This is a genomic window from Tenacibaculum aquimarinum (genome assembly GCF_022478115.1).
GTDB lineage: Bacteria > Bacteroidota > Bacteroidia > Flavobacteriales > Flavobacteriaceae > Polaribacter > Polaribacter aquimarinum_A.
In genome coordinates this window covers 288,357-329,075 of the sequence record NZ_JAKGSC010000003.1, presented here as the reverse complement: position 1 = coordinate 329,075, position 40,719 = coordinate 288,357, and the positions used below count along the sequence as shown (strand labels likewise).

Sequence of the window (40,719 nt, the reverse complement as noted above, 5' to 3'; positions counted from 1 at the left end):
TTTGAAGTTGTTCCTGCAGTTACTGTTCCATTTATTGTGAAACTCTCTGTTGGCTCATTGGTTGTATCTTCTACTGTACTAATTGGTATTAATACTTGTGTTGCTCCTGCTGGAATTGTTACTGTTGTAGTTGTTGCTACATAATCATCAGATCCTTCTGTACTTCCATTGTCATATGTAATTGCTACAACTACATCTTCACTACTTGGATTACTTAATGTTACTGGAATTGATATTGCATCGCCTTCTGTTACCGTATCGTCTCCGATTGTTAACGCTGGTAAAGCATCATCATCATTAATCGTTCCTGTTCCTGTTGCCGTTGCATTTGAAGTTGTTCCTGCAGTTACTGTTCCATTTATTGTGAAACTCTCTGTTGGCTCATTGGTTGTATCTTCTACTGTACTAATTGGTATTAATACTTGTGTTGCTCCTGCTGGAATCGTTACTGTTGTAGTTGTTGCTACATAATCATCAGATCCTTCTGTACTTCCATTGTCATATGTAATTGCTACAACTACATCTTCACTACTTGGATTACTTAATGTTACTGGAATTGATATTGCATCGCCTTCTGTTACCGTATCGTCTCCGATTGTTAACGCTGGTACATCTGTTGGATCTTCAAGAATAGTTACTATTCCTGGAGCTCCCGAAGTAGCAGTTGGGCTTGTTCCATTAACAGTAAAAGACTCAGTTGCTTCATATATGTTATCATTAGTAATAGGAATATCAACAGTAGTAGTAGTTGCTCCTGCTGGGATTGTAACAGTAATTGTTGCAGACGTATAATCATCTGTACCTGCAGTACCTATTGTTTGAGTAATAGTTATAACTGTAGGCAACACACTAGGATTAGTAATACTTACTGGCACTGTTGCTACTGCATCTGTACCTTCAGTAACAATTACACTACCAATTACTATAGCATTAATATCATTATCTAATATTGTTACAATAGAAGGTGTTGCGTTAGTTGCATTACTACTTGTAACTGTTCCATTTACACTGAATGTTTCTGTATTTTCTAATAAAAGATCATCTTCTATATCAATATCTACTGTTGTTGAAGTCTCTCCGGCAAGAAAGGTTACTTCAATTGTTTCCACTGTATAATCATCTGTTCCTGCTGTTCCAATTGTTTGGGTAATCTGTACAACAATTGTCTCATCACTTGGATTGCTAATACTTACTGGAATTGTTGCTACAGGATCAGTTCCTTCTGTTACCGTTACATCTTCTAATATTACTACTGGCGTATCATCATCTAAAATAGTAACAGTTGAAGGTGTTGCTGGACATGTACTTGAAGAAGTTCCATTAACGGTAAAAGATTCAGTTGACTCTCCTATATTATCATTCGTAATAGGAATATCAACAGTAATACTTGTTTGTCCAGCAGGAATTGTTACTGTAATAGTAGTCTCTGTATAATCATCTGAATCAACAGCACTACCATTTGTTTGTGTTATTTGCACATCAATAGCTTCTGTACTTGGATGCGATATACTTACCGGTACCATAGCTACAGGATTATCTCCTTCAGTAACTGTTATGTCGTCTAATTTTAAAAACGGTAAAACTTTAATTACAGCTGTAGCATAATCATCTTCGTGAACTGCTTCTGTATGAGAGTAAGTAATAGGTGTTGTAATTTCAGCAGAAGTAAGGCTAAAAGTGCTAGACACACTTGTTCCTGCTGCGTTAGTATAACTACCTATATATGTCCAAGCTTCACCAACATCTAGCACAGCATCTCCATTACCATCTTCATCAACAGTAAGTGTTAAACCTGCTAAATTACTAGTAAGACTAACACTGTTAAGCGCCACGTCTCCTGTATTACGTATTGTAGCTATGTAATTAACTACATCATTAGCAGTATCATTACCATCTTCTGTGGTTGTATTTACAATTAAAGCAGCATTCTGTGAAAATACTGTTTGAGTTGTAAATGAAAACGCAAAAACAATTAGCAATAAACTAACCATTTTTGACCATTTTTTTGTCACGATGTTCTGATTGTAAATTTTTCCCATGCCTTACTTAATAGGGTTTATTTTTAATTTTTATTAAAATATGATAAACCAACAATTGATTTATCTCATTTTTAGTACTACACTAGTGTTAAAAAACACTCTAAATGCGCCTAAGAGCTAATTAATATTGGCAAATAGCCGACATTAATACTTAGACACAAGCAATAATTAAAAGTCACATTTAAATCTATTCTAAAAAAAGATTAAATTGTTAGTAACTATACGTTAAGAATTTATTGATAAATAAAAAAGAAGAATACTACATATATGACATATGCAAATAATTAACAATAGAAGAAATTACCTCTAAAATTAATAATTTATTTTAAGCCTCCCTTATTAAATAAATTTAATAACTTAATTATTAGTTTTTAAAAAATCATATCCAAATAAAATTTGAATCACTAAAATATTAATTGGGGGAATCTTAATTATTTGCAAAAGTACATTCTTATTTTATAATAAAAAAATAAATAAAATATTTTCTAATCAAACTAGCCCCCATTCTAAATTAGAATCAATGTCTTTTTTTTTGAAGAATAAACTTTTTCAAATCTACCCTAGGGTTTTCTTTTAATCTCCACTTGCTGGTGTGGAATCTAAATCTGTTTGATTAGACTGCGTTATTTCTGCATTATTTATTATTTCTCCTGCTCCATTTACTGTTGCAGTAATTTGTAATACTATTGTTTGATTAACATTTAAGTTACCAATATTCCAAATATTACCTATATATGTTGTACTTGTAGTTGCAGAATTATCGGAAACAAAGGTTAGACCTGTAGGTAAAACATCAGTTACTTGCACTCCTGTTGCATTTGCAAACCCATCATTAGTTACTGTTAATGTATAAACAATATTACTTCCAATTTTTGGCAAAGCATTATCTACAGTTTTAGTTAAACTTAAATCTGCAATTGAAGCTACTAGATCTGTTACGGATGCGAAAACAACATCAGGTGAATTTATAGCATTAGCCGAAACATCATTTTTGATTTGAGTAATTGAACTATTAATTGGATCATCTACTGTAACATCAAATGTTATAGTAACAGATTCTGTTGGCTGTAAATTAAAATTTTCTGAGGCTGCTATTAAATTAGAAGGATCACCTGCTGCATCTGTAGTTGGCACCCTATTAACAAGTTCATAATTAATTGTGAAACTGGCTGCTGTTATTGTATTATCATCTACTCCACCAACACCATCAAAACCATCATTCCAAACAAAAGTATAATTTCCTTCCGCAGCACCTCCAAAAACACCTGGACCTCTACTTACATTGAAGTTTCCTGCATTCCCTCCACCAAAGCTTCCTTGCCCCAAATTGTAAGCAGTACCATTTGGATATGTTGCAACTAATGATATATCACTTCGAAAATCAGTAGAAGCTCCCTGAACATTCATTTGATAAGATGTTAATGTTGAACCAGATGGAACATCTGATGATGTAACAGTATAAGATTGAGTAAACCCAGCGATATCAAAAGTTGCGGGTAAACCTGTAAATGAATGTGAAAAGGTCCCTGTAGTAACGTCATCTATTAAATATGTTTTTTGAGCAGTACCTGCATTATAAGAAACCCCTGGAGGTAATATATCCTCAACAACCAAATCGGTTGCTTGTTCAAAAGCTCCATTATTTTTCACTTCTATAGTGTAAGTTATTACTTGTCCAGGTACTACAGGGTTTCCATTTGCACTAGAGGTTTTTGTTATCGCTAAATCAGGAGCATAAGTATCTACTGCAATTAAAATAACATTAGCAAGGATTAAATCATTTGCAGATCGGACCGAAACTGTTGCGGAAGTTTGCCCTGCAGAAATATAAGGCGTTACATCATAAGAATCAATATCTACACCATATTCTGTAGATGAAGGCACTACATTTACTGTACTATTAAAAGCCCCAGCTGTAGGATTAATTGCATCTGTTAAAACATTATTATTAAAACGTAGTTGTTCTGGGTTACCGTTAGTCCCTTGTAAAGTTTCATCACCTTCCCAAAAAATACCTGCAGCATTTCCTGTTGGGCTAACTGGAATATTTAAAGCAGTAATATTAAAATTACTTGTGTTATTTCTATTTACCTCAAAACCTTCGTAAACATTTACTTTCTTAAGAGGTAAAGAAGCTTCATTATAAACCACAACTAAAGCCCAACCTGAAAGTACAGATTCTGTAGTACAATATTTAAATGCAGTATCTACAGATAAATCTTCAAAAAGATATGTTGTATTTAAATTTGTCTGAACAATACTAGTTACATCTGCAATTGCATTGAAGTGATGTATATTATATGTTGTAGTACCATTATTAAAATCATACTCTGTAACGTATGTTCTTTCCGCTGTTATCGGTTGGCTTTGAAAAGTAACATCGGTATCAATAACCTCACCACTTCCTGACCAATATAAATACGCTCTAGTTATCGTTGCTCCCGTAGGTATACCTGTCAACAATTGAGAATCAGAATTAACTACAGAACATGCATTAGCACTATTAGGTGTATCTCTAAGACTACCTCCAGTTACTGTATAATTATAATTCCCCGTATACGTTTCTAACAAAGTAATAGGCGTTTCTTGTATCTCCGTAATTTGAGCAGTAGTCTTTTTTACTGAAAAGAAAAAGGATAAAAACAACAAAAGGGTTATTGGTTTCATAAAATAAAAAAATAAATAAAATTTAATTTAGTGTATTAAAATTTTTTTTTAATTTATGGGGGAAATAAATATTTTGCAAATATACATATATTTTAAAACTCTTAACAAATTTTTAAGAAAATTATTTTCCATTATCAGGTGTAGAGTCTGTATCTGTTTGATTAGACTGTGTTACATCTGCATTATTTATTATAGTTCCTGCTCCGCTTACAGTTGCAGTTATCTCTATAACTACACTTTTATTTGCATCTAAATTACCAATATTCCAAATATTACTTACATAGGTTGTACTTGTTGCTCCAGAATTATCTGACACATAAGTTACACCTGTTGGTAAAGCGTCTGTTACCTGAACTCCTGTTGCATCTGCAACTCCACTATTTTTTACTGTTAACGTATATATTATTGTGTCTCCTACTTTTACAATAGCTGTATTTACCGTTTTTGTTAAACTTAAATCTGCAGTACATGCATTTACATTACCATCAAAAACTGCCGGCGCTGAATCTTGACCTGTTGTTTCTGTTCCCGAAGTAGTTCCTCCTGTTACAGATATAGGAATACCATTTGCATTTACAGTATTTCCTAAGTTTTGAATTACAGGACCTGCAGTACCTGTATAACTAGAACCTGTATTACCTCCATCTAATGAAGAATTTTCTAAATCAGACACTTCAAGTGAACCAGCGGCTTCTATTGCATCCGGACAACCATCTCCATCACTATCTAGATCTAAATAATTAGGAATACCATCTCCATCTACATCATCTTCACAGTCATTATCTACAACACTTACAAGATCTAATGCGGCACCTGCTGCTGTTGAACCACTTGGTGGTGTTGCTGAAAAACGAACTGTAGTTTGCGTTGTTGTTGCTACAAAAACCTGCGAAAAAGTAAACCATGTTTTTGGACCAATAACACCCCCAACATTACCTTGAGCTGTAGCTGTTAAATTTTGACTTAAAATAATATTATCAGAAGCATCCACAACACTTACATCTAACTCAACCAAATCTCCACTTCCATGACCAACATCTTCTCCCCATGAAAAAGAAAACGTGTAACTTTTACCTGGAACCGTCTCAATTGTTTGAAACAGCACATTATTTTCACCAGATGTAACATCATTTGCTCCTAAAACATCTAAATATTGTTTACCATGAAATGCATCTGCAAAATCAAATGAAGACCACTTTGGAGACTCTCCTCCTACCCAACCATCTATATTGTGTGTAAAATCCCAACCTGTTAAGGTATTTGAATTATAAGTTGTTCCTATAAATGTACCTGAGGCCTCCGTATTAAGTTGATCTGGGAATTCTGCTTGACTAGAAAAATCTTGAAGCTCAAAACTTCCATTTACTATTAGGTTACAAATTTCATCTGAGTCTAAAATACCATCGTTATCATTATCTAAATCACATCCATCTGGAACATTATCTCCATCTGTATCTAAATTATCATCAAATCCATTACAGATATCATTAACATTTAACACGCCATCCCCATCATCATCACACTGATCTCCACTAACGGCTACATTTGTAGAACTTACATCATCTTGTCCTGTAGTTCCGTTTCCTGCAGTTCCTGGACCTACTGGAATTCCATTATCATTTACAGAATTAGTTATCATTCCTGTAGAAGCATCTACTTGTGATGCTAAAATACCTCCATTTCCTTCTAGAGCATCAAAACAACCATCGTTGTCTGAATCTGTATCTAAATGATTTGGTATACCATCATTATCTGTATCACAAATATCTGTACTAAAAACAAAATTATCAATACCGTGTGGATCATTTGCTGATGATCTAATTGAACCAGATTGGACAGTATAAACCAATGACATATTAGAGACTGGGGTATTTGTTACAAACCCAAAAGTATCTTCTAAATTTTGGCCCGAAGTTATAGTTCCAATAACATTGTGGTTTCTATCATATACCGACAAAGTTCCCGCTATATCATCTCCAGTTGTAGCTCCTTCAATATATGCCAATAAACTTCCTTCTGCATATATTTCATATCTTAAAACTGGATTATTATCTGTAAAAGTGTCATATATATCCACCCAATCAAAACTAAAAGCTGTAACTGGTGTTGTAAAGTTAATATTTACAGCATACTCATCTCCAACTCCCACACCTAATTCTGGCCTTACAAAAACTCCATGTGCAACTTCTCCTGAAACAAAATTAGGTGTTGATGTAGTTGTAAATTCAGAGAAATTATTTGTTGCTAAATTAGACGTAAAAGTAAGTGTACCGTTACTAAAAGTTCCTGTACTTGAAACAGCAGAACCATTTCCGGTATTTCCTGTAAAAGTAAAATCTGTTGTTGTGTTTAGTATCGTTAACGTTTTTCCTGTTTGATAAGCGTGTTGCTCAAAACCTGATTCTTGATACCCTAAAGCATTTGTATTCCCTCCTACAACAAACATATCATAACCATCTAAAGACCATGAAAGTGCATCTGCTTGAGGCGCAACAGCACCAGGAATTGGAGGACAAACTTCTGCAGTATCCAAAATACCGTCATTATCATCATCTAAATCACAAATATCACTTACATCATCTCCATCGGAATCTAAGTACCCAGAATCTGAAGCATCACAACATACAACAACACTTGTATTTAACGAAGAACCAACTCCTTGATTTGCAGTATTACCTCCAGGAACACCATTTGACCCCATTAATAAAACTGATGTATCTATACTTCCGTCATTATTTAAATCAGTAATAACATACTCTGTAGTTCCTCCACTTCCTTCAATAGCATCTGAACAACCATCATTATCTGAATCTAAGTCAAAATGATTAGGTATTCCGTCTCCATCAAAATCATAAACATCAGGTATTCCGTCTCCATTTGCATCTGCATAACTTGTTAAACTACCGTCTCCAGTTCCATTATCATTCGTATCATTCCAATTGGGTATACCATCTCCATCTTCATCTTCACTTGGCGAGAACCCATTAGATTCATCAGTATCTAAAATACCATCGTTATCATCATCTAAATCATCTAAATCACTATAACCATCTCCGTCTGAGTCTGGTAAAGACATTATAAACATTTTACCATCTCCATGATCCCTTGTAGCTGCTGTAATTCGAACACTTGTTATTGTAGAACCAATAGGAGCTATATCACTTAAATAAAAAAGAGCTATACCAATAGTACCCCCATTACTTGCAACTACCCTATCACTTAACCAATAATCAGTATCTCCTGTTGGTGCAACTACAGCCCCAACTGTACCAAAATTATTTTGACTTCCTGTACCTCCATGACCGTAATAAGTAGGTCCTTCTGGATTTACAAAAGTTTGCCCTAAAGACCCAGTAGATGTATTACCTGCAAGGTTTCCGAAAAATTCTATATGATAACAATTATTCGCATTACGTTCTGTAATAGCAATAATACTACCTGAAGTACTACGTATTCCCGGAGAATACGAAAATGTTTGTCTTTGCGCTACCAAGGTTGATTGTGCTTTTACAAAATCATCACAGATATCCTCTCCATTATTAGACGCTTCAAAAAAGTGATTTAAATTTCTATCTTGAAATGCTGCTAATGCAGAGGCATCCCAAGTTGTTGTTTGTGCAGGATCACTTGTTGTTTCTATTTGATTTCCATTTTCTTCTATTCCGTTTTGAGGATGACCAGGTGAACCTAACTGGGTTAACTCATAAGATTGTGGACTTCCAAAATTTAAAAAAACACGATCACCAACTGTTATACTTTTTATGGTTGCCGGGTCTTCCCTGTCTGATTGAACATCACTCCACTGAAACGAAACACCGCTCTGGATGCTTGAAGCATTTGTTTGTGACAATAAATTTGTTATTGAAAAAAAAGTAAAAATTAATAATACTTTATTTATAAAAATTATACGAATTGAAGATTTTAAACTCAACATAAAAATATTTTATTACTATACTTAATCTACACTCAAAACTTAATTCCCAGTTTCAGGTTGCGAATCTACATCATTTTGATTAGATTGTGTTATTTCAGCATTATTTATTATAAAACCAGCTCCACTTACTGTTGCTGTTATTTGCAATGTAGTGGTTTGATTAACATTTAAACTCCCGATTGTCCAAATATCTGTTATTTCACTGTAACTTCCTCCAGACATACTTAAAAAAGTTAAACCTGTTGGTAAAACATCTGTCACTTGAACTCCTGTCGCTTCTGCAGCTCCATCATTAGTTACTGTTAATGTATAAACAATATTACTACCTATTTTTGGTACTGCATTATCTACAGTTTTTGTTAAACTTAAATCTGCTTGACATGCTAATGTATCTGAAGCATCAGTTACTGCTACTGTTATTACTTGTGGTGTATTTGCTGAAACATCTAAACCATTAGCGTCTTCAATTGGAACTCCAAGTGTTACACTCCCAGGAGTAGTGTCTACCGCTGTTCCGAAGTTTAACAAACTACTTCCGGCACCATTAGAACCAAAAGCTAATACTGTTAATTGTGAAGGCATAAAACTACCGTTTGCTTCTACTGCGTCTGGACAGCCATCATTATCACTATCGGTATCTAAAAGATCTGGTATTGTATCATTATCTGTATCTAAAGCAGTACAGTACTCTAGCTCATAAAATTGCATTGTTACTAAGTTTGAACTAGCATTTTGCTTTGCTGCTCTGATTTCAATTACTGTAACCGGTCCTTCTATAGACACTTGAACAGCATTATTAGGTGCATTGTTTGCACTAGCTGAACTTATTACACTTTGACTGAAAAAAGTCCCATTAGTCCCTAAGTTTATATCAGTAATATCTACTTGCGCATTACTACTTCCATCTGTAGCTAAAACATCTATTCTATCCTGATTATCTAACCCCCCAAATTTAAACTCAACATTATAAACTGGCTTAGAAAAAGTGTACGTGTATACCGCCACATCTCCTTCTGGAAAACTAGAATTATTAATTTGAGTGTTAATATATGCTCCTGAAACACCACTTAGAGTCTGACTGGCAACACCTGAACTCCATGTTGCGGTCCCTATTAACTCAAAAGAAGCATCTACATCTACTCCATTAAACGGATATAATCCTGTTAAATTTGCTATAGCTGTTCCTCCATTAGTTCCTGTACTTGTATTAGTAAAGGTTTGACCTAATGCTACAAAACTTGGTGAACAAATTATCCCTTCATTTATATCTAAAACTCCATCATTATCATCATCTAAATCACAACCATCTGGTACAGTATCATTATCTGTATCAACAGTATCATCAAAACCATTACAAATATCTGACACATTTGGCACACCATCTCTATCATCGTCAGGTATAAGGTCACTAAAAGCAATTTCAAATCTATCATTTACCGTAGGTGAGCCACTTGCATTCATTGAAATTTCAAATGTAACTGAACTAAAAGTTCCGTTTAGACGAACACTTCCTGCAGCTGTTCCCAATAAAGGTGTATCACACTCAGATCTAGATTCGGTATAAACCATACCTGAAGTTCTTGTTATTGTCTGGTTTGTTTCGTCTGTAACAAAATGCGTATCATTTCCTGACAATTCTGTTAGCGTAATACCTGGAGTAACTACACTTAACCTAGAAGCGGTTGTTGTTCCTCCTGGTCCTCCACCTCCACCAAGTCTATCAAAATGTATTACTGGGTTTGTTACAAATGAACTAAAAGTAAATGTTATAAATGCTGAATTAGGAAATGTATGACGAATACTTAAAGACGGATTGTTAACCATACTTGGTATACTCGTAAATGCAGGGTTACAAATTAATGTTTCACCGGCTGTTTGAAAATCATTTAAAGTAAAACCTGTACCTGAACCATAATCTGTAGCTGAAGCTGTAACAGTTACAAGTTCTACCCCGGCTTCTCCATTATTTGCAGACCAGGTTGTTGTGGCTCCACTTCCAGAAGCTGTCCAAGCACCCGAATTCTGCGCAGCTATTGAGGTAGTAAATAAAAATGTAATTAAAAAAGCTACTACAGTTCTATATAGTAACTTAAATAAGAAATAAGAATTATCCATCTAATAATTTATAATGATTATACAAATTTATACATGGGGGAAAGCGTATATTTTGCAAAAGTACATTTTTTTAACGAAACAAAAACAGCATCGACTAATTTACTTAGCCACACTTAATAAAGGTTAATCACAAAGAGTATTTCGTTTAAACAACAGAAAACACGGGTAAAAAAGTCGGTTCCTTATGATCTTCTTGGGCAAAAAAACGACTTCACACACAAATACATTTCAACAAATTTAGAGACACGCATTAAAAAAAACAACCTTTCTAAAGCAGTTTATTTAGTTAATATAAACACCAATAATGGTTCTTTTTCAAGAAAAATAATTATTAATTAAAAAGCACATAGACCTCTCTACGATAAAAACCGCTACAACAGATAATTAACTTTTACTTAATTAATTATTGCGTATTAAATTTTTAATGAATATTTTTGTATATTAAATTTTTTAGTAGCCCTAAATACTATAAATTATGAAACAAAAATACTCTACAAAAAATAAAATCAAATGGTTTAAAATATCTTTTTTTTTATTTTTTACCATTCTTAATTCTAATCAACTTTTTTCTCAAATTGTTTTACACAGTGAAGATTTTGAATCAGGTAATACATGGTCAACAGCTGGCTCTAATGCTTCAACGGGAACTTTTGTAAATGTAAACCCAATAGGAACAACATACCAACCAGAAAATGACCATACTTTACTTGGTACAAATGCTTTAATATCTGGACAGAATAACGGAGGATTAGGAAGTATAGATATAGATGGTGGTACCGTTTTTGCAACATCACCAATATACAATGTTGCTCAAGATGCAGATTTATCTATTTGGTATTTTTTTGGACAAAGAGATAATGGTGATGATAATGGCGATTTTTTTAGATTAGAAGTATCATTAAATGGAGGTACAACTTGGAATCAATTAGTCTATATTGGCGACACAACAAATAATGATGTGTGGACAGAGGTTACATTTCCTATTCCTGGAGGTTCAAATGTAAGAGTTAGGGTATCAGCTGCAGATGGAACTTCTAATGGAGACATTATTGAAGCTGGTGTTGACGACTTAACTATCACAGCCCCCCTTTCTATAACAGACACAGACGGCGACCTAATACCAGACTCTTCAGATATTGACGACGATAACGATGGTATTTTAGATGTAGATGAAAATTGTATTATACCTGGAGGAACACCTCCTGTACCAGATGCTCATACATGGTTAGACCCTACTTTTGACATCTTTGTTGTTGCTGATAATACTAACGGATTAGGTTATCAAGAATCTGGTTTTGAAGAAGAAGCTTTTTTACAAGGAATGCCTTTAACTGTTTTAAATCAAAGTGGTGATTATACACAAAACGTTGTGGGAACACCTTTGACAAACCCAGCTCCTTCAATAAATTCAACTGTAGATTTTGCAAATGGGCAATTGAGTATGACTCACAATTATTATGACCAACATAATTCTGAACTTAGAACAACTACATCAGGTGAATTTACCTCAGGAAGTGGTGGTTCTCACGGAATATACATAGCGCCAGAAAGAGAAGCTTCTGCTGCTGGTGATCCAAGCCACCCAGCAGCACATAGTCATGGAACAGGAACAAACGATTCTTACTCCGTTATTGTAGATTTCACAACACCTGTCTATGCTTTTAGCTTCGATTTAATTGACATTTTTGACACGAACCCTAACAACACCCCTCTTTCTTATATTTTAGAAGTTTTTGCTGATGGAAAACGTCTAGTTTACTTAACTGCAGATAATTTTGGTGATAATGGTACTGGAAATGCTACATTATATGAAGATGACGACACAGAAGTGAGCACAGTAATTGGGATTGGAGACGGAAAAGAGTTAACTATTGGTTTTGTAAACGTTATCTCTGTAGATATCGTAGAAATAAGAACAACCATAACCGCCGGTTCTACTAATAATGGAGCAAGAGACGCACATGGTATGGACAATTTGGTTTATAGCACAGAAGCTAGAAGTTGTTTTGCCCCAGACATTGACTTTGATGGAGATGGTATACACAACGACTTAGATTTAGACTCTGATAATGATGGAATTCCAGATATAATTGAAGCACAAACTACAATAGATTATATTGCACCTAGTGGAATAGACATAGACTTTGATGGTTTAGATGATGCATATGACGCAGATACTTCAAGCGCTGATAGAGATTTATCCATTGGCTTAATTGCCGAAAACACAGATGGTAATTCCGATGGAGCTGATTATGTAGATGTAGATTCTGATGATGATAATTTATTTGATATAGACGAAGCCCATACTGTAGACTTAAACGATTCTGATAATGATGGAATGACAAATAACGCTGTTGGAAATAATGGTTTTATTAATAGCTTAGAAATTACAGATTTTTATTTAGATGAAAACGGTAATTTTGATGATACTCAATATGATAATTTCCCCGACATAGATACAGATGCATTAACCGTTGGCGATGTAGATTATAGAGATGCCCATATATCTGGAATACCAATAATTACTCAAATATATCAAAACGGAAATAATAGATATATTGAAGTAACCAATATACACGCAAGTAACCCTATATTAGCAGGTACATTAAAATTAGCATTTTATTTAAATCAAGCAGTTGGAGGTTTAAACGATGCCTTACCTAACATAACACCTTACGATGCTCTTTTTGTAAATCAAGATATTGCGCCAGGACAATCTGTAATAGTTAAAAGAAACAATACTTTACCTGTAAATTCTAGCGCAATAGAGATAATTGATAGCGAAATGACAAGCTTTACTGGAGGAAATGACATAATTTTACTAACACATTACAAAGGTTTTATAGACGGAACTTCCACTTGGAAAAACAGATATGAAAGTGGACATTCTTTTTCTAACACAACTTCATATGTTAGACATGATGACGTAATAAATGTAACTACAGATTTTGATGCAACACAATGGACAGCTTTTGTAGATGAAACAATAGATGCTAATGTAACTAACGAGCTATCACCAATACAACTACGTTCTGAGTACGACCCAATAATTACTGAAGTTACACTTGCATCCAATACAAATGCAAATGTTTATTTAGGAGTTCACTATACAGGAAACACACTAAGCAGCAACACTTTTACTAACGGAACACCAGATAAATCCAGAAATGTTGAAATCGATTCAGACTATACAAGATCTTCTGTTTTAAATTCTAGAAATCTAATTGTAAATGCAAACAGAACACTAACCTTAAACGGGACTTACTCTGTTATAACTAACAACCTAAATAACTTAGGTGATATTATTTTATCAGATAATTTTACAGACAACGGCTTAGCAGATACTAATCCAGCTTTTGTTGAATTTAAAAAAACTGGGCAAATAATTCAAACCAAAAAAGGTGCAAATACTAATTCTGGTAACGGTAACATCTTTGTTAATCAAGCTTCAGCTATAAAAAGTCCAAACAGTATTTATAGATACACATATTGGTCTTCTCCTGTAGCTGCAGACAATAATGACTTTGTATATAAAGTTGGAGAAGTAATGAATGATTCTCTAACTACTGCAACTAACAATATTGAACCACTAACTTTTACTGGTTCTTATGATGGAGCTCCTGGAACGGATGTACTTGCTGCAACAATATCTAATTATTGGATATATACCTACATGAATGGAGTTGACAACGGAGGTTTTGTTCATAGAGGAAGTAATGGAGATATACCTGTTGGATCTGGATATTTAATGAAAGGCTCTGGAAACCCAAACGGACAAACATTTACGTTTGTTGGGAAACCTAACAGTGGAGATATTGTATCTTCTGTATCACCCGGTAACAATCCAACAGCATTAGAAGAAATTGTAGAAAACGGAAATCATATTGTAGGAAATCCTTATCCTTCTAGTATGGATGCATCTCAATTTATTTATGACAATGAAGATATAATAAAAGATGGTACCCTTTATTTCTGGCAACATGTAGGAGAAGCTTCTACATCATCAGTTACTGAAGGCCATACACAATCTGGTTATCGAGGTGGTTATGCTTCAAGAAATTACGACATGGGTGTTTATGGTGCTAATACTGCTGGAGAAAATTCAGCAACAGGATCTGGATATTCTTACCACATTCCTGGAAGGTATATTCCTGTGGGACAAGGATTTTTATTTACTTCAGACGAATATGGTGACGCAGGTAACACAAGTGAAACTAGAAACTTAACATTCTCTAATTGGCAACGAGTTTATCAAAATGAAACAATTACAGGTTTAGAGTCTGGTGATTATTTAGATGACGATGATGCAAGCAACAACAGTGATGATTCACACTTTTTAGGAAGAGGAACAAGCGGAAAAGAAGTTACAAAAGGCAATCAAAATAGAAGTTTACAGAATAGCTTTCCGCTACTACGCATAGGTTTTGAACACAACAACATAAACAATGTAGATATGCATAGGCAATTAGGAATCTCTTTTCAAAACGGATTGTCTTTTGCTAATGAATACGGACACGATAGCCCAATGTACGATTCTCAATACACAGAAACTTACTGGAAATTTCCTGGCGACAATAATCGCTATTTAATTGCCGGTGTACAAGAACTTACAGAAGAATTACAAGTACCAATAGATGTAGTAATTTATGAAGATAAACCTGTAAAATTTATGGTTGACGGAAAAAGAAATATTGATTACACCGTATATCTTTATGATGCTGTAGAAGAAATTTCTTATACATTAACAAACCCAACAGAATTAACACTACCAATTGGAACATATACTGACAGGTTTTTTATAACATTTATGGAAAGAGGAGCTGTACTTAATGATGCTGATGAGATTATAAATGACACAACAATTTACTATGCAGAAAACACAAAAGAAATTGTTATTAAAACATTAGAATCTTTAGAAATTGAAAAAGTAGAACTATACAATTTACTTGGTCAAAAAGTTATGAATTGGAATAATGTGTCTCATGAAACTAACGAAACAAGACTAAAAACAAATAACCTTTCTACAGCTGTTTATCTTTTAAATCTAAAAACAGACAAAGGAAAAGTATCAAAGAAATTAATTATTCGATAATTAATAAATACCCTTAAAATTGAAAAATCCTGCACCCTTGCAGGATTTTTTTTATATAAAGAATACTTATATAAAAACAACTTAACAATAAGAAATACAAATAATTTTAACGTGTATTAAAGTCCTTTTAACGCAATATTAAATCCACAACAAGTATTTTACTTTTAAAACAACAAAACACGCTTAAAAGTGAATTTAAAGGCTAAAACCAATAATTAATTCAGAATAGTAAAAGTTAATCAATCTTTAAGATCAATTTAAGTTTTTGAATGCAGTATTCTAGATCTGCTTTTGTAGTAAATTTTGAAAAAGAAAAACGCACCGAAGTCTTTTTGGCATCTTCATCAGCTAAAAAAGCTTGGAGGACATGAGAACCTTTATTGCTTCCACTTTGACAAGCCGAACCTCCAGAAACTGCAATTCCAGCCAAATCTAAATTAAACAAGAACATTTTATTTTCTACTGGAAAACGAACATTTAAAATGGTGTAACTACTTTTTACTAAATCTAAAGACAATCCATTAAATGTTATTTTATCAGAAAGTATTTTTAATTCGGCAATAAAATATTCTTTTAAATCAGAAATGTATTTTGAATCTGCGTCTAAGTTAGAAATCCCAATTTCTAAAGCTTTATCCATTCCTAAAATAGCATGTACATTTTCTGTACTAGACCTTGCTCCTTTTTCCTGTTCTCCTCCATGTAACATCGGCTTAATTCCTAAGCCTTTTTTAAAATACATAAACCCAACTCCTTTTGGTCCATGAAATTTATGGGCACTTGCTGTTATAAAATCAATAGGCGTTTTTTGTAAATCAATTTTGTAATGTCCAATTGCTTGTACAGTATCGGAATGAAAAAAAGCATTGTATTTTTTACAAATCTCAGAAACTTCATCAACAGGTAAAATATTTCCAATTTCGTTATTCACCATCATTAAACTCACCAAAGTTTTTTCTGGAGAACTTGCTAATAATTCTTCTAAATGATTTAAATCTACAGTACCAAACTCATCAACATTAACAAATAAAACTTTTATATTATTTTCCTTTTGAAGATGCTCAACTGTATGTAAAACTGCATGATGTTCAATTTTAGTTGTTATAATTCTGGTAACTTCTAAATTAGCAACAGCGTTTATTAAAATTAAGTTATCTGCTTCTGTTCCGCCTGCGGTAAAAACTAATTGACTTGACGAAATATTAAAATGCTTCGCAATATTTTTACGCGCATTTTCTATAGATGATTTTGCTTTTCGCCCAAACTGATGCGTAGAAGATGGATTTCCAAAATTCTCTTGCATAGATTGTTGCATTACAGAAATAACTTCTGAATACATTGGAGTTGTTGATGCGTTGTCTAGAAAAATAGTTTTCATCCTGCAAAAGTAAGACTAAATAACAACTTCCGTTGCTCCTAAACCATATTCTCTATAAGAAGCGTCTTGATAACGAACAGGGTATTTATTAAGCAAGTATTGTAACTCTGTTTTTAAAACACCTTCTCCTACTCCATGAATAAATATTAACCTGGGAATTCTCTTTTGAATACAGTATTCTAATTTGTGAGTTGCTGTTTTTATTTGATAATTAAGAATGTCGAAATTATCCATTCCTCTAGCATTTTTTAGTAGTTTTTCTATATGAAGATCTACTTCCATTACAGTATTATTCTTCGTTTTTTTGAAGGCAGAAACTTTCTTTATCTTTGGAATGTTCTTTTCCTTTAATAACTGATTATTAATATCAGAATATTTAGACAATTCGTATTGTTCTTCTTCAATTTTAACGAGTTCAAATGCTTTAAAAACAAAGGTCATTCCTTCTGCTTCAATAGAAATATCATCATTTGAAACACCAACAACAACACCTCTTATAACATCATCTAAAACCGCTACTTTATTACCAACTTGTAAATGCATTATTTAAACAACTGTATTTTTATCGTAAGGAATGCTTTTTAAAATGTGATTTATTACATTAACTCTAGCTTCCGTTTTACGATTTGCTCTAATTACTTTCCAAGGAGAAACGGCTGTATTTGTTTTAGAAAACATTGCCTTTTTGTAAGCCGTATAATCGTCCCAAAGTTCTTGTGCTTTATCATCTACAGGAGTCATTTTCCATTGTTTTAATGGATTGTTTTTAATATCTAAAAATCGTTTTGCTTGCTCTTTTTTAGAAATAGACATATAAATTTTAACCAAGCGAATACCTGACTCTAAAATCATTCTTTCAAAATCATTAACCTGATTCATGAAAATGTTATATTCTTCTTGCGTACAAAACCCCATAACAGGTTCTACTACTGCTCTATTATACCAACTTCTATCAAAGAAAACCATTTCTCCTGCTTTTGGTAATTGCTCTACATAACGTTGAAAATACCATTGGCTTTTTTGATCTTCATTAGGTTTTGGTAAGGCAACAATGCGCATATGTCTAGGATTAATTCTTTCAGTAACCCTTCTAATAGCACCACCTTTTCCTGCAGCATCTCTTCCTTCAAAAACTACTATAATACGCTCATTTTTGTTAATTGCCCAAGTTTGTAATTTAATAATCTCTAATTGTAGCTTCTTTAATTTCTGCTCATAATTTACATACCTAATGGCACGCTCATAATTTAATGGCTCTTTAGAAAGAACGGATTTTAAACCTTTTGTAGAATTAAGTTTCTCTATTTCTTTTGCTGTAAATTCTCTTTCCATATTAATCTAATTGATGTATTGAACGATAATAACGCATTACTACATTAGGATCTGGGTTTAAAGTAGTAGCCGCACCTTCTTTACCTTCATAATTAAATTTAGAAAGCACATAACGCATAGCCTCTAAACGAGCTTCTTTTTTATCATTTGTTTTTATAATAACCCAAGGACAATAAGTAGTATGAGTTTTACTAAACATTTCTTCTTTATAATGCGTATATCTTTCCCATAATTCCTGCCCTTTTTTATCTACGGGACTAAATTTCCATCTTTTTAAAGGGTTCTCATTTCTTGCATCAAACCTCTTTACTTGTTCTTCTTTAGATATTGACAACCAAAACTTTATAACCACTACTCCATCTTCATACAACATGTGTTCAAATTCTGGAACTTGTACTAAAAACTCTTTATATTCTTGCTCTGTACAAAACCCCATAACAGGTTCTACAACCGCTCTATTATACCAACTTCTATCAAAAAAAACTACCTCTCCTGGGTTTGGTAATTCTTTTATGTAACGCTGAAAATACCATTGTCCTTTTTCTACTTCCGTAGGTTTATTTAAAGCCACCAAACGCATAGAACGTGGATTTAAGTGCTCCATAAAACGCCTTATGTTTCCACCTTTTCCTGCAGCATCTCTTCCTTCAAAAATTACAGCAACTCTCTTATTTGTTTTAGAAACCCATTGTTGTAACTTTACAAGCTCTATTTGTAGTTTTTTCAATTCACTTTCATATTCAAGTGTTTTTTCTACTTTTTGAAAAGGAATCTTTTTTTCTTTAATTAAAGCTATTAGCTCTTCATTAGTTGAAACGCTTTTAAAATCTTGCTGAGTAAGTTTTGGTGTTTTTTTCATTTTAAAAAATAAGAACGACTAATGTAGCAATATTTAAGACAAAACCGATAAAATTTTCTTGATAAAATATATATTTGTAAACATGAAAAAAAATATTTTATTCATGCTTATAACTATTTCTATGAGCATTTTTTCTCAAGAAAAATACGCTAAAGAATTTAGTTTTATAAATGATAATGATCTATACACTTCTATAAATAGAGATCGTTATTATACAAATGGTATGTTTTTTACGTATAGATATTTAGCTAAAAATAATTCATCAACTATAGAAAAAAAAATATTTGAGTTTCAGTTAGGCCATCATATGTACACGCCTTATAAAGCGCTAGTTTATAATATTAATGAACACGACAGGCCTTTTGCAGGGTATTTATTTGGTAGTTTTGGTATAAATAGAGCTTATAAAAGCAATACTATTTTTAAAACATCGGTGCAATTAGGTATTGTTGGACCTTCTGCGTTTGGTAGAGAATTACAAACAGCAATCCATGATTTGTATGGTTTTGAAGAAGCTATTGGATGGAAATATCAAATAAAGGATGCATTTGGTATAAATTTTCAAGCAGATTATAATAAACATTTAGTTGCTGATAAGAGCAATTATTTTGATATAACTTGGATAAACAATGCTAAATTGGGTTCTGTTTATACAGATATTACTACAGGTTTTTATACACGTTTAAGTTTTGAACCATTACAAAAAATCATCAATTCTATTGCATTTAATACGTCTGTAAATAATGAAAACACAAGTTTTGTAAGAGAAGTAGAATCTTTCTTTTTTATAAAACCGTTTATTACATACGCCTTTTATGACGCAACCCTTGAAGGAAGTATTTTTACCGATAACAATCCTGTTACAGGTGAAATAGTTAATTTAAGGTACGGTTTTGAAATTGGTTATAAGTTTACTGTAAATCGTTTTAATTTTGGCTATATCGTAAATTATCTAACTAAAAAAAGTGAAGGTTTAAAATATACGAGTGGAAATACGTATGGTACAATTCAGCTTAATTACCTGCTTAAGTAACCCTATTTAGTTTACTTACCTTTCTCTCAAAAAAAAAACACTAAATTCGCTTAATGTTGAATATTAACAATTAAAACTGTGAATATTCTCAAAACATTGACTGTTATTTATGAAGAAAAGAATAAAGAAAAAATAATATTTTTAAAATTAAAAAATGAAACGAAATATAACTTTAATTACGATCTTCCTATTTAACTTTAGTTCTTTTAGTCAAATTTTAAATAAATCTATTGATGAAGTTGATTTTATTCATGTTATGAAAGAATTAAACTATATGGATGAATTTAATTCTACTTTAAAATTAATAAAAAGCGAATCAAAAGAAACATCAGAAGAAAATCCTATAGAAGCTTTTAAAAAAAAATATACTGAGCCTGAAAATACTGAATTATATAAAAATTTAGAGACTGCGAAATATAATAATAAACATTATGGAGATTTAAATAAAAGCGCACAAAGATCATTAAAAACTATAGATCTAACCCTAAAAATATGCCAAGCAGGAAATGGAAATTGTGATTATATTAAAAATTCTTTTAATAGGAAAGTTAGCGAAAATAATGACTATGCTTCTAAAACAATTTATTGGGGTAAAAAAGCAGGTACTTATCGCAAAGAATATAATAATTATGTCAACAAGTGGAATAATGAACTAAAAAAAGCTAAAGAGAAAAATAAAAATTGGTCAAAACACACGTTATATCCATTATCAGAAAGAGCCCAAAATAGTATTTCAAAACTTGAAAATATTTACTATAACTATAAAAATGCAGATATAAACAATAGAGATAAATTAAAAAACAAGAATGTTTTTTCAGAAAAAATTAAATGGTTAAGTCTTGAAGAAGCAATAAATTTACAAGTCGATAAACCAAAAAAGATTTTAATTTATTTAGATTTTAAAAATAACGTAAGTAAGCTAATTAAACAAAACTTAAGTAATAATGATGCTATAAATTATCTTAATAAGAAATATTATTCTGTAAATTTTATTACTACTCTTAATTCAAAAAAAGAAAAAAAAATAAAATATAGGGATCAAGTATTAACATTTTACGAATTTGCTAATTCTTTTGGGATAAATAGTTTCCCTCATTTAATTTTTCTTGATGAAAAAAGTAATTTTATAGCTCCAATTGGAGGTAATATTAATCTTCAAGATTTTGAATTATATCTAAAATTCATTGCTAATGATGATTTTAAGGAAATAAAATCAAAAGATGATTTTAAAAATTATAAATCAAATTTTAAATCAGCTTTTTCAAGTAATTAATCTTTTTTCATGAAATAATATAAAAAAATGAAAGTATAAAGTAAAAACTACTGGAAACATCTAACATATAAGATTACTATTGTTTGCCTAAAAAGGTAGTTACACATTTGCTAGTTCTGTTTTTTCTCCTAAAATTACTGGCACACAAACACGTTAAACGAACCTTCAAAATTGCACTTTATTACTACTCAAAACAATCATCTTTAAAACCTATTAAATACAATTTTTCTTGTGCTCTTGTAATTGCTGTGTATAACCATCTTAAATATTCTATACTTGGACCTTCAGGTAAATAAGGTTGTTCAATAAAAATGGTATTCCATTGTCCTCCTTGAGATTTATGACAGGTCATTGCATATGAGAATTTTACTTGTAACGCATTAAAAAACTTATTCTTTTTAATAGCCATAAACTGTTTGTATTTAGATTTTTCATGCGCATAATCTTCTTTTACAGCTTGGTATAATTTATTACTTTCCTCATAAGTTAAAGATGGACTTTCGCTTGTTAATGTATCTAATAACAAAACGGTTTCAAATGGTTTCATATCTGGATAATCAATCATTCTTACTTCTACTTCAGCAAATTTAAATCCGTATAATTCTTTAATTGAATTGATACGCATAACTTCACAAATATCTCCATTTGCAATAAAACCTGCGGAAGAAGAATCTTTTAACCAATAATAATTATTTTTAACAACCATTACATAATCTCCAGTAGAAATTTCATTCTCTTGACCACGTATCTGTAATCGTATTTGTTGATTATATTGATTGGCTCTCTTGTTAGATCTAACAATTATTGCAGTGTCTTCTACTCCAATAACACCATCGTAGCAAGACGTAATTGCATCTTCAATATCGTAACCATCTTCTAAACGAATAATATCAGGAAAATTTATATCGAACTGAAAATGAGTAGCATTATTCAGTAATAAAAAACGAATTGTAGTTGCGTTGGCTAAAATTCCAGAGTTTTCATGCTGTCTCATAACCTCATCCAACTCAATCTCTGTTACTTCCTTATCGTATTGATATTCTAATTTAGACGCTTCTAAAGCCGGACTTACAGCTAACTTTACTGGTGGTAATTGTGCAGTATCTCCAATAAAAACAAGTTTACAGTTTTTTCCAGAATAGACGTACGAAATTAAATCTGCTAATAAAGAATCGTTTTCAAATAAATTTGCATTTTGAGATTTATCTGGAATCATTGAAGCTTCATCAACAATAAATAAGGTGTTTGTATGCTTATTTGTTTGTAATGTAAACGCTACAGAACCGTTACTTTGTTTTTTAGGAAAGTATATTTTCTTGTGAATTGTTAAGGCTTGTTTTTTAGAATATACAGAAATTACTTTGGCAGCTCTACCTGTTGGCGCCAACAAAACAGCTTTCTTTTCTGCGCGCCATAAGTTGTTTACAATAGTACTTATTGTTGTAGTTTTTCCCGTTCCAGCGTATCCTTTTAATAAAAATAACGCATTATTGTTATTTTCAAAAGTAAAATTTGCTAATAATCGTAAAAGCTCATTCTGTTTAATAGTGGGCGAATGCGGAAAGTTTTTAAGAAATTCTTGGTATAAATCTTTAGATGATTTTATCATACTTCAAATATAGATATTGATTTATAAATAAAAGTTTTCATCCTAAAAAAAAAATTGTAGATTTGCGAGAACACTATTAAAAAACAAAATATAAAATGGGATTATTTCTAATGATTTTGGCAGCTGTTGTAGTTGCGTTTCTTTTAGCATTTGTAATTGTTAAATTTGTACCTCTTAAAATGAGATGGTTAGTATCTTTATTATTACTAGCATTAACTATCTTTTTAGGTTTTAAAATTTACGAAGGTATTATGAAGCCAATTAAATTTGCCAAAGAAAAACAAGTACGTTACGCTAAAGTAATTACTAATTTAAAGATGGTTCGTGATGCTGAAGTTAAGTACAACGAGGTTTACGGAACTTTTACAAAAGATAAAAATGCATTAATTACCTTTATTGAGAATGGTAAATTAGCAATTACACAAACTAACAACGTTGAAAAAGATGTTAGAGTTGGTAGTGGTATATCTGTAAAAAAATCTTTTAGAGTTGTAGATACAATTGGTTTTGAACCTGTATTAAAATCTTTTGAAGGTAAAGATTACAAAAACATGTTTAAAGTACCTGGAACAGATAAAGAGTTTTCTTTAGAAGTTGGTAAAGTTGAAAAAATTGCTGGTTTAGAAGTACCTGCTTTTATCGCTAAAATAGACAAAGCTTCAATATTAAAAGGAATGGATATTTCTTTAGTAAAACAAGAATTAGAAGCTAATACTACAGACCAAATTAAAGGAGAATTTGTTACAGTTGGTTCTTTAGAAGAAGTTACAACTGGTGGTAACTGGCCTCCTTCTTATGACAAAGGAAGTGCAGAAAAAAAGTAAGCATACAAGCATAAATACTAATAAAAGAAATCTATCCATCCAATTTAGTTTGGATGGATTTTCTTTTTGTATCTCTAATTCAGAAACAAATGAAATTATTCATTTTTCTGAATATGTTTTTAAAAACACACTTGCCACACCTGAGGTTTTGTTAGAAAAAATTGAACACATTTTCTCTACAGACACAGAGTTACAACACGATTTTAATGAAGTTGAAGTAATTCATCAAAATAATTTAGCAACTTTAGTACCTACTAAATATTTTAATGAAGAGGAACTTACAACCTATTTAAATTTCAATATAAAAACATTAGCAACCGATTTTATTACTTTTGATGAAGTAGTCCAATTGGACGCTAAAAATGTTTACGTACCTTATGTAAATATTAATAATTATGTGTTTCAAAATTTTGGAGAGTTTGAATACAAACACCATTCTACAGTTTTAATTGATAAACTTGTAGAAAACACAAAAAATACAAGTGAAAAACATTTTTTTGTTCATGTAACTAAAAATCAAATAGATATTATTGTTCTTCAAGAAAACAAATTGCTTTTTTACAACAATTTCCCTTTTAATACAAAAGAAGATTTTATCTATTATATTTTATTTACAGCAGAACAAATAGGGCTAAATCCAGATGAATTCCTATTAACTTTTTTAGGTGATATTGAAGAGGAATCAGAAATTTATAAAATTACCTACAACTACATTCGTAATATCGATTTTATAAAAAGTACAAATCCATTTTTTAAGGACGAAGACGATTTTTCACCACATTCAAACTATATTTTAGTAAACTAATGAGAATAATATCAGGAAAACATAAAGGAAGAAGACTTACGGCACCAAAAAACTTACCTGTAAGACCAACTACAGATATGGCAAAGGAAAGCTTGTTTAATATAATAAACAACAACTATTATTTTGATGCTGTTTCTATTATAGATTTATTTGCTGGTACAGGAAACATTAGTTTTGAATTTGCTTCTCGTGGCTCTAAAGAAATTTACGCCATTGACAAACACTTTGCATGTATTAAATACATTAATGAAACCTCAAAAGAGCTCGATTTAGACATTAATACTTACAAAAGCGACGTGTATAAGTTTTTAGACAAAACACCGCTTACAGCCGATATTATATTCGCTGATCCACCGTACGATTTTGAAACCGAACAATTCTTAAAAATTGTAGATACGGTTTTCGAAAGAAACCTTTTAAATGAAGACGGTTTGTTAATTGTAGAACACTCTAAACACACCAAACTTTCTGATCACTCAAAATTTAGTTACGAGAAACGTTATGGTGGTAATGTTTTTAGTTTTTTTGAAGGTTAAAACAAACTTTCAATAATCTGTTTTACGGTAATTCCTTCTGCTTCTGCTTTGTAGTTTTTTACAATTCTATGCGATAAAATTGGTACAGCAACCGCTTGCACATCTTCAATATCTGGAGAATATTTTTTATTAATTACAGCGTGTGCTTTTGCGGCTAAAATTAAGTTTTGAGAAGCTCTTGGTCCTGCTCCCCAATCAATATATTTTTTAACCAATTCTGTAGCTTGGTCAGATTTTGGTCTTGTTTTACCGACTAATCTAACCGCATACTCTACAACATTATCTGCTACAGGAACTTTTCTAATCAGTTTTTGAATAGCCACTATTTCTTCCGCAGAAAACAAAGAATTTACGTTTGCTTGTGTATTAGAAGTTGTGCTTTTTACAACTTGCACTTCTTCTTCAAACGTTGGATATTCTAAATTAATAGAAAACATAAAACGGTCTAATTGCGCTTCTGGTAAAGGATACGTTCCTTCTTGCTCAATTGGGTTTTGTGTTGCCAAGACAAAGAATGGTAAATCTAACTTATAATGATGTCCTGTAACGGTTACAGAACGCTCTTGCATAGCTTCTAAAAGCGCTGCTTGTGTTTTTGGAGGTGTTCTGTTAATTTCATCAGCCAAAATAATATTAGAAAAAATTGGGCCTTTTATAAATTTAAACTGACGATTTTCATCTAAAATTTCACTACCTAAAATATCTGAAGGCATTAAATCTGGTGTAAACTGTATACGTTTAAAACCCAATCCTAAAGCATCAGAAACTGTGTTTACTAATAATGTTTTTGCCAAACCAGGAACTCCAATTAACAAAGAATGTCCTCCACAAAATATTGACAATAATGTAAAGCTTACTGCTTCATCTTGTCCAATAATTACTTTGCTAATTTCTTGTTTTAATTGTGTGTATTTTTCAACTAAATTATTTACCGCAGTTACATCTGACATAGCTTAATCTTATTTTCTAATTCGATATTTTATTAAAATGAAATTCCCGCTTGGTGTATCTTTTTTGATAGACTAAAAGCGGGAATGACAATATAGTAAATTTATTTATTTTTACTTATTTTCTTTTTTCCAATCTTTTTTAAATGTACATTTTTTAAAGTCGGAATTTAGTTTAATATATGTGTCGCTAATTTTCTCTTTAGACCATTTTGCAATAGTTTCTTCTTTCTTTTTAGCCAAGGCTAATTGCTGTACTTTAACATAGTCATTTACCAATTCTGCGGTATGCGTATCGGTTCTGTTTCTCATTAAAATTACTTTGTACATTTTTTCTCCTCCACGTGTTTCATCATAAAAAGGCTCTGTAATTTCTCCTTTTTTAAGATCATTAACTCTTCCATATAATTCTGGATCCATACGTGTTAACTCCCAAGTAGTTTCTCCTGAATAAGGATTCATTAAAATACCACCATTGTTCTTAGTTTCATCATCTTCAGAGTATTTTTTTACAGCTTCTTCAAACGTAATTTTATTCTCTAAAATTTCTTTACGTAATTTCTCTACTTCTGCTTTAGTTTCTGAAAGTTTATCATCAGAAATTTCTGGTTGCATTAAAATATGAGAAACCTCTCTTCCTTGACCTTTAATTTTATGTAATAAGATAATATGATAACCAAAAATCGACTTAAATGGTTCAGAAATTTGCCCTTCATCTAAAGAGAAAGCAACTTCTTTAAACTCTTTAATAAATTGAGTTTCTTTAGTAATAACACCTAAATTACCTCCGTTTTTAGCAACAGAAGGATCTGTAGAATTTATAATGGCTTTTAATCTAAAAGAAGCTCCATCTTTTTCTACTTGATTTTTTATTTGATTTAACTTTGCTATTACTCTTTCAGTTTCTTCCTTAGTTGGTTCTGCTCTTAATACTAATTGTGCTAATTCTATTTCTGCAGGAAACTCAGGAAGCTCGTTCTTTTCTTTTAAACCGTTATAATAAACACGTACTTCTTCAGGTGTAATATCTACACTTTCCGTTAGTTTTTCTTGCTCTCCATTTATTAATAAGTTTTCTTTCTGAACGCGACCTAATTCTTCTTTCATGTCTGTAAGACTATTAAAACCATAGGCTTTAATCATCTTTTCTTCACTACCATATTCTTGTGTAAAATACCCAATACTTCTATTAACACGATCATCAATTTGAGATTTTGTTACTACAACACTATCAATTACTGCATGGTGCGCTAATAATTTTTGTTGCATTAATTCCTCTAACATTTCACAGTCAGAAATCTCAATTTTACCTTCACTTCTTACTTTAACTTCTTCTTTAAATTTATCAATATCAGAATCTAAAACAATATTTTTCCCTACAACTACAGCTACACCGTCAATTTTTACTTTTTGAGCGTTAACAGCTATAATTCCGAAGAAAAATAATAAGGTTAATAATTTAATATTCTTTAAAGTTTTTGTTTTGAATTGCATCATTTATCAGCGTTTTTTCAATCTCTCTAATTAATTCTAATTTACGTTTGTGTAAAATTAATTGTTTTATTTGTGGAGTAATATAGCTTAATGGTGCTAAATCATTCCTTTTTAAAACGTTTTTTACAGCGACCAAATATACATCTAAACTGTCTTCTTTTTGGATGAATTTGGATATTTTTAACAGTTTTTCTTTAGGTTCTTTTGCAAATGGTGGTATTTTTAACAAAACATTATCTAAAGACAACCAAGTACTGTCCCTTAATCTAGATGATTTAAAGTTAATTCGTTGACTTTCTAAACTTTCCAAATCTTCTTCTTTACTAGATTTAAACTTTTTTACAATGTCTTTCTTATCAAATAACTCGCTACCAAAATGAAGATATTTAAGCTGAATAAGTTCTTCATTTAGCTTGAAATTTTCTTTATTTTTGAGATAAAACTCTTCAATTTCATCTTCTAAAACTAAAGTATCTAACTCCTGTTTTATTAAACGTTCTTTGTACTCGTTTATAAAAAGGCTTTCTCTATAATTACTTACTAAAGAATTTATGTTTTCATTATTTGCTTCGGTAGCATTTAATTCTGCTTTCTTTAGAAATAATTGCTGCTTTGCCCAAGAGTTTATGAAGCTTTTTACCAAAACAACACTATCTTCTTTTGTAATATTTTTAGGCAAGAAACTTTCAATATCTTTTTTATATAAGTTTACATTATAAACAGAAGCAATTGGCGCTTCTACTTCCTCTGCTTTTTTAGATTGAATACCTAAATAATCACAAGACAAAAACACAAGGCAAATTACTATGTAAACTGTTTTTTTCATTATTGATTGTATTGTTGTTTAAGCCTACGAAGGGCTTTTTTATTAATTTTAACTTTTGACTTTTTATGTAATTTTTCAATCCAATCATCTTCCAAAAAGTCTTGATAAGCACTCATTGCCTTTCCTTTACTCTTAGAAAAATCCTGGCCTTTAAACTTAGTCGAAGTATTAAAAAACTCTTTTAAACCAAGAGTATCTTTAGCAGCTTTATCCCAAATTTTTTGTTTCATTAAATCAAACAATAATAAATCATCTTCGTACCCTTTTAATGTTTTTTTATAAGCAGGTTCTGTATCAATTAAATGGTCTTTATAATATTGAATTACTTCTGAGTCTTTAAAGTTCTTCAACAATGTATCAATAGATAAATGACGACGATGCTTTATGTAAGAAGAAAACGTTTCTTGTGTTATTTCTTTATCATTAATAGTTAATAAAACACTTTGTAACTCTTCTTTTGGAAACTCTCTTCTATCAGATTCTTTAAATATTGCTAAAGCGTTATCGTTAATTTTTATGTTATAGTTTTTTGCTATTTTGGCAGCAATAGTACCATTATCAGATCGTGATCTTCCACTACTCTTAATTTTTTTAGTTAAGCTTTTTTTAGCCTTATCAAAAGATTGAACCGGATGCTTTTTTAACAACTTAACTATGTGCCAACCATATTTAGTTTTAAATGGTTTGCTATAAGAATTAACTTCCGAAAGTTTAAAAACCTCATTTTCAAATTGCTCAACCATTTTACCTGTTCCAAATTTAGGTAATTTACCACCTCTTTCTGCAGAACCTTTATCTGTAGAATATAGCTTAGCTAGTTTCTCAAAACTTTCTCCCTTATTTAACTTTGCGTAAGCACTATCAATTTGCGCTTTACCTATAATTGATCTTTCATCTATTAAAATATGAGCAACCTCAAACTCTCCTTTAGATGGTCTTAAGGCATCAACTTTTACAATATGATATCCAAAACGAGTTTTAAATGGTTTCGAAACTTCGCCAATCTTTGTTTTGTAAGCTGCATCTTCAAACGGATACACCATTTTAAATGCGGTAAAATAACCTAAGTTTCCATTATTTCTTTTTGCTGACGGGTCTTCAGACACTTCAGCCGCTACTTTCTCAAAACTTTCTCCAGCTATAATTCTATTTCTATAAGCAGTTATTTTATTAAAGTAACTTAATGTATCGTTTGGTTTTGTGCCTTTTGAAAAACGAACCAAAATATGCTTTGCTTTAATTTCATTTTTAGTTCTAAAATAAGCTTCTTCAACTAACTTTTCTAACATTGCGTTGTCTTGCAAGTAAGGAGCTGCTAATTGGTTTTTATAAGTAGCTAATTCTCTTTTATAACTTCTAGAAGTATCTAATTGTAAAGCATAAGCTTCTTTTATTTTTAATTTATAATTTACATATAAATCTAAATATTTATCAATGTTTTTAGAGTCTTCATCTACAACTAAATCTAAATTTCTCTCGTAAACATTTTTAAATTCTTCAACCGTTACTTTCTCTCTATCAATACTAAAAAGTATTTCTTCATTTTGAGAAAACCCAGAGAAACCTATAAAAACACTAATAAAAAATATTATTTTTTTCATTTTTTTTAAATTTACTATAATGAGATAATTCCTTTAATACCTTCTGCTTTTTTGTAATAAGATATAACCTTATCGGAACTTGCCACCTTTAAAACTATAGAAACACTACAATATTTTCCTGTTTTAGATTTTTTTGTTTTTATAACTGCTCCAGAGTCATCAAATAAATCCTCAACTTCTTGCACTTGATTTCCATCTGTTGGTACAATAAATTTGTACATGTAATCTGCAGGAAATTCTGTAGTATCATCTAACTGTGCTTTTAGCTTTATATAAAATGCTTTTTTATCTTCCATAAATCTTTTCTGAAATTGTTTACAAATAATAAGCCACAAAATTACACTATTTATTATTTTTAACCATTTAAATTTTACATTTGCTACATGCAACAAAAAATTGTTCTTATTGGAGGTCCAGGAACTGGAAAAACAACAGTGTTAAACGAATTGAAAAATTTAGGGTTTTCTTGTATGGAAGAAGTTTCTAGAGAAGTAACCTTAAAAGCTCAAAAAGAAGGAATAGATCAACTATTCTTAACACAACCATTATTATTTAGCGAAAAATTGTTAGAAGGAAGAATTCAGCAATTTGAAGAAGCTCATAAAAGCGAACAGAAACACGTGTTTTTTGATAGAGGAATACCAGACGTTTATGCTTATATGGATTTTTTTAAAACTGATTATCCAGAAAATTTTAAAGAAAAAGGTAAAGAGTACAATTATACTAAACTTTTTATTTTTCCTCCTTGGAAAAACATATACACTTCTGATAATGAGAGATATGAAACTTTTGAACAGTCTCAAGAAATAGACATTTTCTTAAGAAATGCATACGAAGAAATTGGTTATACGTTAATTGAAGTTCCTTTTGGAAGTATTGAAGACAGAACAAATTTTATTTTGAATCACTTGGATTTAAAAGTATGATTTCTCCTTTAGAAATACTACAAAAATATTGGAAACACACTAGTTTTAGAGAACCGCAAGCCGAAATAATAAATGCTGTATTAGCAAAAAAAAACACCATTGCTTTACTGCCAACAGGTGGTGGAAAATCTGTTTGTTTTCAGGTTCCTGGAGTTATTTTAGATGGAATTTGTATTGTTATTTCTCCACTTATTGCATTAATGCAAGATCAAGTTGAAGGTTTACAAAAACGCGGAATTAAAGCGACCACAATTCCTTCAAAAAGCACACCCGATGAAATTGTTACCATTTTTGACAATTTAAAATTTGGTAATTATAAATTCTTATATATTTCACCAGAACGTTTACAATCTGCTCTAATTCAACAAAAAATAAAAGAATTAAACGTTTCTATAATTGCTATTGATGAAGCACATTGTATCTCTGAATGGGGCCACGATTTTAGACCTTCTTACAGAAACATTAATAAGCTAAGAGAATTAAAACCAGAAGCTACAACTATTGCTTTAACAGCTTCTGCAACCAAAAAAGTTTTAGACGATATTTCTAAAAGTTTGGATTTAGAAGCAACTACAATTTTTAAGAAATCATTTTTTAGAGACAATTTAGCATATCAAATATTTACAATTGAAGATAAACTGTATCGGTTGAAACAAATTTTTACTAAAACTACTTCTCCAGCAATTGTTTATGTAAATTCAAGAAAAAAGACAGCACAAATTTCTAGTTTTTTAAATGCAAACGGATTTAAAAGTAGTTTTTATAACGGCGGTTTATCTAACATAGAAAAAGAGGTTGCTTTTGAAAATTGGATGACGGAAAAAACGCCAATTATGGTGGCAACAAATGCTTTTGGAATGGGAATTGACAAAGCCAATGTTAAAGTAGTTGTCCATTATGATTTTCCGAATAGTGTAGAAAACTACCTACAAGAAGCAGGAAGAGCAGGAAGAAACGGTAAAAAATCTTTTGCTGTTTTACTAAAAAATGCAAATGACATTAGAGCTTTTAAGGAACAAACAGAAATGTCGCTTCCATCGCTTACAGAAGTTAAAGAAATTCACAAGAAGTTATACCAACATTTTCAAATTGCAAAAGGAGAGTTATTAGAAACAATTTACGATTTCAATTTTTTAGAATTTTGTAAAAAATATAAATTTACACCATCAAAAGCTGCAACAGTTCTTACACTTTTAGTTAATAATGGCATTATTGAAGTTACTACTAATTTTGCTAAAAAATCTTCTTTGCAGTTTAATGTAAACAGCTCAAGAATATTAAACTATAAAGCCGACAAGCAGTTTATAAAAACCTTATTAAGAACATATGGCGGTTTGTTTGAACAAGAAACTAAAATTAACGAATTTATTTTAGCAAAAAAGGCAAGTATAACTTCCAACCAAGTAATTACAAATTTAGAACGCCTAGAAACCGAAGGTTTACTTACCTACAAACAAGCAACAAATAACTCAGAAGTTAAGTTCTTACAAGCAAGAGAAGATGACAGAACAATAAATAGGCGTTCAAGAGAAATAACACAATTTCTAAGTCAGAAAAAGCAAAAAGCAGAAAACATTGTAGCATTTATTGAAAACGATTCAATCTGTAGAAATATTCAGCTACTCTCCTATTTTGGTGAAAAAAAAGCCGCTAAATGTAAAATGTGTGATGTTTGTTTGGCAGCACAAAAAACAAAATCAACTATTTCAGAAAAAGAAATTCTAATTTTAATTGCAGAAAAGAAACTTCTTTCTTCAAAAGAAATATGTACATTTTTAGATGCAGATGAACAAGACATTTTGGTACATTTGCGACAGCTTTTATCCGAAGAAAAACTTGGTTTAAATAATCAAAATAAATTCTTCAAACTATAAGCAGCAATTAAAAAAAGATAACTTCAAACTAATAAAAATGAGAGATATACGCATTGTGTTTATGGGAACACCGGATTTTGCTGTAACTATTTTACAACATTTGGTTGAAAATAAATACAACGTTGTTGGTGTTATAACTGCGGTTGATAAACCTGCCGGACGTGGAAGAAAATTAAATGAATCTGCAGTAAAAAAATACGCACGCTCTCAAAACTTACCAATTCTTCAACCTAAAAATTTAAAAAATGAAGAATTTCAAAAAGAATTAAAGGCATTAAATGCTAATTTACAAATTGTAGTTGCTTTTAGAATGTTACCAAAAACTGTTTGGAACATGCCAGCATATGGTACATTTAATTTACACGCTTCTTTATTGCCAGATTACCGAGGTGCTGCGCCAATACATTGGGCAATTATAAATGGAGAAACAAAAACAGGTGTTACCACTTTCTTTATTGATGATAAAATTGATACGGGAGAAATTATTTTGCAATCGGGAATTGATATTAAAAATAACGAAACAGTTGGAGAGTTACATGATAAATTAATGCATCTTGGTGCTGGTTTAGTTTCTGAAACTGTAGATTTAATTGCAAATGAGGAAGTAAAAACAACAAAGCAACCTGAATTAGAAGAAAAATCTGCTCCAAAATTATATCCACATAATTGCAGAATAGATTGGTCTTTACCTTTAGATGTAATTTATAACAAAATACGCGGTTTAAACCCATTTCCAGCAGCTTGGACATTAATACATACTAATAATGAAGAAATAAGCGCTAAGATTTACGCTGTAAGCAAGGAAGAAGAAACTCACTCTTTAGAAGTTGGAACTTTAATTACAACCAAAAAAGAACTAAAAGTTGCAGTTAATAATGGATACCTTATTATAGATGAGATTAAACTTTCTGGAAAGAAAAAAATGGATTCAAGAAGTCTTTTGAATGGCTTTCATTTTTCAGAAAACTCTAAAATGCTTTAAGCCCAACAATAGCAAGGTATTGACGTATTTTACCTTTTTTGGCTTTCGTTATTAACAATTTAGTATCATTTATTAACAAAACACCCTTTTTTTTGAGCGAAAACTTGCGCAAACCCTTATTCCTGCTATATTTGTTGAGCTATACAAAGCGAAATATAATATTAATTTAAAAAAAATCATTCAGATTATGAACAAATCAGAATTAATTGATGCAATGGCTGCTGATGCAGGAATTTCAAAAGCTGCAGCTAAAGCTGCTTTAGACTCTTTAACAGATAACGTAACTTCTACTTTAAAAAAAGGTGGTAAAGTATCTTTAGTTGGATGGGGAACTTGGTCAGTATCTAAAAGAGCTGCAAGAACTGGAAGAAATCCACAAACTGGAAAAGCTATCCAAATTCAAGCTAAAAACGTAGCTAAATTTAAAGCTGGTGCAGGTTTATCTAAAGCTGTAAACTAAAAAAATTAAAAGTTTTTTTATATAAAAAGCTCTCTTATTTTTAAGAGAGTTTTTTTATTTGCTAAAAATCACTACTTTTAATATATCATAACTTAAAAGTGTATGACTACCCTAAAACCAACAAAAGGAAGATTATTAATTGCCGAGCCTTCTATTTTAAACGATAATTCGTTTAAAAGATCTATTGTGCTTCTTACTGAACATACAGATAAAAATACTGTTGGTTTTATTTTAAATAGACCTTTACCTTATACTGTTAACGATTTAATTCCTGAAATAGATTGTAATTTTACAGTATTTCAAGGCGGCCCTGTAGAACAAGATAATTTATATTTTGTACACAATGTTCCAGATTTAATTCCTAATAGCATAGAAGTTGCTAATGGCATTTATTGGGGAGGTAATTTTGAGTCTTTAAAAACTTTATTGATTAATAAATTAATAAAAAGTAATGAGATTCGTTTTTTCTTAGGTTATTCTGGTTGGGGAGCCAATCAATTAAATGATGAATTAACAACCAATTCTTGGTTTATTTCTGAAAATGATTTTCCTAATATCTTTGCAACAGACAATGAAACTATATGGAAAAACAAATTACTTCAAAAAGGTGGCAAGTATAAACTCTGGGCAAATGCACCGAGTGATATTAACCTAAATTAAATAACTACTTCCCTGTAATTTCTAGTAATTTTAAGCTACTTTGAAGCTTAGAGCTTACTGCTACAGAAAACTCTTTCTTTCTATATTTAGTTACAGGTTGAATACCAACTATTGCATTGGTTATAAAAACTTCATCTGCTTTTTGAATTTCAAAAGGAGAAATAACAGTTTCTTCAATATTAAAATCTGGATGCTTTTCAATAATCTCAATTACCTTTTTTCTAACAATTCCTTTAATACAACCTTCAGTTATTGCTGGTGTTTTAATTGTTTTCCCTTTAATAATAAAAATATTTCCGTTTGTAACTTCCACAACACCTTTGCGTTCATTTAATAAAACACAATTATCAAAATCATTTTCAGAAGCATAAATACTTGCAAGTGTATTTACCATTCTATTATTTGTTTTTATGGTTGATAAAAGCCCAGAAAAATTATAAAAATCTTTATATAAATCAATCGAATACGATTCTTTAGTTTGAAAAGTGTTGGCTGAAACCTCAATTAAAAAATCAACTTCATTTGTATTTGGCGTGTATAAACCTCCGTCTTTCCTATATACGGTTAGACGTGCTCTAAAAGAATTTGCTTTATCTTGTGTAGCAACAGTTTTTAAAATTTCTTGCTCAAGAAACTCTAATGTAAAATGCATTGGAATTTTCATTCTTAACATTCTCATTGAAGCCATTAAACGAAAATAATGGTCTTCAAAAAAAACTACTCTTCCGTTATTTATTTTAATGGTTTCAAAAATAGCATCTCCATACTTAAACCCTCTATTTTCAATAGAAATATTTACATTTTCAGTTTGAGATAAGTCTCCGTTATAATTAATCATTCAATAAAATTTTACAGTGCAAAGTTAGTATATTTCAATTAGAAATAGACACAAAAAAACTCGACAAATTGCCGAGTTTAACTTATTTATTTTGATGAATTTTAAGCTCCAATTGTATGTCTTAATTCTTCAATTTGATTTCCCCAAAGTTGTTTCGATTCTTCCACTTCATCTTCTTCAGCAAAATCTGTAACTATTAACGATACGTCTTTAGTAAGTGCATCTACCTGAATTTTAATTTCAAAATAGCTTTCATCATCTTCACTTTCGAGCCATTTAAATCTAATTCGTTCTCCTGATTTTTTTGTTACAATCTCTGCTTGTTCCTCTGTTCCATCCCATTCAAAAGTAACCACCTTACCTCTTGCGTTTACTTTATCTGCAAACCATTCCTCTAAATTAGAAGGTGAAGAAATATATTGATACAGCATACTGGGCGATGCATGTATTGGGATTTCTAAATCGTATTTAATTTTACTCATATTAGCTGTTTGTTTGGCCGTCAAGATAAGTATTAATTCTTTTTAAAAAAAATTAAGCACATACCTTGTTAAAGAGTAAAATTCAATTATATTTGCACCCGCAATCAGGCGAGGTAGCTCAGTTGGTTAGAGCGCAGGATTCATAACCCTGAGGTCACGGGTTCAAATCCCGTCTTCGCTACAAAATCCCGAATTTTAATTCGGGATTTTTTTATACATGACAAAATGCTTCCCAATTTGACTAATTGTAAAAGGATTACCAATAATACTAAACCCTTTTTTAATATAAAAATCGATTGCAATTTCTCTAGCATTACACCAAACACACTCGATATTCATCATTTTTAATTGTAAAATTACTTCATCAATAATTTTAGAACCATAACCTAAACCTCTTACATCATTTATAGTTGCCATTCCTCTTAATTGATACTGCTTCTTATATGATAACAAATTACTTTCAGTTTTCATCAATGAAGCAATTCCTACTAATTTAATATTTTTAAAAGCCCCCAAATGAAAGGTTTCTTTATTAAAATCACCATCAAACTTAAAAGGCAAGTCAACACCTTCTCTTAAAACTGATTTTCTTATAGCATATGTTTCTTCTGCAGAAATATTTTTTATCATTTTTATCTCGTTGTCTTTTCTATTGGTTAGGAAATATACAAACAATATATTTACAAAAAATATTTCCATGAGTATTCAAATACAAACTATAGCTCCAAAAGACATATTAAAAATAATTCCTCTTTTACAAAAATTGAATACTAAAACACCTAAGCATATTTTAGAAGAACGTGTTAAAGAAATGGCTTCACTAACTAATTATGAATGCATAGGAATGTATTTAAACGGTGATTTAATAGGCATTTCTGGTTTATGGTATTCAACAAGACATTATATTGGAAAAAGTGCAGAGCCAGACCATGTTGTAATTGACGAAGCTTATAGAGGGCAAAAATTAGGAAAGCAATTTTTTAATTGGATTAATACTCATGTAATTGCCAAAGGTTGTGAAGCAATTGAATTAAACACGTATGTAGTTAATAATCAATCTCATAAGTTTTATTATAATGAAGGTTATAATATATATGGATTTCATTTTTTAAAAGTGTTGAGGGAAGACAATAAATTTTATTAATTTTTTTCTAAAAAAAGGTTGCATAACTAAAAATAGGTCTTATATTTGCAGCTCTTTACCCGCGAAAGTAGCTCAGTTGGTAGAGCGTCAGCCTTCCAAGCTGAATGTCGCCAGTTCGAACCTGGTCTTTCGCTCAAAAAAAATCCGAAACTAAATGGTTTCGGATTTTTGTTTTTATTTATATTTTGATTCTGGCAAACTCATTGCTTGCGGAAACTTCTTAGCTCTTGCAGCTCTATAATCTGCTTTTGCTTTTTCTTTTTGACCTAATTTTTCATAACTCAAAGCCCTACAATACTCAGCCTTACCGTCTTTAAATATGTTTTTATCTATAGACTCTGTTAAGTACTTTACTGACGACTCGTAGTTCTTTAAGCTTAACTCCATAATACCTATATAAAGAACTGCAAAATGATCATTAGGATTATTTTTAAGCATTTTCAAAAGAAGAGTTTTAGCTTCAGTAAACTTACCCTTATTGTAATAAGCAATTACTTCATCATAAAGTTTTTTTGTTTCAGCTTTTTTAATATAACTATTTACGTTTTTGTGCTTCTGTAATTTTTGTTTAGCTTCAAGCAAATTTAAAGTTTTCCTATAAGATATAGCAGTATCTAAAGTTTCTATTGCAGCTTTTAAATCTTTATTTTTCTTGTAAAAATAATCAGTTTTATTTATCCATGCTACTGCATCAATCTTATTAACTGAAGTATACTTATTCATTAATTTTTCGAAATTTACAGTATCCTTTTTTCCTTTATATATATTTTTCAACATTGTATAGTTAAACTTGTAAGATGGATAAGAATTAAAAACTTCCTTAAAGTAATGTTCAGAACTATCTAATTGTTTTAGCCCCTTTAAAAAGATTTCTGCTTTTTGCTTTTTTATTAAAAAATCATGGACATTTAAACTGGAAGCTTGAGTTAATATCTCAAGGGCAGTGTCATACTTTTGTTCTTTTGCAGCATAGGTAGCTAAATAGTATTTCATTTTTATACCATCTTGATCTAAAGTTGGATATTCTTTTATTAAACCATTCATTTCAGAAAAAGTGAACTCATAATCTCCTCTTTTCTTTAAAACTTTTTCATTCTTAATAGCTGTATTAATACTATAAGCTTTAAAAACTAGATAATTAGAAAAAATAGTTATTATTGATACTAACACAATAGGAACAAAAAGAATACTTGTTATACTAGAAGCTTCTTTCTCTTCTTTGTTTGAATTTGTTAATGCTAGAGCAAACCCAGAAACCAGTACAAAAAACAACTGTACAGGAGCTCTTTCTAGTGGGAAATTAAAAAACGCATCAATAGTATAAGCCAACCCTGAAAGTAGTAAAAACAACACTATTTCCTTATTTTCACTTTTAAATTTAGATATTAATTGTTTTAAAATAAATATGAAAAGCATTAAATAAAGTATTCCTCCAATTATTCCTATTTCGACAAACTTTTCAAAAAAATCATTATGAACCCTAATAGGTTTACCAAAGGTACCTCCACTACTTTGTTTCTTTAAAAAATAGTTTTTATGAGGATAAATTTTATAATTTCCATAACCAATTCCTAAAAATGGATTCTCTTTAAAAATTACAATTGCAGAATTCCATATATTATAACGTCCCGTAACTTTTATTAGTTTGGTTAAAAAATCATCTTGATCCTTCTTAACTACAACTGTTGTTACATCACTTTTAGGGTATTTTGCTATAAATCTATCTAATTTTTTATAATCATTAGAGCTATAAGTTGTAGCTAAAGCAAAAGAATTCATTTTATTTTTATCAATTCTATTTACATTCATCATTAAAAACAATGCAATCAACGGAACTAATATTAAATAAGTTAAGTTTCCAATTTTCAGCTTTTTATTCTCTTTAGAAGAAACAGATAATAAATAAGTTAAAAATGTTATTCCAAAAATTAAAACCATAGATAATAACGCAGCTCTAGATCCTACAAAAATTAATGACAGCGTAGTTGTAAAAACTACAATACCACTTAACATTTTCCAAATTTTACTATTACTCTTAAAGTATAAGTAAATAGCAAAGGGAAGTTTAACAATTAAACTTGCAGTAAATATATTTACATTTCCATAATAATATAAAAATGTTTTAAATAACTCTCTATTTCTAGGCTTATTATAATTACCTAAATAATGTTCTAGAGTAACTATAGAATGATAAGCCAATAAAACCACACATATTTTACAAACAAATTCAAAAAAGTCTTTGGGGTTACTTTTAACTAAAGTAAACACTACAAAAGTTGCAACAATTACATTAAACAACCTGGCAATATGCACCAAACTTTCACTGACAATTGTAGCTTGAAAAATAGATACAAGTGAAGCAATAAAAAACAAAAAGAATATTAAAAAAAACTGTTTGGTACTTTTACCAACATTAAAAGGCTTTAAAACATCTTTTTGAGAATAAATAAAACCTAATGATATTATATTTAACACAGAAAAGTATAACCATTGAAAACCTTCGTATTCTATTTCTACTACTTTTGGAGATAAACCTACAACTAAATATAGTAGCAATATAATCTTTGATATTAGGGAAGTGTTTTGAGTTTTGTCCATCTTTTTTCTTTATCTATTTTTTTAATTTACTACCAAAAAGCAATAAGCCAATAATTGGAACTGCTAATAAAAGTATCATTGTTTTGTTTATTGAAATTATTTGAGGAAATAACACAATGGTAAGAATAAAACCTCCCATTGCTCCTCCTAAGTGAGCTGAATGACCAACATTTCCTAGCTGTTTTTTCATTCCATAGATTGAATATAATAAATACCCTACTCCAAAAATATATCCCGGAATCGGTATTGGCAAAGGAAACATAATTAGTTCCATATCTGGATACAGCATTATTGCAGAATAGACGATTCCAGAAACTGCACCAGAAGCTCCAATTGCACTGTAATAGGGTTCTTTTTTATGATAATGTAAAGAATACATACTTGCTATAAG

Annotated in this window: 32 protein-coding genes and 2 tRNA genes (1 of these 34 cut by a window edge); 15 read left to right on the top strand and 19 right to left on the bottom strand. The window is 30.7% G+C overall.

Annotated features, from left to right (window positions below; translation table 11 throughout):
• The 4 genes from L1S33_RS09630 to L1S33_RS09615 all read right to left on the bottom strand — a co-directional run.
• On the bottom strand, positions 1–2,039 hold a 2,039-nt coding region (locus L1S33_RS09630; RefSeq protein ID WP_240562168.1), incomplete at its 3' end, for a beta strand repeat-containing protein.
• A gap of 573 nt (positions 2,040–2,612) precedes the next feature.
• Positions 2,613–4,706, bottom strand: a complete 2,094-nt coding sequence (locus L1S33_RS09625; protein ID WP_240562167.1) for a hypothetical protein — start codon at positions 4,704–4,706, stop codon at positions 2,613–2,615.
• 121 nt (positions 4,707–4,827) lie between these two features.
• Entirely contained in the window at positions 4,828–8,556 is a 3,729-nt protein-coding gene (locus tag L1S33_RS09620) for a hypothetical protein (protein WP_240562166.1), read from the bottom strand.
• Positions 8,557–8,679: 123 nt separating this feature from the next.
• On the bottom strand, positions 8,680–10,755 hold the full coding sequence (locus tag L1S33_RS09615) for a DUF11 domain-containing protein (protein ID WP_240562165.1): 2,076 nt from the start codon (positions 10,753–10,755) through the stop codon (positions 8,680–8,682).
• 126 nt (positions 10,756–10,881) lie between these two features.
• Here L1S33_RS09615 and L1S33_RS13240 point away from each other — a divergent pair, with 126 nt between their 5' ends.
• Together L1S33_RS13240 and L1S33_RS09610 are read left to right on the top strand one after the other, a co-directional pair.
• Positions 10,882–11,094 carry a T9SS type A sorting domain-containing protein gene (locus L1S33_RS13240; protein ID WP_368389524.1) on the top strand — a complete coding sequence of 71 codons (213 nt, stop codon included), beginning with the start codon at positions 10,882–10,884 and terminating at the stop codon, positions 11,092–11,094.
• A gap of 136 nt (positions 11,095–11,230) precedes the next feature.
• Positions 11,231–15,847 (top strand): T9SS type A sorting domain-containing protein, encoded by a 4,617-nt coding sequence (locus L1S33_RS09610; RefSeq protein WP_240562164.1) that lies wholly within the window; start codon positions 11,231–11,233, stop codon positions 15,845–15,847.
• Positions 15,848–16,082: 235 nt separating this feature from the next.
• On the opposite strand, the gene L1S33_RS09605 is transcribed toward L1S33_RS09610, so the two are convergent.
• From L1S33_RS09605 to ppk2 (L1S33_RS09590), 4 genes are read right to left on the bottom strand one after another with little or no spacing between them, the layout of a single operon-like run.
• Positions 16,083–17,225 (bottom strand): cysteine desulfurase family protein, encoded by a 1,143-nt coding sequence (locus L1S33_RS09605; RefSeq protein ID WP_240562163.1) that lies wholly within the window; start codon positions 17,223–17,225, stop codon positions 16,083–16,085.
• A gap of 15 nt (positions 17,226–17,240) precedes the next feature.
• The gene (locus tag L1S33_RS09600) at positions 17,241–17,768 is read right to left on the bottom strand and encodes a Smr/MutS family protein (protein WP_240562162.1); all 528 of its coding nucleotides are present in this window, start codon (positions 17,766–17,768) and stop codon (positions 17,241–17,243) included.
• 3 nt (positions 17,769–17,771) lie between these two features.
• Entirely contained in the window at positions 17,772–18,557 is a 786-nt protein-coding gene (gene ppk2 / locus L1S33_RS09595; RefSeq protein WP_240552660.1) for a polyphosphate kinase 2, read from the bottom strand.
• A gap of 1 nt (position 18,558) precedes the next feature.
• Complete coding sequence (gene ppk2 / locus L1S33_RS09590; RefSeq protein ID WP_240562161.1) at positions 18,559–19,416, bottom strand: polyphosphate kinase 2; 858 nt, start codon at positions 19,414–19,416, stop codon at positions 18,559–18,561.
• A gap of 82 nt (positions 19,417–19,498) precedes the next feature.
• On the opposite strand from ppk2 (L1S33_RS09590), the gene L1S33_RS09585 reads away from it, so the two are divergent.
• The gene (locus tag L1S33_RS09585) at positions 19,499–20,449 is read left to right on the top strand and encodes a lipid A deacylase LpxR family protein (protein ID WP_240562160.1); all 951 of its coding nucleotides are present in this window, start codon (positions 19,499–19,501) and stop codon (positions 20,447–20,449) included.
• A gap of 154 nt (positions 20,450–20,603) precedes the next feature.
• Positions 20,604–21,722, top strand: a complete 1,119-nt coding sequence (locus tag L1S33_RS09580) for a hypothetical protein (protein ID WP_240562159.1) — start codon at positions 20,604–20,606, stop codon at positions 21,720–21,722.
• 184 nt (positions 21,723–21,906) lie between these two features.
• On the opposite strand, the gene L1S33_RS09575 is transcribed toward L1S33_RS09580, so the two are convergent.
• Complete coding sequence (locus L1S33_RS09575) at positions 21,907–23,331, bottom strand: ATP-dependent DNA helicase (protein ID WP_240552664.1); 1,425 nt, start codon at positions 23,329–23,331, stop codon at positions 21,907–21,909.
• 95 nt (positions 23,332–23,426) lie between these two features.
• On the opposite strand from L1S33_RS09575, the gene L1S33_RS09570 reads away from it, so the two are divergent.
• Genes L1S33_RS09570 through L1S33_RS09560 form a run of 3 tightly spaced genes read left to right on the top strand, consistent with a single transcriptional unit; the run spans position 23,427 to position 25,496 of the window.
• A complete protein-coding gene (locus L1S33_RS09570) occupies positions 23,427–24,155 on the top strand; it encodes a hypothetical protein (protein ID WP_240562158.1) in 729 nt (242 codons plus the stop codon).
• The gene (locus L1S33_RS09565; protein WP_240562157.1) at positions 24,127–24,960 is read left to right on the top strand and encodes a DUF3822 family protein; all 834 of its coding nucleotides are present in this window, start codon (positions 24,127–24,129) and stop codon (positions 24,958–24,960) included. The genes L1S33_RS09570 and L1S33_RS09565 overlap by 29 nt, the downstream gene beginning before the upstream one ends.
• Positions 24,960–25,496, top strand: coding sequence for an RsmD family RNA methyltransferase (locus L1S33_RS09560; RefSeq protein ID WP_240562156.1), 537 nt, complete (start codon positions 24,960–24,962; stop codon positions 25,494–25,496). The genes L1S33_RS09565 and L1S33_RS09560 overlap by 1 nt, the downstream gene beginning before the upstream one ends.
• Here the strand turns inward: L1S33_RS09560 and L1S33_RS09555 are convergent.
• The 5 genes from L1S33_RS09555 to L1S33_RS09535 form a co-directional block, all read right to left on the bottom strand.
• Entirely contained in the window at positions 25,493–26,446 is a 954-nt protein-coding gene (locus tag L1S33_RS09555) for an AAA family ATPase (protein WP_240562155.1), read from the bottom strand. The genes L1S33_RS09560 and L1S33_RS09555 overlap by 4 nt on opposite strands.
• Before the next feature lie 111 nt (positions 26,447–26,557).
• The gene (locus L1S33_RS09550; RefSeq protein ID WP_240562154.1) at positions 26,558–27,940 is read right to left on the bottom strand and encodes a peptidylprolyl isomerase; all 1,383 of its coding nucleotides are present in this window, start codon (positions 27,938–27,940) and stop codon (positions 26,558–26,560) included.
• Positions 27,903–28,763 carry a hypothetical protein gene (locus L1S33_RS09545; RefSeq protein ID WP_240562153.1) on the bottom strand — a complete coding sequence of 287 codons (861 nt, stop codon included), beginning with the start codon at positions 28,761–28,763 and terminating at the stop codon, positions 27,903–27,905. The genes L1S33_RS09550 and L1S33_RS09545 overlap by 38 nt, the downstream gene beginning before the upstream one ends.
• Positions 28,763–30,364 carry a peptidylprolyl isomerase gene (locus L1S33_RS09540; RefSeq protein ID WP_240562152.1) on the bottom strand — a complete coding sequence of 534 codons (1,602 nt, stop codon included), beginning with the start codon at positions 30,362–30,364 and terminating at the stop codon, positions 28,763–28,765. The genes L1S33_RS09545 and L1S33_RS09540 overlap by 1 nt, the downstream gene beginning before the upstream one ends.
• Positions 30,365–30,378: 14 nt before the next feature.
• Positions 30,379–30,660, bottom strand: a complete 282-nt coding sequence (locus L1S33_RS09535; protein ID WP_240562151.1) for a DUF493 family protein — start codon at positions 30,658–30,660, stop codon at positions 30,379–30,381.
• A gap of 87 nt (positions 30,661–30,747) precedes the next feature.
• On the opposite strand from L1S33_RS09535, the gene L1S33_RS09530 reads away from it, so the two are divergent.
• The 5 genes from L1S33_RS09530 to L1S33_RS09510 all read left to right on the top strand — a co-directional run bounded on the left by L1S33_RS09530 (position 30,748) and on the right by L1S33_RS09510 (position 35,266).
• Positions 30,748–31,290 (top strand): AAA family ATPase, encoded by a 543-nt coding sequence (locus L1S33_RS09530; protein ID WP_240562150.1) that lies wholly within the window; start codon positions 30,748–30,750, stop codon positions 31,288–31,290.
• The gene (locus L1S33_RS09525; RefSeq protein WP_240562149.1) at positions 31,287–33,164 is read left to right on the top strand and encodes a RecQ family ATP-dependent DNA helicase; all 1,878 of its coding nucleotides are present in this window, start codon (positions 31,287–31,289) and stop codon (positions 33,162–33,164) included. Before L1S33_RS09530 ends, L1S33_RS09525 begins: the two co-directional genes overlap by 4 nt.
• Before the next feature lie 37 nt (positions 33,165–33,201).
• The gene (fmt, locus tag L1S33_RS09520; protein ID WP_240562148.1) at positions 33,202–34,146 is read left to right on the top strand and encodes a methionyl-tRNA formyltransferase; all 945 of its coding nucleotides are present in this window, start codon (positions 33,202–33,204) and stop codon (positions 34,144–34,146) included.
• A 187-nt stretch (positions 34,147–34,333) separates the two neighbouring features.
• Positions 34,334–34,606, top strand: a complete 273-nt coding sequence (locus L1S33_RS09515) for an HU family DNA-binding protein (protein ID WP_240552676.1) — start codon at positions 34,334–34,336, stop codon at positions 34,604–34,606.
• Between the two features lie 102 nt (positions 34,607–34,708).
• Positions 34,709–35,266 carry a YqgE/AlgH family protein gene (locus tag L1S33_RS09510; RefSeq protein ID WP_240562147.1) on the top strand — a complete coding sequence of 186 codons (558 nt, stop codon included), beginning with the start codon at positions 34,709–34,711 and terminating at the stop codon, positions 35,264–35,266.
• A gap of 4 nt (positions 35,267–35,270) precedes the next feature.
• Here L1S33_RS09510 and L1S33_RS09505 read toward each other — a convergent pair whose 3' ends face one another.
• Positions 35,271–36,104, bottom strand: coding sequence for an aminotransferase class IV (locus tag L1S33_RS09505; protein WP_240562146.1), 834 nt, complete (start codon positions 36,102–36,104; stop codon positions 35,271–35,273).
• Positions 36,105–36,205: 101 nt separating this feature from the next.
• Positions 36,206–36,586, bottom strand: coding sequence for an START-like domain-containing protein (locus L1S33_RS09500; RefSeq protein ID WP_240562145.1), 381 nt, complete (start codon positions 36,584–36,586; stop codon positions 36,206–36,208).
• Between the two features lie 107 nt (positions 36,587–36,693).
• Here L1S33_RS09500 and L1S33_RS09495 point away from each other — a divergent pair.
• A tRNA-Met gene (locus tag L1S33_RS09495) sits at positions 36,694–36,767 on the top strand.
• Positions 36,768–36,781: 14 nt separating this feature from the next.
• Here L1S33_RS09495 and L1S33_RS09490 read toward each other — a convergent pair.
• Positions 36,782–37,216: a GNAT family N-acetyltransferase gene (locus L1S33_RS09490; RefSeq protein ID WP_240562144.1), complete on the bottom strand. Its 435-nt coding sequence runs from the start codon at positions 37,214–37,216 to the stop codon at positions 36,782–36,784.
• A 67-nt stretch (positions 37,217–37,283) separates the two neighbouring features.
• On the opposite strand from L1S33_RS09490, the gene L1S33_RS09485 reads away from it, so the two are divergent.
• On the top strand, positions 37,284–37,730 hold the full coding sequence (locus L1S33_RS09485; RefSeq protein WP_240562143.1) for a GNAT family N-acetyltransferase: 447 nt from the start codon (positions 37,284–37,286) through the stop codon (positions 37,728–37,730).
• Positions 37,731–37,791: 61 nt separating this feature from the next.
• A tRNA-Gly gene (locus L1S33_RS09480) sits at positions 37,792–37,864 on the top strand.
• Between the two features lie 40 nt (positions 37,865–37,904).
• On the opposite strand, the gene L1S33_RS09475 is transcribed toward L1S33_RS09480, so the two are convergent.
• Both L1S33_RS09475 and L1S33_RS09470 read right to left on the bottom strand, forming a co-directional pair.
• A complete protein-coding gene (locus L1S33_RS09475; RefSeq protein ID WP_240562142.1) occupies positions 37,905–40,328 on the bottom strand; it encodes an O-antigen ligase family protein in 2,424 nt (807 codons plus the stop codon).
• Between the two features lie 13 nt (positions 40,329–40,341).
• On the bottom strand, positions 40,342–40,719 hold the 3' portion of the coding sequence (locus L1S33_RS09470) for a rhomboid family intramembrane serine protease (protein ID WP_240562141.1). The gene runs 264 nt beyond the window's last position; 378 of the gene's 642 nt are visible here — the last part of the coding sequence; its start codon lies off the right edge, out of view; its stop codon occupies positions 40,342–40,344.

Coding starts and splice junctions, on each gene's coding strand:
- L1S33_RS09625 (WP_240562167.1), bottom strand. CDS start 4,706: ATGAAACCAATAACCCTTTTGTTGTTTTTATCCTTTTTCTTTTCAGTA.
- L1S33_RS09615 (WP_240562165.1), bottom strand. CDS start 10,755: ATGGATAATTCTTATTTCTTATTTAAGTTACTATATAGAACTGTAGTA.
- L1S33_RS09610 (WP_240562164.1), top strand. CDS start 11,231: ATGAAACAAAAATACTCTACAAAAAATAAAATCAAATGGTTTAAAATA.
- L1S33_RS09605 (WP_240562163.1), bottom strand. CDS start 17,225: ATGAAAACTATTTTTCTAGACAACGCATCAACAACTCCAATGTATTCA.
- L1S33_RS09600 (WP_240562162.1), bottom strand. CDS start 17,768: ATGCATTTACAAGTTGGTAATAAAGTAGCGGTTTTAGATGATGTTATA.
- ppk2 (WP_240552660.1), bottom strand. CDS start 18,557: ATGGAAAGAGAATTTACAGCAAAAGAAATAGAGAAACTTAATTCTACA.
- ppk2 (WP_240562161.1), bottom strand. CDS start 19,416: ATGAAAAAAACACCAAAACTTACTCAGCAAGATTTTAAAAGCGTTTCA.
- L1S33_RS09585 (WP_240562160.1), top strand. CDS start 19,499: ATGAAAAAAAATATTTTATTCATGCTTATAACTATTTCTATGAGCATT.
- L1S33_RS09580 (WP_240562159.1), top strand. CDS start 20,604: ATGAAACGAAATATAACTTTAATTACGATCTTCCTATTTAACTTTAGT.
- L1S33_RS09575 (WP_240552664.1), bottom strand. CDS start 23,331: ATGATAAAATCATCTAAAGATTTATACCAAGAATTTCTTAAAAACTTT.
- L1S33_RS09570 (WP_240562158.1), top strand. CDS start 23,427: ATGGGATTATTTCTAATGATTTTGGCAGCTGTTGTAGTTGCGTTTCTT.
- L1S33_RS09565 (WP_240562157.1), top strand. CDS start 24,127: ATGACAAAGGAAGTGCAGAAAAAAAGTAAGCATACAAGCATAAATACT.
- L1S33_RS09560 (WP_240562156.1), top strand. CDS start 24,960: ATGAGAATAATATCAGGAAAACATAAAGGAAGAAGACTTACGGCACCA.
- L1S33_RS09555 (WP_240562155.1), bottom strand. CDS start 26,446: ATGTCAGATGTAACTGCGGTAAATAATTTAGTTGAAAAATACACACAA.
- L1S33_RS09550 (WP_240562154.1), bottom strand. CDS start 27,940: ATGATGCAATTCAAAACAAAAACTTTAAAGAATATTAAATTATTAACC.
- L1S33_RS09545 (WP_240562153.1), bottom strand. CDS start 28,763: ATGAAAAAAACAGTTTACATAGTAATTTGCCTTGTGTTTTTGTCTTGT.
- L1S33_RS09540 (WP_240562152.1), bottom strand. CDS start 30,364: ATGAAAAAAATAATATTTTTTATTAGTGTTTTTATAGGTTTCTCTGGG.
- L1S33_RS09535 (WP_240562151.1), bottom strand. CDS start 30,660: ATGGAAGATAAAAAAGCATTTTATATAAAGCTAAAAGCACAGTTAGAT.
- L1S33_RS09530 (WP_240562150.1), top strand. CDS start 30,748: ATGCAACAAAAAATTGTTCTTATTGGAGGTCCAGGAACTGGAAAAACA.
- L1S33_RS09525 (WP_240562149.1), top strand. CDS start 31,287: ATGATTTCTCCTTTAGAAATACTACAAAAATATTGGAAACACACTAGT.
- fmt (WP_240562148.1), top strand. CDS start 33,202: ATGAGAGATATACGCATTGTGTTTATGGGAACACCGGATTTTGCTGTA.
- L1S33_RS09515 (WP_240552676.1), top strand. CDS start 34,334: ATGAACAAATCAGAATTAATTGATGCAATGGCTGCTGATGCAGGAATT.
- L1S33_RS09510 (WP_240562147.1), top strand. CDS start 34,709: ATGACTACCCTAAAACCAACAAAAGGAAGATTATTAATTGCCGAGCCT.
- L1S33_RS09505 (WP_240562146.1), bottom strand. CDS start 36,104: ATGATTAATTATAACGGAGACTTATCTCAAACTGAAAATGTAAATATT.
- L1S33_RS09500 (WP_240562145.1), bottom strand. CDS start 36,586: ATGAGTAAAATTAAATACGATTTAGAAATCCCAATACATGCATCGCCC.
- L1S33_RS09490 (WP_240562144.1), bottom strand. CDS start 37,216: ATGATAAAAAATATTTCTGCAGAAGAAACATATGCTATAAGAAAATCA.
- L1S33_RS09485 (WP_240562143.1), top strand. CDS start 37,284: ATGAGTATTCAAATACAAACTATAGCTCCAAAAGACATATTAAAAATA.
- L1S33_RS09475 (WP_240562142.1), bottom strand. CDS start 40,328: ATGGACAAAACTCAAAACACTTCCCTAATATCAAAGATTATATTGCTA.